The sequence below is a fragment of the Streptomyces sp. NPDC051104 genome (assembly GCF_040682835.1).
GTDB classification, from domain to species: Bacteria; Actinomycetota; Actinomycetes; order Streptomycetales; family Streptomycetaceae; genus Streptomyces; species Streptomyces cynarae.
The window spans coordinates 1-57,671 of sequence record NZ_JBFBBS010000033.1; the positions used below are offsets into that span (position 1 = coordinate 1).

The window sequence follows — 57,671 nt, forward strand, 5'->3', positions numbered from 1 at the left end:
CACGCTGTTGAGTTCTCAAGGAACGGACGCTTCCTTCGTACTCACCGGAGAGACTCACTCTCTCGGCTTTCCTCCGGGCGCTTCCCTTCGGTGTTTCCGACTCTATCAGATCTTTCCGATCCGATTTCGTCGGTGCTTTCCGGCCTTTCGGCCTTCCGGCTTTGTTGACTCTATCAGATCCCTCAGTTCCCTTCGGGGTCCGACGCCCAGTCAACCGGGCTTGTCCTCACGGCCCTTGGGCCGTTCCGACATCTCCGACTCTAGCGGATCTCTCCGGCGATTCCCAATCGAGCGGATCGGGGTCGCCGTACCCAATCAAATCTAATTTCGGGCACGCCGAAATTGACCCGGTTGGGAGATCGTGCTGAGTGGTTTGTTGCCGCTGATGCGGCGGGAGGTGCTGTCGCAGAGCCGTTACGGCCCCGTGGCAACCCGAAGAACCTTACGGAACGGGGGGCGGACTGTCAAGCCTCCCCAACCTGGCACCGCGTCAAACCTGCGGGCGGCGTCAGTCCAGGTCGCTGAGGCGGCCGCCGGCGTCCGGTTGCGCGTCTTCCACGCGGCGCAGCAGCCGCGTCAGCACGTCGCCCAGAACCGTGCGTTCCTCGGGCGAGAGGTCCTGGAGGAGGTCTTCCTCGAACCCGGAGCCAAGGCGCATCGCCTCCAGCCACTTCTCGCGGCCCTCATCGGTCAGCTCGACGATGACGCGGACGCGGTTGGCCTCGTCGCGCTCCCGGGTGACCAGCCCCTCGCCGACCATGCGGTCGATGCGGTGGGTCATCGCGGCCGGCGTCAGACCGAGCCGCTTGGCGAGGTCGCTCGGGCCCATGCGGTAGGGGGCGCCGGAGAGGACGAGGGCCTTGAGGACCTCCCAGTCGGTGCTGCTGATACCGAGCGTGGCGGTCTGGCGGCCGTAGGCGACGTTCATGCGGCGGTTGAGCCGGGACAGTGCCGAGACGATCTTCTCCACCTGCGGGTCCAGGTCCTGGAACTCGCGCTGGTAGGCGGCGATCTGTTCGTCGAGGGTCGGCTCGCTCGCGCCGGGGGTGTCACCCATGGCCGCAGTATGACACGCGACCGCTTGGCGTTGAACTCCTTCAAGGTGTACTTTTCAGCTTCGAAGTTTAGCTTCGAAGTATTCAGGGTTAACCGCTTAGAGGTAAGACCTCCGGCTCTCGGCGGCCTGCTTCTCAAGGAAGGTGAAAGTGACCAGGGTGATGGGCGCAGCGATGCGCCGGATCCACGTGGGTAACGCACTCAGCGCGTTCGGCCTCGGCTTCACCGTCCCCTATCTGTACGTCTATGTGGCGCAGGTGCGGGATCTCGGTGCTGTGACGGCGGGTCTCGTACTCGCCGTCTTCGCTGTGGCCGCGCTGGTCGTGCTGCCGTTCGCCGGGCGGGCCATCGTCCGGCGCGGCACGCTTCCGGTGCTGCTCGCCGCCCTCGTCATGGCCGCGGTGGGCTCGCTGAGCCTGGGCGTCGCGGCCGGCGCGGTGAGCGTGCTGCTGTCGGCGGCTCTCCTCGGGGCCGGGCAGGCGGTGATGCAGCCGGCGCTGGCCACGATGATCGTGGACTGCTCGGTGGCGGAGACGCGGTCGCGGGCCTTCGCGGTGCAGTTCTTCCTGCAGAACCTGGGGCTCGGGGTCGGTGGGCTGATCGGCGGACACCTCGTCGATGTGTCGCGGGCGGCGTCCTTCACGCTGTTGTTCGCGATCGAGGCGGCGATGTTCCTGCTGCTGGTCGCGGTCATGGCGACGGTACGGATGCCGCGGGCGCCGAGGATCGAGGAGACGGCGCCGCGGGGCGGCGGGGCGAGCTGGAGGCAGTTGCTGGGGAACCGGGCCATGGTGCAGCTCTGCGTGCTGGGCTTCGTGTTGTTCTTCGCGTGCTACGGACAGTTCGAGTCGGGGCTGAGCGCGTACGGCGTGGAGGCGGCCGGGATCTCGATGTCCACGCTTGGTACGGCACTGGCGGCGAACACGGCGACGATCGTGGTGGCGCAGTTCGCGGTGCTGAAGTTCGTGGAGCGGCGCAGGCGGTCGCGGGTGATCGCGGCCGTGGGGCTGATCTGGGCCGTGGCGTGGGCTGTCGCGGGATACGCGGGGCTGGGTCACGGCAGCCGGGAGATGGCGACGGCCGCGTTCGTCTCGACGTACGCGCTGTTCGGACTGGGTGAGGCGATGCTGTCGCCGACGGTCGCGCCGCTGGTGGCGGACTTGGCGCCGACGGGGATGGCGGGGCAGTACAACTCGATGTTCGCCCTGGTGAAGCAGTTGGCTCTGGCGGTGGGGCCAGCGGTGGGTGGTCCCCTCGCGGCGGCCCTGCCGGGGTCCTACATCGCGACGTTCCTGCTGTGCTCGCTGGGCATCACGGTGCTGGCGGTGCGGCTCGGGCGGCTGCTGACGCCGACGCAGAACCGGCCGTCGCTGGGCAGGAGCCGAGTGGTCGCACAGGGGGGTGCGTCGGCGGAGCCGGCGTCGGCGCGCACCTGAGCGCCCCGCCCTGGGAGCTCAGCCGTCGGCCTTCGGCAGTGCGAACTCGCACCACACCGCCTTCCCACCCCCGGGCGTCCTCCGTGACCCCCAGCTCGACGCGATCGTCGCCACGATCGCGATGCCCCGGCCCGCCTCGTCCGCGGGTTCCGCGCGGCGGCGCCTCGGGAGGTGGTCGTCGCCGTCCGTGACCTCGATGATCAGGCGGCGGTCCGTGCGGCGCAGGCGCAGCCGCATGGGCGGTGTGCCGTGCTGCAGCGAGTTCGCGACCAGTTCGCTCGCCGCCAGGACCCCGTGGTCGTGCAGGTCGGCCGGGAACCGCCAGCTCGTCAGCACACCGGAGGCGAACGCACGCGCGCGTGGCGCCGCCTCCACCCCGCCCAGCAACTCCAGTGCGGCGTTGCGGAACAGCTCGCCGTCCGGTCCCGTCCGCGCCGGGTGCTGGAGGACCAGGACCGCCACGTCGTCGTCGTGGCCCGCCGTGACACCCGCCGAACGGAGCAGACGGTCGCAGATCACCTGGGGTGTGCCCGTGGCGCCGGCGAGCGCGCCCGCAAGAGCCGCGATGCCTTCGTCGAGGTCGGCGTCCCGGCGTTCGACCAGGCCGTCGGTGTAGAGGACGGCGGTGGATCCCGGTGCCAGCGGTACCGAGCCGGAGGCGTGCATCCAGCCGCCCGTGCCGAGGGGCGGGCCGGTGGGTTCGTCTGCGCGCAGGACGTTGCCGCTCTCGTCGCGGACCAGGATCGGGAGATGGCCGGCCGAGGCGTACACCAGCCGGCCCTCGTTCGGGTCGTGGACGGCGTAGACGCAGGTCGCGATCTGGTTGGGGTCGATCTCCGTGGCGAGGCCGTCGAGGAGCTGGAGGACCTCGTGCGGGGGCAGGTCCAGGCGGGCGTAGGCGCGCACCGCCGTGCGCAGCTGGCCCATCACCGCCGCCGCGCGGACGCCCCTGCCCATGACGTCGCCGATCACCAGCGCGGTGCGGCCGCCGCCGAGCGTGATCACGTCGTACCAGTCGCCGCCGACCGCGGCCTCGGTGCCGCCGGGCTGGTAAGTGGCGGCGATGCGCAGGTCGTCGGGTTGTTCGAGTTCCTGGGGCAGCAGGGAGCGCTGGAGGGTCACCGCGGTCCGGCGCTGCTCGCGCTCGCTGGCGCGCAGCCGTTCGGCGGCGTCGGCGTGGTCGGTGACGTCGGCCGCGAAGACCAGCACCCCCCTGGCCTTGTCGTCGGGTGCGTCCACCGGTGTGCAGGTGAAAGTGTACGAACGGCCGCCGGGCGCCTTGCGGGACTTGACCGTGCGCGGCTTGGAGCTGCGCAGCACCTGGTCGAGGAGCGGGAGGAGGCCCAGTGCCTCCAGCTCGGGCAGTGCCTCGCGCGCGGGTTCGCCGACCGGGCAGGCGCCGAAGGCCGCCATGTAGGCGTCGTTCACGTAGGCGACGCGGTGGTCGGGGCCGTGCACCAGGGCGACGAGGGCCGGGATGCGGTCGAGGACCTCCCGCGCCGGCAGTGCGTCGAGGGCGGGCACGCTCGGCGTGTCGTCGGTGAGCCGCTCGGCGCGGGCCACGGGCACGGAGCCGTCCCGCCGGTCCGGTGAGACCGCGTGGTCGGTCCGCGCTGCGGCGCGGCGCTGCGTTCCGGGGAGCCGGGCGCTCCAGCGCGTGAAGTTCACCGATTCCTTGCCTCGTCGTTGTCGTCTCCGGCCGGCTCCGGATCCGGGCGGGGGTCCGGGGGCCAGTCCCCGGGGGTACGGCGCTGTGGGGAAAGCCTGGTGGGTGCGTCAGGGCGAGGGTCGGCCCGCCCAGGTCGTGGACCAGTCTGGCCCACCGGACCGACATCCGTCAGACGTCGGTGTTTCCGGCGGAGTTCCTGGGTCCGCTCAGTTCGACCCCTTCGGGTCTGAAGAATGCTTTCCACCGGCGGCCAGTTCGAACTCCGCACGGGGATGTTCGAGTGAACCGAGCGACACGATCTCCCTCTTGAAGAGGCCTGCCAGCGTCCATTCGGCCAGCACGCGCGCCTTGCGGTTGAAGGTGGGCACCCTGCTGAGGTGGTACGTGCGGTGCATGAACCACGCGGGCCAGCCCTTGAGCTTGCGGCCGTAGACGTGTGCGACCCCCTTGTGCAGCCCCAGGGACGCCACCGAACCGACGTACTTGTGCGCGTACGTCTCCAGGGGCTCGTCGCGCAGCGCGTGCACGATGTTGTCGCCGAGCACCTTGGCCTGGCGCAGCGCGTGCTGGGCATTGGGGGCCGTCTCCCTGCCGGGCTCCTCGGCGGTGACGTCGGGGACGGCGGCCGCGTCTCCCGCGCCCCACGCGTGCGTGACGCCGTCCACGGTCAGCTGCGGGGTGCACTTCAGGCGCCCGCGCTCGTTCAGCGGCAGGTCGGTCGCGGCGAGGATCGGGTGCGGTTTCACACCGGCGGTCCACACGACCGTACGGGTCGGGAAGCGGGAGCCGTCGGAGAGGACGGCGACCCGGTCGGCGCAGGACTCCAGGCGGGTCTCGAGGCGTACGTCGATGTTGCGGCGGCGCAGCTCGGTGACGGTGTAGCGGCCCATCTCCTCGCCGACCTCGGGGAGGATGCGGTCGGAGGCCTCCACGAGGATCCACCGCATGTCCTCGGGCTTGACGTTGTGATAGTAGCGGGCGGCGTATCGGGCCATGTCCTCCAGCTCGCCGAGCGCCTCCACGCCGGCGAAGCCGCCGCCCACGAAGACGAAGGTGAGGGCCGCGTCGCGGATCGCGGGGTCGCGGGTGGAGGAGGCGATGTCCATCTGTTCGATGACATGGTTGCGCAGGCCGATGGCCTCCTCGACGGTCTTGAAGCCGATGCCGTGGTCGGCGAGACCGGGGATGGGGAGGGTGCGCGAGATGGAGCCGGGTGCGAGGACGAGTTCGTCGTAGGCGATCTGTTCCGGCTGCCCGGTCTCCTCGCTGGAGAGCGTGGAGATGGTGGCGACCCGCTTGGCGTGGTCGATGGCCGTGGCCTCGCCGATGAGGACGTGGCAGTCCGGGAGGACGCGGCGCAGCGGGACGACCACGTGGCGCGGCGAGATGGCGCCGGCGGCCGCCTCCGGCAGGAACGGCTGATAGGTCATGTAGGGGTCGGGCGAGACCACCACGATCTCCGCCTCGCCGCGGCGGAGTTCCGCCTTCAGCTTCCGTTGCAGGCGCAGCGCCGTGTACAGGCCGACGTAGCCGCCGCCGACGATGAGGATGCGCACACACTTCGGGTGTTCGGGGGGTGTCGCCCGGTGGAATGCAGCCGTCACCTTCCCATGAGGCACCCGGCGCCCGAATTTGTCCACAGGCCCGGCAAATTGTGTGACGGGACGGACGCGTGGGGCAGGGTTGGCCGAATCACCGGCGCGCGAGGAAGCGTCGCAGGTCAGCGGAGGTGTGAGCGGTTACTAGCGGGGGTGCAAAGAGGGCGAATCCGGCCGGTACTCCGATCGGGGGGCGACCCGCCCGGAACGCGCCCCTTCTGAATTGACTCCCGCTCAACTATGTTCGTCACTTGACGGGGTGTAGGGGGATGCGCTCGGGGGTCCGCGACGGGCGGGCCCGGTCACGTACGACGCCTGTTTCCGTACGCTCCGGTTTTCAACAGCGGGGAGAGTCTCCGGGGGGAGACGTCAGGACCGGGGGAACACTTATGCACATTCAGGACTCTCATTGGTCGTCCGCGTCCGCCGTAGCGGCGGCGGGCACGGTGAGCGCGGCGGCGGAGAACGGACGCGGAGAGGGTGCGCGGACGACGCCGCTGCGTGTGGACGCACAGCGCAATCTGGAGCACGTACTGCGCGCGGCACGCGAGGTCTTCGGCGAGTTGGGGTACGGCGCGCCGATGGAGGACGTGGCGCGACGCGCGCGGGTCGGCGTCGGCACCGTGTACCGGCGCTTCCCGAGCAAGGACGTCCTGGTGCGGCGGATAGCCGAGGAGGAGACCTCCCGGCTCACCGAGCAGGCCAGGGCGGCGCTCGGTCAGGAGGACGAACCGTGGTCGGCGCTCTCGCGCTTCCTGCGCACATCGGTGGCGTCGGGCGCGGGACGGCTGCTGCCCCCGCACGTGCTGCGGGTGGGGGTCGCCGAGGAGGGCACGGAGGGGTCCGACGCGGGGTCGGTGGAGGGGGCCCGGGTGCCGCAGCAGCGGTCCGAGTCGTCCACCGGGCTGCGGCTCGTGGAGCAGCGGTCCGCGCCGGAGCCGGACGACGCCGGAGCGGCGACGCTGCTGGAGGTCGTCGGGCAGCTCGTGGAGCGGGCACGTGCGGCGGGTGAACTGCGGCCGGACGTCACCGTGTCGGACGTGCTGCTGGTGATCGCCACGGCGGCGCCCTCGCTGCCGGACGCCACCCAGCAGGCGGCGGCCTCGGCGCGGCTGCTGGACATCCTCCTGGGGGGCCTGCGGTCCCGTCCGGCGTGAGCCGGGCCGGCCGCCGCGCGCCGCCCAGGGAGGACCGCCGCGAGCGCCGGGCGGGGCCCCAGCGCCCCGGCGGCGCTCGCGCACCGGGCGGAGGCACGGTTCACCTGCCGGCAGGAACCCCTGCCTTCCCGACTTACGGGGGGGTGGTCCGCCGGCTCACTGGGCGGGGTGGGCCGCGGACGCCTCCGCCAGCTCTCCCAGCACGTCGTCCGGGGTGAACTCGGTGCCCCTCGCCCGCTCCACGTCGAACCGGGCCCGCCCGAGCGCCTTCAGCGCGGCCGCCTCGGTCCGCTCCGCCTCGACGCGATCCGGCTCGGGGCGTACGGCGTTCGGCAGGCGCCACCGGTCGGCCGCCGCGAGCAGCCGGACCGCGCGGGCATGCTCGCCCAGGGCGGCCAGGGCGTTCGCCGCGATGACCACGAGCCCCGCCGTCACCGACTCCGCGCACCTGCTCTCCACCGCATGGCGCAGCGCATCGGCGAGCTTCGGCAGTCCGTGGCACGGCCCGGACCCGGCGATGGTGACGAGCGCGTCGATGCCGTTCAGCGCGGCGACGAACTGCGGCGGCGGCGTGCTCCGGACGTTCTCCACCCGCGCGTTCTCGCACAAGGCGCGCGCCCGGAGGGTTTCCCCGTCGTCCAGCGCCATCCGCGCGCGCAGCAGGCTCACATACCCGCGGGCGTCGTGCACCCCGTACCGGTCGGCGGTGTCGCTCGCCTCGTCCAGCGCCGCCTGCGCGTCCGCCCGCTTTCCCTCCCGATAGGCGATCTCGCCGAGCCGGGCGAGCAGGAACGGGGACTCCGCGTACGCCCCCACCTCGTGGGCGAGCCGCAGTGCCTCCTCGTACTCGCCCTTCGCCTCCTCGAAGGAGCCGCGCCCCATCGCCGCCTCCCCGACCGCGCTGGACACCTGGGCGCGCATCCAGCGGTCGCCGACGCGACGGCTGAGAGTGCGCAGTTCGGCCAGGTCGCCGTCCACGTCGTGCAGACCCCCCGGGGAGTCGACGAGCATGTGCGCGCGAAACATGAGGGCCACGCCGATCTCCCAGTCACCTCCGTAGCGGCGGCAGTTGGCGAGGATGGCGTCCATGGCGTGCCGGACGTCGTACGGCTCGCCCAGGTGGAACACGGTCAGCGCCCAGAGCATGCCGGGAAACCGGGCCGCGTCCGCGCCGCCCCGCTCGAAGGCCGCCCGGACCCGGGCGGTGTACCGCCGGGTCCGTTCGTCCCGCATCGACTCCGACGGCCGTGATTCCGCGACGAGGAACAGGTGCAGCATCCGCAGATTCATCCGCAGGGACCGCAGGGGGTGCCACTCCTCGGCGGCGGGGCGGGCGAGGAAGGCGTCGACGTGGTCGATCGCGGCGAGCTCCGCCTCGAGGACGTCGGTGGAGGGACGCCTGGTCGCCGCTGCCGCCGACGCCGACGCCGGCCACGGCCGGGAGCCGGCCGTGGCGCCGGCATCCAGAGCCGCTCCCAGGCGCAGCACCCGCTCCGTCCATTCCGTGCCCTCCCGGCGGAAGTTGCGCAGCCACCAGAACCAGCCCGTGGCCAGCGCGAGGGCGCCGGCCTCCTCCTCGTCACCGGCGGCGATGGCGCGGTACAGCGCGGCCCGGATGTTGTCGAGTTCCGTCTCCAGGCGGCTGATCCACGGCAGCTGCCCCGCGGAGCGCAGCTTCGGTTCGGCCTCCTCGACGAGCGCCCGCACCCATGCCCGGTGCCGGCGCTCGGCGGCGGTGCGCAGCTCGGGGGCCTCGGCGGCGCGCTCGGTGGCGTACTCGTGGATCGTCTCGAGCATGCGGTAGCGCATGCCCGTACCGCCGTCCCCGTCGCCCGGGGTCGCGACGACCAGGGACTTGTCGACGAGCGCCCCGATCAGGTCGGCCACGGGGCCGGTGCACACGGCCTCGGCGGCGGCGAGGTCCCAGCCGCCGGAGAAGACGCAGACCTCGCGCAGCACCGTGCGCTCCCGCTCGTCGAGCAGGTCCCAGGACCAGTCGACGACCGCGCGCAGGGTCTGCTGGCGGGGCAGCACCGTGCGGCTTCCGGAGGTGAGGAGGCGGAAGCGGTCGTCGAGGCGATCGGCGATCTGACGGGGAGTCAGCAGCCGTAGGCGGGCGGCGGCCGGCTCGATGGCCAGGGGCAGGCCGTCGAGACGGCGGCAGATCTCGTCGACGGCCTCCGGGTCGTGGACGGCGTGCGGGTCGGGGCGCACGGCCGCCGCGCGCTCGATGAAGAGGCGGTGCGCGGGATCGGGCGGCAGGGGCTCCACGGGGCGGACCGACTCGCCCGGTACGCCCAGGGGTTCACGGCTGGTGGCGAGGATCGTGAGGCCCGGGCAGTGCGTGAGCAGCGCCTCGGCCAGCTCGGCCGCCGCGTCGATCACATGTTCGCAATTGTCGAGGATCAGGAGTTCGCTGCGCGGGGCGCAGTGCTCGATCAGCAGAGCGACCGGATCGTCCTGCGGCATCGCCAGCTCGTTGGTGATCAGCACCGTCTCGCGCAGTCCGAGGGCGCTGACCACCGCGGCGGGGACCGCCTCCGGCCGATCCAGCGGGGCCAGCTCGGCCGGCCACGCCTGCGGCAGCCCGGCGGCGGCTTCCTCGGCGAGACGGGTCTTCCCGGAGCCGCCCGGTCCGGTGAGGGTGACCAGGCGGGCCCTGTGCACGTCCGAACGGATCGCCTCGAGTTCGAGTTCCCGGCCGACGAAGGAGTTCAGGCGGGGGCGGAGGTTGCCGGTGCGGGGGGCCGCCGGCGGCTTGAGCGGGGCGGGGGGCTGCGGGGAGCTTGGCCCGGAGGTCTGGGGGGTGGCGGCACGGAGGTCCGAGCGGATGTCTGCGGGGACAGCAGCTCGACGTGCAGGGACTGGAGTTCCGGGCCGGGGTCGGTGCCCAGGCCGTCCGCCAGGGCCCGGCGGACGCGTTCGTAGGCCGCGAGGGCGTCGGCGCCGCGGCCCGTGGCGCGCAGCGCGCGGATGAGGAGGGCGTGGAGGGGTTCGTCGTACAGGTGCGCCGTCGTCAGTTCCGTCAGTTCCGGTACGACGCCGGGGGCGCGGCCCAGGCGCAGGTCGGCCTCGATGCGGGCGCGGGTCGCCGTCAGGCGCAGGGCCTCGGGGCGGGCGGCGGCGGTGCGGTCGGGGAGGTCGGCGAGGGCGGGGCCGTGCCACAGGGCGAGGGCCGTGCGCAGATCGCGGGCGGCGGTGTGCGGGTCGCCATCGGTGAGGGCAGTGGTGCCGCGCTGGACGAGGTCCTCGAAGACGAAGAGGTCGACGGAGTCGCGGCCGGCGTCGAGGCGGTAGCCACCCGGGGCGGAGGCGACGGCGGTCCGGCCGAGGGTGCGGCGCAGGCGGGCGACGAGGGCCTGGAGCGCGGCTGGGGCGTCGAGCGGGGGGTCGTCCGGCCAGATCTCGTCGATGAGGGTCTGGGGGGTGGTGGTGCGGCCCGGGCGGAGGGCCAGGGCGGTGAGGAGGGCGCGGAGACGGGGGCCGCCCAGGGGGACGGGGGTTCCTTGGTCGTCCTCTGCTTGGGCCGTGCCCAGGATTTTGTACCGCACCGGGTCATTGTTGCGGGGGGGTGGCGGTGGGGGCACGGGGTTTAGGGTGCCGTGGGGTTAGGTGCCCGGGCGTTGCCTGTGCCCGGGGGTGCGGTTGCCGGGGGGTGCCTGTGCCCGGGGTGCGGTTGCCCGGGGGCAGGTTGCGCAGCCCGGCGCTTACGGGGTGCCTCCCCCCAAGCTCTTCGAGCAGGGGGGACCCCCAGCGCCCACCCGTGCCGCCCCTGGGGGTCCCCCAGGCCGTCAAGGCACTGGGGGAGGCACGACTGCCAGCAGCTACGGTGGCCACGGCTGCCCGCAGCTACGGTGACCGTGGCTGGGGTACGCAGGAGCGCCCCTCGGGCTCCGCAGGCTACCGACGAAATGCAGCTCGTGAGGTGACGGAACGCTGGTCGTGGGGCGACCGCGCTCTACCCGTCGCGGCCCCGCTGCCCCCTGGAAGCCGCACGCCCCGACCACCACAGGAAGCCGTTGAGGCAGGGGCGGCCGAGCACGACGTCTGTGGGCCGTCGGGTACCGTTCTGGCGTGTCCATGCCTCCTGCGCCGCAGATGCCGCACCAGACGCCCCTCTCCCCCTGGGGCACCCCGCCCCCTGCCCCGCCGGAGAAGAGCCGGGTCGGCCTCATGGCCGCGATCATCGGCGGGGTCTTCCTCCTGATCGTCGGGCTCCTGGCGACGCTGGTGCTGGCGGGGAAGAAGCTCGAGAGCAGCTATCCACGGGCCGAGTCCTCCCTGACCGTGCCCCGGGCGCTGCTCGACGGCCGCTTCAAGCTGACCAGGGACGAATCCCCAACTCAGGGCCGGACGCTGCAGAGGAGCTGGAGGCACAGCTGGGACGCCGAGGCCGTCCACGGCGTCGTCGCCGTGTACCACCCGGACAGCGGCGAACGGGGCGAACTCGTCCTGACCGGCATGTACGGCCGGTTCAAGAACACCAATGAGGTGCGCTCCCGCGTGCTGGCAGACAACGGCTCCAAGAACACCCGGGTGAAGACGCTCGTGCCGCCGGAAGATGTCACCCCGTCCGGTTCCCGCATCCAAATCAGCTGCGAGGTGGTGACCCGGACCTGGGTCGATGGATCGTCGCTCACCTACCCCGTCTGCGCCTGGGCGGACGGCAACACCTGGGCCCGGGTGGCGGACATGACCTTCCTTACCTCGCTGAACGTCGACCTGAAGGCCGCCGCCAGGACCACCCTCCGGATCCGCTCCGAGATAGTGAAGCCGATCAGGTGACCGTCCCCCCGCGTGGGGCGAGTCGCAGTCACCGGGCAAGGCCACACTCCTTTGCGGGATCCCCATTCCACACAGGCCTCATTCGAGCAGGTCGGCGAATTCCGTCGGTTGGCCTCCGCAGGGCCGACGCCCGCAGCTACGGCGGCGACGGCAGGTACGACTGCCCGCACCTGCGTGGCCGCGACTGCCCGCAGCAACAGCGCCGCGGCGTATGCCGTCGTCTGCCCGCAGGCGCGCCGTGCCCTACGCCCCCGCCCCCAGCGCCCTCCCCCGGGGGGAGATCCCCGCCGGTACCGCGCGTGCCCTTGCCGGGGTTCCCGTCCAGCAGGTGCCTCGGCGGGACAGGAGGCGGCGGAGCCAGAGTTCCAGGGAGACCAGGTCTGCCAGGCCGTCCAGGGGGAGGGAGGCGCCGTCGGCCGCCGCGCGTACCGCCTTGCGGACCACTCTGGCCTCCACCAGGCCCGCTTCCGCCAGCAGAGGGGCGGCGAAGAGGTCGACGAGGGAGTTCGCGGCGAGCCTGAGGCCCGCGCGGGTCGCGGCTGCCGAGGAGCCGTGGGAGGGGGCGCCCCAGCCGGGCGGCAGGCCGCCGACGCCCGCGCCCTCCAGGACCGTGCGCAGGATCGCCGCCCGTGCCCCCGGCTGCACCCGCAGGGTCTCGGGAAGCGCGCGGCAGGCGCGGACGACCTGGTTGTCCAGGAAGGGGGCGTGCAGCCGCTGGGAGCGGATCTCGGCGGCCTGCTCCAGGACGCGGAGGTCGGTGGCGTGCCTCGCCAGTGCGGCACGCGCGCGGTGGTCGCCGGGGCGCTGCCCCGGGCCCACGTCCGGCCGGCCCGCGGCCCCCTGGAGGCGAACCGATACTTCAGCCAGCGCCTCACCGGTCAGCCAGCGTGCCGCCGGCCCGGGTCTCGCCCAGGTGAGCGCGGCGAGCGACGCGCCCACGGCACCTCCGGGCTCCTCGAACCGCCGCCGCATCAGCCGGTCGGCGAGTGCGTCGACGCCGGACCGGTACGGCGTGCGGGACAGCTTGCGGGCCGCGCTGTACACGCGCGCGGGGACCATCACCGAGCCGTCCGCCTTCGCGAGCGCGGCCATGGGTCGCACCAGGTGGCGGCGCTTGCGGTCCATCAGCAGGTCGGCGAGTCGGGCCGGGTGCGCGTCGAGGACCTGCCGGGCGCCGTAGCCGGTGAAGTGGTCCGCGCTGCCCGACGCGAGACGGGCGCGGTGCCGGGCCGCCGTCACCAGGGAGGGGCCCGGCTCATCCGTCAGTGGGCCCTCCAGGTCGGCGTAAGGGAGCACTTCCTCGCCGCCGGTGACCACCACGTGGTGCAGCCGGGGGTTGGCCGCGAGCGTGCCGGCCCGCTCCAGTTCGGCCTCGCGGCCCTTGACGGCGAGGTCGTTGAAGGTGACGGCGAGCAGGCGTTCGCCGGCGCCGGTGCCGTGCCCGAGGATCGTGCCGGGCATGCCCGGCAGTCCGGCCGCGAGGAGGGCCAGGGTGCCGGAGGCCGGGCCGCCGGACAGGTCGGCGCCGATGCCGGGGACGGGCATTCCGCGCGCGGCACGGCGTTCCGCGGGTCCCATGCCGGGCACCGGCCCGGGGTCGAGGTCGACGCTCGGGACGTGCCGGGGCGCCGACAGACGCGCCCGTACGGCGTCGATCAGGGCGTCGCGCACCGCGTCCACCGCGTCGGCCGGGTCCGCCGGGGGCGCCGCGACCGCGAGCGAGGCGACCGGCTCGTACCCGGCGATCTCCCGGGCCCCCGCGCGCAGGATCAGCGCGTGCCCCGGCGGGATGCGTCGTACGCCGTCGTACGGGGTGGAGCCGTGCAGGGCTGCCGGTACGTCGGGGGCGGCGAGCAGAGCCGCGAGGTGCCCGAAGTCCAGGTTGGCCTCGATGAGGTCGGCGAGCGGGAGCGCGGCGGTCGCGTAGGCCGTGCCGCCGGCCCAGGGGGTGTAGAACACCGGCCGGGCGCCCGCGAGGTCGCCGCACACGGTGATCCTGCGGCCGACCTGGACGACGGCGGTGTAGCTGCCGGACCAGGCGGTCAGATGGCGCAGCGCCCCGCCCCGGGCGGCGAACAGTGCGACGCGCAGCTGCTCGTCGGATGCGCCGCAGGTGCCCAGGACCGCGATGCGGGTCCGCGGGTCGGCCTTCACGACGCGCACCTCGTCGGGACGCCAGTCGCCGACCGCCCACAGCGGATCGGGGTCGCCCCACAGGAGTTGGGAGCCGACCGGGTGCACGGTCTCGCCGTCGTAACCGGTGGCGCCGGCCGAGCCGGGCTCGACGGCTCCCGCGGCGGTGCTGCTCCATCCCACCAACCACCGCATCGTCGCCTCCACAGGCTGTGGACAACCAGTGCACCGTAGGAACGGCTCCATGCTGCCACGAAGAATGCGCCCCGGAGGGTGCAAGCCACAGCTCGTGCGCCCCGCGATGCGCCCGTGGAGAGCGGCCCTCGAGCCGGGGAACTCCCGCGCGACCCAAGGCCGTCGGAGAGACGGCGAAGGAAACAGCGACGTGAATGCGCCCCCGTAATGCTCCCCGAAAACGCCGTTCGCGCCGTCAAGAGTCGTGGTCGGGGCCTTGATGGCTGTCGAAATCCACCATCGCTTTTCGGCCAAATCGGCTGCGGGCGGCCAGGCTTGGGCACGCTCCGTACAGACCCTGGGCAACGCACGGTCCGGGAGACGGAGTTCGTCTCCCGGACCGGTCCGCCGCCCGCGGGGATGGAGGCGGCGGTGTCCCCCAGCCCACTGGATCCAGTACAGCGGGCCGACCCACGCACGGCCCATGGAACCGCCCCCGCGGTGGCCGGAGAAGAGCGCACGGACGGGCGCACGGCCACACAGCGGGAGCACGTGGCGACACTCCGTACATAAGTACGGACCACAATCCCGCCAACCGGATTTACGCCCCTTAACGCATGGGATGCGGCGAACTACGCTGGGTTTACGAATGCCGCGCGGTTATGCCATCGCCGCGGCAGCCGTCTGTGTCGAGGGGTGGCGCATGTCCAGGGAGCAACGCGGGCCGAACGAAAAACTCGGCGCCGTTCTCGCCCTCGCGGGAATCAGCAACGCAGGACTCGCCCGGCGCGTCAACGATCTTGGCGCCCAGCGCGGGTTGACACTTCGCTACGACAAGACGTCGGTGGCGCGCTGGGTGTCGAAGGGCATGGTGCCGCAGGGTGCCGCGCCGCACCTGATCGCCGCGGCCATCGGCCAGAAGCTCGGCCGCCCCGTACCGCTCCACGAGATCGGTCTGGCGGACGCGGATCCCGCACCGGAAGTGGGCCTCGCCTTCCCCCGGGACGTAGGACAGGCGGTGAGGTCGGCGACGGAGCTCTACCGCCTCGACCTCGCCGGGCGCCGGGCCGGCAGCGGCGGCATCTGGCAGTCGCTGGCCGGATCGTTCGCAGTGAGCGCTTACGCGACCCCTGCCTCCCGCTGGCTGATAACACCGGCCGACAGCTCGGTGGCCCGCGACCCCGTCCCGGGCGAGGGGTCCAGGGCGCCGATCAAGGTCGGCCACAGCGATGTCCAGAAGCTCCGCGAGGCCGCGGAGGACGCGAGGCGCTGGGACTCCAAGTACGGGGGCGGCGACTGGCGGTCGTCGATGGTGCCGGAGTGCCTGAGGGTGGAGGCTGCGCCGCTGCTGCTCGGGTCGTACTCCGACGAGGTCGGCAGGGCGCTGTTCGGCGCGTCCGCAGAACTCACCCGGTTGGCGGGCTGGATGGCCTTCGACACCGGTCAGCAGGAGGCCGCCCAGCGCTACTACATCCAGGCGCTGCGCCTCGCGCGCGCGGCGGCCGACGTGCCCCTCGGGGGCTACGTCCTGGCCTCCATGTCGCTGCAGGCGACCTACCGCGGCTTCGGCGACGAGGGCGTCGACCTCGCCCAGGCCGCCCTGGAGCGCAACCGCGGCCTGGCCACCGCCCGCACCATGAGCTTCTTCCGCCTGGTCGAGGCACGCGCGCATGCGCGCGCGGGTGACGCCCAGGCGGCCGGCGCGGCCCTGAAGGCCGCCGAGGGCTGGCTGGAGCGGGCCCGCGACGGCGACAACGACCCGTCCTGGCTCGGCTTCTACTCCTACGACCGCTTCGCCGCCGACGCCGCCGAGTGCTACCGCGACCTCAAGGCCCCGCGCCAGGTCCGCCGCTTCACCGAACAGGCGCTGTCGCGGCCCGGCGAGGAGTACGTGCGCTCGCACGGCCTGCGCCTGGTGGTGTCGGCGGTCGCCGAGCTGGAGTCGGGCAACCTGGACGCGGCCTGCGAGCAGGGCGTGCGGGCGGTGGAGATCGCCGGGCGCATATCGTCGGCGCGCACCACCGAGTACGTACGGGACCTGCTGCACCGGCTGGAACCGTACGGCGACGAACCGCGCGTGGCGGAGCTGCGGGAGCGGGCGCGGCCGCTGTTGACGGCTCCGGTCTGACGGCGCGGCCGCAGGGCGCTCCCCCGGGTTTGAAGGCATTGTCAGTGGCGCAGTGCACTATCGAAACCGGGAGGTGGAGCAGGTGCGGGAGATCGCCTACGACTGCGACGTGCTGGTGATCGGTGGCGGAATCGTCGGCCTGTCGACGGCGTATGCGATCACGCGTGCCGCGCCGGGCACGCGGGTGATCGTCCTGGAGAAGGAGGCCGGCCCGGCCCGCCACCAGACGGGGCGCAACAGCGGGGTCATCCACAGCGGGATCTACTACCGACCCGGGTCCCTGAAGGCGCAGTACGCGGTCGGGGGTGCCGCCGAGATGGTCAAGTTCTGCGCGGAGTACGGCATCGCGCACGCCGTCACCGGCAAGCTGATCGTCGCGACGGAGCGGGAGGAGCTGCCGCGCCTGCACGCGCTGGTGCAGCGCGGCCGGGAGAACGGCATTCCGGTACGGGAGCTGGGCGCCCCCCAGATAGCGGAGTACGAGCCGGAGGTGCGGGGGCTCGCGGCCATCCATGTGGGCACCACCGGGATCTGCGACTTCGTGGCGGTCGCCCGGCAGCTCGGGGAGGCCTCGGGCGCGGAGATCCGGTACGGGGCGGAGGTGGTCCGGATCGACCGGCGCGCCTCGCTGGGGGTCGCCGTACGCACGGGTGACGGGACGGTGCTCCGCGCGCGTGTGCTGGTGAACTGCGCCGGGTTGCACTGCGACGAGGTGGCCCGGCTGACCGGGGACGACCCCCGGGTGCGGATCGTGCCGTTCCGGGGCGAGTACTACACGCTGCGCCGGCCCGACCTGGTGCGGGGGCTGGTGTATCCGGTGCCGGATCCGGCGTTCCCGTTCCTCGGCGTGCATCTGACCCGCGGGATCGACGGAGAGGTGCACATCGGGCCGAACGCGGTGCCGGCGCTGGCCCGCGAGGGGTACGGCTGGGGGGTCGTACGGCCTCGGGAGCTGGGCGCGACGGTGGCATGGCCCGGGTCGTGGCGGATTGCGCGGCGGCACTGGCGGTACGGGGCGGGGGAACTGCGGCGGTCGGTGTCGAAGGGGGCGTTCACCGAGGCCGTGCGGAGATTGCTGCCCGCGGTCCGGGAGGACGACCTCGTGCGGGCCCCTGCCGGGGTGCGGGCGCAGGCGGTGCTGCGGGACGGGACGCTGGTGGACGACTTCCTGATCCGGGAGGGGGCGCGGGCGGTGCACGTACTGAACGCGCCGTCCCCTGCGGCCACCGCTTCGCTGGCTATCGGGCGGGAGGTGGCGCGGCGGGCGTTGGTGGTGCTGGGCGGGGCTTGAGCGTGGCCGGGGGTGCAGCTGGGCGGGGGTAGGTCGCGCATCCCGGCGCTACGGGGTGCCTCCGGCCACGCAGGGTCGGCGGCACGACTGCCCGCAGCTCGGTAGGCCCTAAAATTGGTCCCACTGTGTCTGACTCCCTCAACTTCGCTCCCGAAGATTCCCAGGTCACCTCCGGTGGCGGCTCCGGTCGTGGTGTCGGCGCGCCCCTTCGGCACACCCGGGCCAAGGGGGAGCCCCGGTTTCCCGACGGGCCCAAGGCCGACCCCGCCGGGTCGCACTTCGAGCGGCGGATCCGTAGCTTCCAGCCGCGGCGGAGCCGGGTGACGGCCGGGCAGGCGGACGCGCTGCAGCGGCTGTGGCCCAAGTGGGGGCTGGACATCGACGGACATCGGGTCATCGACCTCGCCGAGCTGTTCGGCAACAGCCGCCCCGTCGTGCTGGAGATCGGGTTCGGCATGGGCGAGGCCACCGCGGAGATGGCCACCGCCGACCCGGACACCAACGTCCTCGCCGTCGACGTGCACACCCCCGGCCAGGGCAACCTGCTTGCCCTCGCCGACCGGGCAGGACTGACCAACATCCGCGTCGGCAACGGCGACGCGATCATCCTGCTCCGCGAGATGCTCGCCTTCGACTCCCTCGACGGGCTGCGCGTCTACTTCCCCGACCCCTGGCCCAAGAAGCGCCACCACAAGCGGCGGCTCATCCAGCCCGACTTCCTCACGCTCGCCGCGAGCCGTCTCAAGCCGGGCGCGCTGGTGCACTGCGCCACGGACTGGGAGCCGTACGCCGAGCAGATGCTGGAGGTGTTCACCGCGCACCCGGGGTTCGAGAACACCCAGCCCGGCGGCGGGTACGCGCCACGCCCCGACTTCCGGCCGCTGACCCGTTTCGAGGGGCAGGGTCTGGACAAGGGTCATGTCGTGAACGACCTGCTCTTCCGGCGCGTACAGCACCGCGAGCAGCCCACCGCCGAAGACTGAGCGTCCGCGCGTGAAGTTGGACACCGTCGCGGGCGGCGCCCCCGTCTCGTTAGGGTCGATGCCGTGGCCACCTTTCCCCCGTACCCGACTCACCCGGGCGGCAACGCCGCCGCCGGCTCGTTCGGGCATCCGCACTGGTGGCAGAGGCGGTGGGTGCGGTACGGGGCGCTGATCACGCTCCTCGCGCTCTCCGGGCTCGTCATCCTGGCCCTCGTACGGCAGCAGACCGGGACCGAGGGCTTCCTGGTCGGGCTGGGTCTCGCGGTGCTGCCCGTGCCGCTGCTCATCGCGGCCTTCCGCTGGCTGGACCGGGTGGCGCCGGGACCCTGGCGGAACCTGATCTTCGCCTTCGCCTGGGGCGCGTGCGCCGCCGCGCTCATCGCGATCGTCGCCAACAGTTTCGCCGCCCGGTGGATAGCGACCGCGACCGCCGATCCGCACAGCGCCGACACGCTCGGCGCGACCGTGATAGCGCCGATCGTCGAGGAGTCCGCGAAGGCCGCGGCCGTGCTGCTGGTCTTCCTCTTCCGCAGACGGGACTTCACCGGGATCATCGACGGAGTGGTGATAGCCGGCGTCACCGCCACCGGCTTCGCCTTCACCGAGAACATCCTCTACCTGGGCACGGCCTTCGGCACCGACCAGATGAGCGGGGGAAGCGGGCTGGCGTCCGTCACGGCCGCGACCTTCTTCGTCCGCGTGGTGATGTCACCCTTCGCGCACCCGCTGTTCACCGTGCTCACCGGCATCGGCTTCGGCATCGCCGCGCTGTCCGCGGAGCGCCAGCACGTCCGGCGGGTGCTGACGCCGCTCTGCGGGCTGCTGCTCGCGATGGGCATGCACTCCATGTGGAACGGGTCGTCCACGTTCGGCCAGTACGGGTTCTTCGCGGTGTACGCGTCGTTCATGGTGCCCGCGTTCGGGCTGCTGACCTGGCTGGTCATCTGGACGCGTCAGCGGGAGCTGCGGACGGTGCGGGAGGAGCTGCCCACGTACGTGGCCGCCGGGTGGATGGGGCCGGTGGAGCCGTTCGTGCTCGGTTCGATGCGGGCGCGGCGGCTGGCCCGTGAGTACGCGAGGCAGCACTTCGGGAAGGACGCGGCGCGGTCGGTCGCGCGGTACGAGGCGTACGCGACGTCGCTGGCGTTCCTGCGCCACCGGGGGCGCCGGGGGCGGGCGGGCGCCGATTTCGTCGTACGGGAACGGGAGTTGCTGACCGAGCTGTGGGCGCGCCGGGAGGTGGCGCGGCCGGCGCTGGCGTATGCGGCACGGGCGACGGCACCGGCGGCTCCGCCGCTGTGGCCGGGGTACGGGCACGTGGCGTTCCAGAGGGCGCCGCAGTACGGCCCTGCCATGCCGCGGTACGGCCCGGTGGCGCCGCAGTACGGCCCTGCGATGCCGCAGTACGGTCCGGCGGTGCCGTATCCGGAGTACAACCCCTATCGCGCCTAGGAGTTGACGCGCGCTCGGCACCGCCGGACTCCGCCGTCTGCCGGGCTACGCCGACGCCTCCGTCAGCTTGGCCACGTCCTCGTCCGTCAGCGTCAGGTCCGCGACGGCCAGCAGCGCAGGCAGCTGCTCCACCGTCCGCGCCGAGGCGATCGGTGCCGCGACCGTCGGCTGGGCCGCCAGCCAGGCGAGCGCCACCGTCGGGATCTCGGCGCCCCGGGCCTCGGCGACCTCGTCCAGGGCCGTCAGGACCCGCTGCCCGCGCTCGGTCGCCAGGTGCTTGGCCGCGCCCTCCGCGCGTGCCGACTCCACCGTCGTACCCGGCCGGTACTTGCCGGTCAGGAAGCCCGACGCCAGCGCGAAGTAGGGAATCGCCGCGAGCCCCGCCCGGGAGGCGAGGTCCTGCAGCGCACCCTCGTAGGTGTCGCGCGAGACCAGGTTGTAGTGCGGCTGCAGCGCCACGTACCGCGCCAGGTTCTCGCGGTCCGAGAAGTCCAGGGACTCCTGGAGGCGCTCGGCGGAGATGTTGGAGGCGGCGATGGCGCGCACCTTGCCCGCCTTCACCAGCTCGTCGAGCGCGCCGATGATCTCCTCGACCGGCACCTCAGGCTTGTCGAAGTGGGTGTAGTAGAGATCGATGTAGTCGGTGTCCAGACGGCGCAGGGACGCGTCGGCCGCGGCCTTGATGTTGGCGGCGGTCAGGCCCTGGTAGTCGGGGTGCTGGCTGACCTTGGTCGCGATGACCACGTCGGAGCGGTTGCCGCGCGCCTTCACCCACTTGCCGATGATGGTCTCGGACTCGCCGCCCTTGTTGCCCGGCACCCAGGCCGAGTACGAGTCGGCCGTGTCGATGAAGTTCCCGCCCGCCTCCGTGTATGCGTCGAGGACGGCGAAGGACTGCGTCTCGTCGGCGGTCCAGCCGAAGACGTTGCCGCCGAGGGACAGCGGGAAGACCTCGAGATCGGAAGAACCCAGTTTGCGAAGAGAAGTCATGTTCTGTGTCAACGCCCGGACCGGGCGGCGTCTTCCGGAAAGCCCGCAAAGATCTTGCAAACGATCGCGCTCTTTGCGGGGGTGGGGTCAGGGGTTGAGGCCCTTGCCGCGCAGCCAGGCCAGCGGGTCGATCGCGGCGCCGCCGTTCGGGTGGACCTCCAGGTGCAGGTGTGGCCCGGTGACGTTGCCGGTCGCGCCCACGCGGCCGATGACGTCGCCCGTGCCGACCTTCTGCCCGACCGTGACGCTGATCGACGACTGGTGGCAGAACCACAGCTCGGTGCCGTCGTCGAGGGTGAGGATCGTGCGGTAGCCGTACGAGCCGGCCCAGCCCGCCTCCGTGATCGTGCCGCTGTGGACGGCCTTGATGAGCGTGCCGGTGGGCGCGGCGAAGTCCAGGCCGGTGTGGAAGCCGGAGGACCACATGGCACCGGCGTCGCCGAAGTGGGAGGTGAGGGTGTAGGAGGAGGTCGGCAGCGTGAACTGCCGGGCGAGTGCGGCGAGCCGCGCGGCCTCCTGCGCCTTCTTCTTCTCGGCGGCGGCCTTGGCCTGCGCGTCGTCCTGTGCCTTGGCCGCCGCGGCGGCGGCCTTCTTCACGGCGGCGTCCTCGGCGGCCTGCGCCGCCTCCTGCGCGATCCGGTCCTGCTGGGACTCGGCCTGCTGCATGATCCGGGCGCGCAGCGCCTCGCCCGCGCCCTTCGAACCGGCGGCGTCGGTGGCATCACCGGCGTCGGTCCGGCCGACGCTGCTGAGAGCGGTGGCCGAGCTCTCGGGGGCGCCGGAGTCGTCGCCGATGAGCGCCTTGGCGGATTCCGTGACCGAGGAGAGGTCCGGCAGGGATATGGACACCGGCGGCTTGCCGGACTGGGCGGTGGCCATGCCGCCCGCGCCGACGGCGGCCATCACACCGACGCCGAGGACGGTGGAGCTGCGGGCGAGCCCGCCCCCGCGCTGCTTGGCGACGCGGTGCCGGCCGCGGACGGGGCGGACGGAGTCCTCGGTGGGGTTCCACTCCTCCCAGGGGCCCTCGTCGATACCGGGTGCGACGTCGAGCGTCTGAGTACCGTTCGGGGCGAACGAGGTGCTCTGGGCAGGCCGGTTGAACGCCACGTGGGCGCACTCCTTTCCTTCCGTCTCGCCTACCGGGTTAGCTGACGGGTTCGGAGCAGGAAGGTCTCCTACGCGCGTATACCGGCCGTGCGGCACGGCGGTATCCGCGTGATTCACCCCAAGGTGGTGGTTCCCCGGCTCCCTTGCGGGATTCGGCAGGCGCGCACGGAGCCGCCTTCGGTGACGGCTGGGACGACCGCGCTGCGTTATCGAACGTTAATAGACCCGCGGCCTGTATTCCAAGCCGTTCAGGCAGATCCGTTCATTGCCGCTGGCCAGGACTTTCATGGCCTGAACGGAGGAAATCGGGCGAGTCGCCCCCGCCTCATCGACCTCATGGGTATTGACAGTATGTCAGTTCTTATGCGGAGGGGCATGGCTCACTCACTCCTCGTCACCGCGCCAGGGGGCGCCCGGGCCGGCGCACGGCCAGCAGAGCCATGTCGTCCGTGCCGCGGCCGCCGGTGTGCCGGGCGACCTCGCGCGTGATGGTGCTCAGCAGGGCGCCGGGGCCGGGGAAGACCCGTCCGGCGAGGCGGACGGCGGGGTCGTAGAACCGGCCGTGCGCGTCCCGTGCCTCCGAGACGCCGTCGGTGTGGAAGAGCAGCGTCGAGCCGGGCGGGAAGTCCCACTCCTCCACCCGGTCGGGCCAGACGCCGAGGTCGCCCATGCCGAGCGGCAGCGCGGGCTCGCGGGCCTCCAGTTCTCGCAGGGAACCGTCCGGGAGCAGGAGCAGCGGGGCGGGGTGGCCGCGGTTGACGATGCGGACGACGCCGGAGCCGTGCGGGATCTCGGCGAGGATCGCGGTGGTGAACCCCTCGTACACGTCGGGCCCCTCGCGCCCGGCGCGGTCGCGCATCAGCGCCCGCTCCAGGCGCTGGGCGACGGCCTCGAGCGTGGGCTCCTGTTCGGCGGCCTCCCGGAAGGCCCCGATCACGACGGCCACGGCGGTCACGGCGCCCATGCCCTTGCCGCGTACGTCGCCGACGACGAGCCGTACCCCGTGCGGGGAGTCCTGGACGGTGTACAGGTCGCCGCCGATGAACGCGTCGGCCTGCGCGGCCTCGTAGCGGGCGGCGATGTCCAGCCCACCGATCCGGGCGGCGGGCTCGGGCAGCACCGCACGCTGCGCGGCCTCGGCGATCTGGCGGGCGGACGCGAGGCGGGCGACGTTGCGGCGGACCAGCACGTTGAGGAGGACGGCGAGGGCGGCGACGGTGGTGACCGTGGCCACCTCGGTGACCTCGCCCGCCTTTCCGAGCACGCCGAGCCCGAGGTGGACCCCGAGGACCACGACGACGGCCGCCGTGCCGGTGAGGACGGTGCCGCGCAACGAGAACAGGGGCGCGGCGACGAGCGGCGCGGCGGTGAAGAGGGGGCCGGCCGTGTAGTCGGACGGGGCGAGGAGGTCGAAGCAGAACCCGGCGACGATCAGCAGCCCGGGCAGGCCCCGCAGAAAGGCCCGCGCGTACGAGATCCGCCGCTCCTCGGCCTCCGTGGCGGCCTCCGCCTCGGCCCCTCCGTACGCGGGCACCGGAACGGCCCTCGCGCCGGGGGCGGGGACGGGGGTGCCGGGGTCGGGCACGGGGGATCCTGGAGCTTCGGGGGCTCCGGGGGCTCCGGGGGCTCCGACGAGCCGGCCGGGTCGGCCGGCTAGGCGGTCCTCGCGGTCGGGGAGGCACCCGCCGGACCGGTTGCCGCGGCCGGAGAGACGCCCGCCCGACCCGTCGCGACGGCCGGAGAGATGCCCGGAGAGACGCCCGCGCGACCGCTCGTGGTCCTCGGCCCCCTCCTCACACGGCCCATCGGGCCCACGCCGCTCGTCGGGATCCTGCTCCCATGACCACCGCTCGCCTGCTTGCTGCACCACCCGTCCAGGCTTCCCGGAAGGGCGGCGGGGGGCGACCGCTGTGGGCCGGGCGGAGTAGCCGCCAGTGGGTGAAAGAGGGCCGGGGAAACACCGAGGGCCGGAGCCCTTTCGGACTCCGGCCCTCGGCCTTCAGTAGCGGGGACAGGATTTGAACCTGCGACCTCTGGGTTATGAGCCCAGCGAGCTACCGAGCTGCTCCACCCCGCGTCGGTGATTCCAGTGTACGCCATGCGCGCGACAGCTAGCGCACGGGTTTCACCCCCAGGCCGTCCCACCAGAGATTTCCGGCCGTACGCGGAGCTGCTCGGCCCCCTTCGAGGCCCTCAGGTACGGGCGGCCGGGGGCAGCAGATGGGCGTTCGGGGCCTTGGCGCGGTCCTCGTACTCCGGCAGCAGAACCACGTCCACGCCCGCGGCCGCCAGCAGTGCGTTCCCGTCAGCCGACGCGACGAACGTGTCCGGTTCCCGCCAGGCCGTCACCACCCGTCGTACCCCCGCCTCGATGATCAGCCGGGCGCAGGGCGCGGGCCGGGACGCGCGGCGGGCGCACGGTTCCAGGCTGCTGTACACCGTCGCGGAGGCCAGCCGCGGATCCGCGGGGTCCAGCTTCGCCAGCGCCGCTTCCTCGGCGTGCACCACGGGGTCGCCGCCCTCCCGGGAGTGGCCCCGCGCAAGTTCCGTGCCGTCGGCCGCGACGACCACCGCGCCGACGCTGAAGGCGATCTCCGACGGCGGGCACCGGTCCGCCAGCTCGCAGGCCACCTCCAGCCACCGCCGGTCCGCTGCCGAGGCGAGCCTCCCGGTGCCGGGCGCGGTGGGCACGTACCGCATCAGCACCACGTCCCCGACCGCGCGCGTCTCCACCAGCCGCATCCGCCCCGGCGGGTACGCGCCGTGCCCGAACATCCGCGGGGCCTCCGGCTCCCCCACGAACAGCGGCGCCACCACGAGCTGCACCTCGTCCGCGAGCCCCAGCTGGAGCAGCCGCGTGTGCACGCTCCCGCCGCCCTCGACCATCAGCCGCCGTACGCCCTTCACGTCACCGAGGTGGTCGAGCACGGCCCGCCACTCCACGTCCGGCCCGAGCGCGACCACCTCCACGTCCGCCGGCAGCAGACCGCGCAGCCGCCGGGCGCCCTTGTCCGTCGTGTAGACGGTCTTCGCGCCTCCCGTGTGCCAGAAGCGGGCCTCGGGATCGAGGTCCCCGGACGCGCTGACCGTGACCTTCAGCGGATACTCTGGCAGCCCGGCGGCGAGGCGGGCCGCGCGCCGCTCGGCCGAGTAGACCAGCAGCCGGGGGTTGTCGGTGCGCAGCGTGCCCGCGCCGATGAGGATGGCGTCGCTGCCCGCCCGCACCTCGTCGACCCGGTCGAAGTCCTCCGGGCCGGACAGCAGCAGCCGTTCGGGCCCGGTGTCGTCCAGGAAGCCGTCGAGGGAGACGGCGGCGGACAACAGGACGTAGGGATGGGCCATGGCGGCGCTCCTGGGGTCGGGCCGATCCGGTGAACGAGGCGGCTTGGTTCAACTTTTAAACAATAACTACACTGCCAGTATGACGACCCGCTGGCTCACCCCCGAGGAACTGCGCGCCTGGTGCTCGTACCTGGCCGCGTCGTGGCTCCTGGAGGACGCGATCGACCGGCAGCTCCAGCAGGAGGCCGGCATGCCGCACCTGTACTACTCGGTCCTGGCCAACCTCTCCGAGGCACCGGACCGCCGTATGCGCATGACCGATCTCGCCGAGGCACTGAAGATCACGCGCAGCCGGCTGACATACGTGGTCACCCGGCTGGAGAAGGATGGAACGGTCCGCCGGGAGGGCTGCCCGACCGACAAGCGCGGCAGCGTGGCGATCCTGACGGAGGACGGCAGGGCGCTCTTGGAGCGTACGGCGCCCGGTCACGTCGAGACGGTGCGCTCGGCCGTCTTCGACCACCTCACCGAGGAGCAGGTGGCCCAGCTGGAAGCGATCTGCTCCCGGATCACGGAGGCGCTCCAGCAGGACGAGGAGCGGTCGGCGTGCGGCGAGCTGCCGTGGCGCCGGCGTTCGTCCACGCCGTGACCGGAGGCGACAGGCGACACGGGAAAAAGAGTTGCTTGAAATTTAAAGCAGGGATAGAGTCTCGGCCGAGGTTGTGCTTCAAATCTGAAGCATGAAGCTGTGTGAAGCGCATCCTCCGCACCCGCCATCGTCGGCCAGGAGAAAGACGACAGCCATGCGCGACGCACACGAGACCGCCCCTTCCCGCGACACCGGTGACACCGCCGACCCCCACACAGCCGCCCCGCACACGGCGGAGCCGCCCGCAGCCGCCCCGGCCATCCCCCTCCTCGGCAACGACCTGCCCGGTGCCGTTCTTTCCGCCACCGACCTGCTCGGTGCCGACATGCCCGGCGCCGGGCTTCCGGCCGCCACCGTCCGCACCCGGGTGACGGTCCCGCTCCGCTTCGGCGACGGCTACACGGTCACCGCGGACCTGGCCACCTTCCACGGCCTCACCGACGGGCGGGAGCACGTGGCCGTGGTCCTCGGCGAGCCCGCCGCCGGCCGGCCGCCGCTGGTGCGACTGCACTCCGAGTGCCTCACCGGCGACGTCTTCGGCTCGGCCCGCTGCGACTGCGGCCCCCAGCTGCGGGAGGCGGTGGAGCGCATCGCCGAGCACGGCGGCGTGCTGCTCTACCTGCGCCAGGAGGGCCGCGGCATCGGCCTCTACAACAAGCTCGACGCCTACGCCCTCCAGGACCAGGGCCTGGACACCTACGAGGCGAACGCCGCGCTCGGCCTGCCGGAGGACGCCCGCGACTACACGGCCGCCGCGCAGATGCTCCGCGCGCTCGGCATCGACGCCCTGGACCTGCTCTCCAACAACCCCGACAAGGCCCGACAGCTCCGGGACCTCGGCCTCACGGTCACTCACCGCGTCCCCACGGGCGTCTTCACCACGGCCCAGAACGTGCGCTATCTGCGCGCGAAGGTGGTCCACACCCAGCACACGCTGCCGCTGACGGAACTGACCGCGGGCTGAAGGGGAGGGAGATTCCCCGCGCGCACCAGCGCAGAAACTTCGAGACTGTGTGACCCAGGACACTCCCCGGATGCGGATGGCCTGGCCGCTCCTTCACCGCACGGCCGCCGAACACAAACGCAGAAATCCGGCCGGAGCACTACACTGGCCGCCACATTGACACACGCGACTCAAGGAGACACAGGACCGTGACGGCCATCGTCGACGAGCTCAAGTGGCGCGGGCTGATCGCCCAGGCCACTGACGAGGACGCACTGCGCAAAGCTCTCGCGGATGGCCCCGTCACGTTCTATTGCGGCTTCGACCCCACCGCGGCCAGCCTGCACGTCGGCCACCTGGTGCAGGTGCTCACCCTACGCCGACTCCAGCAGGCGGGGCACCGGCCCCTGGCACTCGTGGGCGGCGCGACCGGCCACATCGGCGACCCGCGGCCGACCGCCGAGCGCACCCTGAACGACCCGGAGACCATCGCCCAGTGGGTGACCCGGCTGCGCGCACAGATCGAGCCGTACCTCTCCTTCGAGGGCGACAACGCGGCGACCATGGTCAACAACCTGGACTGGACCGCGGGCCTGTCCGTGATCGAGTTCCTGCGGAACATCGGCAAGCACTTCCGGGTGAACAAGATGCTCACCAAGGACTCGGTCGCCCAGCGCCTGGCGTCCGAGCAGGGCATCAGCTTCACGGAGTTCAGCTACCAGTTGCTTCAGGCCATGGACTTCCTGGAGCTGTACCGGCGGTACGGCTGCACCCTCCAGACGGGCGGCAGCGACCAGTGGGGAAACCTCACGGCCGGTCTCGATCTGATCCACCGCCTGGAACCGCACGCCGAGGTGCACGCGCTGGCGACGCCGCTGATGACGAAGGCGGACGGCACCAAGTTCGGCAAGACGGAGACCGGCACGCTCTGGCTCGACCCGGAGATGACCACGCCGTACGCGTTCTACCAGTTCTGGCTGAACACGGATGACCGGGACATCTCGCGGTACATGCGCATCCTTTCCTTCAAGTCCCGCGAGGAGTTGGAGGAGTTGGAGAAGGTGACCGCGGAGCGGCCGCAAGCCCGTACCGCGCAGCGTGCGCTCGCCGAGGAGCTGACCACGTTGGTTCACGGCGCCGAACAGTGCGCTGCCGTGATCGCCGCGTCGAAGGCGTTGTTCGGGCAGGGTGAACTCGCCGAGCTCGACGAGGCGACGCTGGCGGCCGCGGTCTCCGAGCTCCCGAGCGCCAAGGTGAGCGAACTCGGCCAGGTCACCGATCTCTTCGCGGAGGTCGGCCTGGTGGCGAGCAAGTCGGCCGCCCGCCGCACCGTGAAGGAGGGCGGCGCCTACGTGAACAACGCCAAGGTGACCGCCGAGGACGCGGTGGCCACGGTCGACCAGTTGCTGCACGGTCGCTGGCTGGTGCTGCGCAGGGGCAAGAAGAACCTGGCAGTGATCGAGTTCACCGGAGCCTGAGGCAGCCCGGGATGACGGAAGCTCATCCGTGGGCGGGGGGCGTGACTTCCCGCTCACGGAGCTGGGCTACGGCAACCGCGGGCAAGCGAGCTGGTCGGCATCGGCCCCTCGGAACCCTCGGACGGCCGGATCGCCGAGTGCCGCGTGGGCCGCGCGCGCGATGTCCCTGAGGCTCACCGCAACGCGCGCCGCGCCGTCCTGGTGGACCACAGCAGGGCCAGCAGGCTCGCGACGTGCACCGGGGTGAGGGCCCGCAGGACGCCGTGCCTCCGGCCGACGACGGCGAGCAGGGTTCCGGTGGCGGAGCCCGCCAGCGCCAGGCGGACGCAGCGCCGGGAGACCACGCGGGCCGCGGTCACCGCGCGCAGGATGCGCCAGGCGTCCTGAAGACCGTCCGCGCAGACCAGGTCCGCCGACCAGGACGCCTCGGCGCCCGGCGCGTCGGGCACCGCGACCGCGATGTCCGCCGCGGCCAGCGCCTCCGCGTCCGTACCCGAGATCACCAGGACGCCCTCCCCGTGGTCCCGCAGCTCGCACACCCGGTCGGCGAGGCGTTCGCGCCCTCCGACGATCTCGTCGGACGGGCACAGGAGTTCACGGACGCGCTCGTCCTCGGTGAGCACCACCCGCGCTCCGGTGGCGCGTGCGGCGGCCAGCACCGTCACGGCGGGCGGGGCCGGCCGCCCGCCCGCCGTCACCAGCACCGCGGAGTCGACGACCACGGCGGAGACCACGTCGAGCAGCCGCAGCGCCGACGGGTCCAGCGGTACGACACCACGCCGCGCCAGCTCACGTCCGACCGTGGCGGCGAAGGCCTCCCGCCCGTAACGGGCCGCCCTGGGGACGGCGGCGAGCAGGGCGTCCGCCGCCCGGCCGGTACTTACCGTCAGCGCGAACACCGCCGCCGCGGTGAGCGGTGCGGTCGGCGCCAGCCGCGTCTCCCACCACTCGACGGGACCGGGCGGCCGGGCCCTGCCGCGCAGATGCCGCACCGGCCGGGTGTGCGGCACACAGGCGGGGCCCGGGCACAGGTCCCTCTCGCGCCGCTCCCACACCTGACGTCGGGCGCGGATCTCGCGAAGCAGCAGCATCCGGTTCGCCGCGTCGACGGCCGGCATCCCGATACCGCCGTACAGCCCACCCACGACGGCGCCGGCCAGGGAGAGCAGCAGATCGGTCTCCAGCGGCCCGATACGGCGGACCAACGGCCGGCGCAGACCCCGCTCCAGCTCCAGCGCCGCCACCGCCACGGGCACCACCCGGGGCAGCGACGGCAGCCGGAAGGCCCTCCGGACCACCCCGGCGGCCACCGCCGCGCAGTCGACCAGCAACTCGGCCGTCACGGCCGCCACCGGCGCGTCGTCGCCCGGGATGACCGGCTGCGCCCAGGGGAAGTCCGCGTCCCGCACGCCCTGGGCCCTCTCCACCGCCCTGACCGTGTTCAGGAGGCGGTCGACCCCGACACTGCTCTCGTCGAACGACAGCAGGACCTGGCCGGTCACCGCGTTGACCTCGGCCCACCGCACCCCGCTCAGCCCGCGCAGCGCCCTGGTCACCCCGCCGGTCAGCCGCTCCCGCCTGCTGCTGCCGAGATCGAGCCCGCGCACCTCGATATGCGCACGCCCGTGCGAGGCCCACACCTGACGGGTGTGCCGCCGCGGATGGAGATCGGCCAGGACGCGCCCCGCCCGCACGGCCCGCGCGGCCGCCGAGACCCCCTGCCGGACCGCCGACACCGTGACCCGCCCGCTCCCCTCGGCGGCGCGCAGCCCGGTCCTGGCCGCCACCGGCGCCACCCGCCCGGCGGCACGGGCGCCCGCCGCGCCGAGGGCCCACGCCCCGCTGACCCCGGCACGGGTCACGGACGCCAGGGACGACACCACACTTCCGGCCACCACGTTCGGGTACCCGCAGGGCTCACGCTCTAATGCGCTCGCCGACGGCTACCGGAACACCTCTGCTCTTCGTCTCGACTCGTCGTCCGTGGCGGCGGTCATCTCCACATCCAGCACGCCCTCGTCCTCGAACAGCTCGGACGTCAGCCGCCCGATGTCGGCCGTCCCCTCCAGCTCGAGCAGGACGCGTGCGGCCGGGTCGGTGCTGCCGGGCAGCCGGTCCACCTTGACCTGCAGGATGCGGAAACCACGCCGGGCGAAGATCTCCATCAGCCGGGGCAGCAGGTGCCGGTGCGGTAGGTCATACGCAACTCGAAGACGGACGGCACCCGGTCCGGCACGAGCCGAGAGGACAGGGAGAAGGGACGCTCCTGCACGGCCCCGAAAACGAAGCGGCGCCCGCCCCGGCCGAAGCCGAACCGGACGCCGCACGACAGGCCGGAGGGGATGCCCCTCGCCTGCGGACCGTAGGCCCTGTGGGACTCGAACCCACAACCAATGGATTAAAAGTCCACTGCTCTGCCAATTGAGCTAAGGGCCCTCGCGATGTTGCCTCCCCGAGCATAGCCCGACGAGGCCGTATCTCCGATCGGGTATCGGGGAGGCGGGCCGGAAGTGTTCGCTGTGGGTGGCATGTGGGTGGGTGGCGGGGCGGCCGTGCGGGTGGCCGGTGGGGTTACGGGTCGGCCGGCTCGGGGGCGCCGGAGCGGGCTGCCTCGCGGACGCGGGTGCGTTCGTGGTCCGGGTTCAGGAACCAGTGGCGGGCCGAGGCCAGCCACCAGGTGGCCGCGAAGCCGAGGACGACCAGGACGGCGACCGGGGCGTAGTTGAACGTCTCCCAGGTGACCGGGGAGACCTGCGGGAGCATGAAGAGGATCGTGATCACGACGACCCAGGCCACCGAGATCACGCCGATCGGCTGGGACCAGCGGCCCAGGTGCCAGGGGCCGCGTTCGAAGGTCTCGCCCCGGCGGACCCGCAGCAGGGTCGGGATGACGTAGGCGATGTAGAGGCCGATCACCGCGATCGACGTCACGGCCGCGTACGCGGTCACGTTGATCAGGTACGGCAGGCCCAGGGCCAGTGCCCCGATCGCCGCCAGCCACACCGCCGCCACCGGGGTGCGCGTGCGTGGGCTGACCGTGTGCCACACGTGCGAGAACGGCAGCGCCCCGTCACGGGAAAAGGCGTAGATCATGCGGCTGTTGGCCGTCACGGACGCCATCCCGCAGAACAGCTGCGCGCCGATCACCACGAGCAGCAGCAGCTTGCCCGCGCTCGCTCCGAGGGCGTCCAGCAGGATCTGCGCGGGCGGCGCGCCGGTCGGGGACTCGAGTTCCTTGCCGTAGGACTGGATGGCGAAGGTGAAGCCCAGCAGAAGGACGAGGCCGGCGATCCAGGAGGTCCAGATGGAGCGGACGATGCCCTTCGGGCCGGCCGTGGACGCGTCGTGCGTCTCCTCCGTCATATGGGCGGAGGCGTCGTAGCCGGTGAAGGTGTACTGGGCCATCAGCAGACCGAGCAGGACCACGTAAGTGCCGTTGCTCCAGCCCGTGTTGTTCACGAACTTCGTGAAGACGAAGGACGCCGATTGGTGGTGGTCCGGTACGAAGGCCAGCGCGCCGACGATGACCGCGACCCCGAGCACGTGCCACCACACACTGACGCTGTTGAGGATGGCGACGATGCGGACGCCGAAGGTGTTCAGCAGGCCGTGCAGGAGCAGGATCGCCGCGAAGAGCAGAACCGTGCGGCCGGGGGTGACCTCGAAGTCGAACTGGAGGTTGAGGTACGCGCCCAGGAAGGACGCGGCGCCGAAGTCGATGCCCGCCGTCACGGCCACCTGGCCCAGCACGTTGAACCAGCCCGTGAACCAGGCCCAGGCCGCGGCCGAGCGCGGCGGCGCCAGGCGGTGGGCCCAGAAGTACAGGCCCGCGGAGGTCGGGTACGCCGAGCAGATCTCGGCCATCGACAGCCCGACGAACAGCGTCATCAGACCGACGGCCACCCAGCCCCAGGTGATCACGGCGGGGCCGCCGGTGTTCATCCCGAAGAGGTAGAGGGTCAGGCAGCCGGAGAGCACCGAGATGATCGTGAAGGAGACCGCGTAGTTGGAGAACGCCGACATCCGGCGCGCGAGAACCTGTGTGTAGCCGAGCTGGGCCAGCCGCTCTTCGTCCGACAGCCCACTCGCTCTGACGTCATCTGTCATGCCCCCAGCGATTCCCTCGCCGGGGGCGTGACATGCGTCACCCGATGACCTGAAACCGACGGCCGGAAAAGGGACTGTTGCCGGTACGCGGAAGGGCGCCCGCACGACGGAAAGCGGAAGGGCCCGCACGACGGGAAGTCGTACGGGCCCTCGAAGCTCACTCGGCGTCAGCCGTTGTGCTTCCAGCGCGGCTTGTCCTCGCGGCGGCCGAACGAGCCGGTGCCGCGGTGGTCGTCACGACGGCCGTAGGGGCGGTCGTGGCCGCCGGAGCGGAAGCCGGGGCGGTCGCCCTGGCGGTCCCGGTTGAACGGGCGGTCGCTGCCGCGGTGCCCGCCGCGGTCGTCACGGCGGAAGCCACCACGGTCGTCGTCGCGGCGGAAGCCACCACGGTCGTCACGCCGCTCGAACGAACGACGGTCGTTGTCACGGCGGTCTCGGTCGAACGGGCGGCGGTCACGGTCGTTGTCGCGGCGGAAGCCACCGCGGTCGTCGTCACGGCGGAAGCCACCACGGTCGTCGTCGCGGCGGAAGCCACCACGGTCGTCACGCCGCTCGAACGAACGGCGGTGGTTGTCACGGCGGTCGTTGTCGCGGCGGTCGTTGTCGCGGCGGTCGTTGTCGCGGCGGTCGTTGTCGCGGCGGTCGTTGTCGCGGCGGTCGAAGCCACGGTCACGGTCCCGGCCGGCGAAGCCACGGTCGCGGTCACGGTCGAACGGGCGCCGGTCGCCGTCACGGCGGAAGCCGCCCCGGTCGTCGCGCCGCTCGGACGAACGACCGCCACGGTCGTCGTCCCGGCGGTCGAAGCCGCGGTCCCGGTCACGGTCGAAACCGCGGTCCCGGTGGAAACCGCCGCGCTCCTCCCGGCGTTCACGCCGCTCGTACGACGACGAACCGGCCGTACGCTCCTCACGCTCACCCTGTTCGGCGCCCTCGCCGCGCTCCGCCTCCTTGGCGGTCCGCTGCTCCGGCACCGAGACCTCGGCCGGCACCTCGACGCTCTCCACGGCCGCGGCTGCCACCGCTGCCTCCGGGTCCTCGCCCCGCTCCCGCGCGGCCCGCGCGACGAGGCGGTCGGCCTCCTCCCGCAGTTCGGCCGCGCGCCGCGTCGCCCGCTCCAACTGCTTGGTGAGCTGCGCGACTTCCCGCTCGGCCTGCTGCGCGGCCATCCCGGCGGACTCCGCCTGGACCTCGGTCATCGACCGGGCTCCGGTGATCTCGGCGACCTCCGGGTCGAACGCGGCACCGCCCTGGATGATGTGGCGCGAGGCGTCGACGCCCGCGTCCTCCATCAGCCGGAACATCTGGCGCCGCTGGTGCGGCAGCGCGAGCGAGACCACCGTGCCCGTACGGCCCGCACGCGCCGTACGGCCGGCGCGGTGCAGGTAGTCCTTGTGGTCCCCGGCGGGGTCCACGTTGAGCACCAGGTCGATGCCGTCGACGTGGATGCCGCGAGCGGCGACGTCGGTCGCGACGAGCACGTTGACGTACCCGTCCTTGAAGTCGGCCAGCGTCCGGGTGCGCGCGCCCTGGGTCATGCCGCCGTGGAGCGCGTCCGCCTTCACCCCGGCGTCGCGCAGCTGTTCGGCGACGCGGTCGGCACCCATCTGGGTGCGGACAAAGATGATGGTGCGGCCCTTGCGGGAGGCGATCGCGGCGGTGACCGGGGCCTTGTCCTTGGGCTTCACGATGAGGATGTGGTGCGACATGGTCGTCACCGCGCCCTGGGCGGCGTCCACCTCGTGGCTCACCGGGTCGTTCAAGTACCGGTCGACCAGGGTCTTGATCTCGTTCTCCATGGTCGCGGAGAACAGCATCCGCTGGCCGCCTGCCGGGACCTGGTCGAGCAGCTCGGTGACCTCGGGCAGGAAGCCCAGGTCGGACATCTGGTCGGCCTCGTCGAGGACGGCGATCCGCACGTCCTCGAGGGAGCAGGCGCCGCGGTTGATGATGTCGCGCAGCCGGCCGGGCGTGGCGACCAGGATGTCCACGCCGCGCTCGAGGGCGTAGATCTGGTTCGCCATGGACGTGCCGCCGCAGACGACCTTCATCTTGAGCCCGAGCACGTCGCCGTAGGGCTGCAGCGCGTCCGCGACCTGCATGGCCAGCTCACGGGTCGGAGTGAGGATCACGGCCCGGGGCTTCTTCTTCTCGGTGCGGCCGCCGGCCAGGGTGGCCAGGGTGGGCAGACCGAAGGACAGCGTCTTGCCCGAGCCGGTGCGGCCACGGCCGAGGATGTCCTTGCCGGCCAGGGCGTCCGGGATGGTCGCGGCCTGGATCGGGAAGGGGACGGTGACGCCGTTCTGCGCGAGCTTGCGGACGACGCCCTCGGGCAGGCCGAGATCGGCGAAGGTCATCTCGGGAGCGGCGTCCTGGGCCTCAGCGGCCACAGAGGTGCCCTCGGTGTTCTGGGAGTCGTCCGCGGACAGGACGATGTGCTCGGTACGGGCAACAGACATACGAAATGCGAACCTTCCGGAGTTCTGGCACGTGCCCAAACATCCGTGAAGTCGCATTCGACCGCCTCGATGCGGTCCGGCCACGGCAAGGGAGAGTACGCGCCACACGCGGCGCGTCTTGAAGGCGCCGGGCAAATGGGATCAAACGATCTACCAAGATACGCACCTCGGCCCGTCGAAAGCAAACCGATCCCCGCCCCCTCCGGGTGACTCTCGCCACAGGCAGCAGGACCCTGGAAGCGGACACGCCTACGCCGCCGGGATTCCCGCTCGCGGCGCCGGCTCCCGCTGCGTCAGCTGCGTGGCCTGCCCGGGCGCCGAGGACGACGGCTCCGCGGTCGTCGGGGTCGGCGACGGCGGGTCCGGCCGACTCGTCGGCGTCGGGTCGACCGAGGTCTGCGTGGGGTCCGGCTCGCCCACCGTCGGCGCGGGCGGCACCGCACCGCCGCTGCCCCCCTTGCCGGGTGACGTGTCCTTGACGGTCGGCTCGGCGTCCTTCGACCCGCCACCGCCCTGGGACGCCGACGCGGAGGGCGGCGCGGAGGTCCCCCCGGTCCCGGACCCGGCCGGCTTCGGCGATCCCGCCTTGGCCGCCACTCCGCCCAGGCCCGCGTCCGCGCCCCCGCTCGTCGCCGAACCCCCGTCCGGCGCCGCCCCGCCGTGCCGCCCCGCCGAAGGCGCCTGCGACGGAGCGCCCGCGTCGTCCCCCACGCTCATGCAGCCGGTGGCGGCGGCGAGGGCCATGACCGTGGCGGCCAGACGGACGGGTACGTAACTGGCGCGCACGGGCAGCCACCTCCGGGGGCATACGAGAAGTCAGCGTGCCCAACTCCCGCCACCCGCAAGAGGACACGCGCCGCGCGAAGGGAACGTCACCCGCCCGAGGTCACCTGTACGCAAGGACGCTCGACGGCCACCGCCGACATCGCCTCCCGGACGTCACCCGTACCGGAGCGCACGCCGTCCCACGTCACTCGTACCGCAACCGCACGCCGTCCCACGTCACCCGTACCCGAGCGAATGCAGCCGGGCGTCGTCGATGCCGAAGTGGTGTGCGATCTCATGCACCACCGTCACCTCGGTTTCCGCGACCACGTCCTCACGGGTGTCGCACATCCGCAGGGTCGGCCCCCGGTAGATCGTGATCCGGTCCGGCAGCACGCCCGCGTACCACTCGCCGCGGTCCGTCAGCGGAGTGCCCTCGTACAGCCCGAGCAGCCCGGGATCGTCCGCGGGCGGCTCCTCCTCGACGAACACCGCGACGTTGTCCATGAGCCGCGTCAGCTCCGGCGGGATCCGGTCGAGCGCCTCGGCGACCAGTTCCTCGAACTCCTCGCGCGTCATCTCCAGCACAGGGCCATTGTCCGGCACGACACCCCGGCCGGCGGGGTTCGACCGCCCCCGTATCCGTTGATCCACTCCGCATATCCGCTCAGCAACCTGGGCATACGGGACCAATGGACCGCGTCCCCGCAGCAGCTCTGAACCGCGTTCGAAGGGCGCCCTCCACGCTCGCCCGGTACTACCGCTCACTCCGCCCGCACCCGGCCGCCGAACTCGTCCCGCAGCCCCACCCCTGGCTCCGGGCCCTCGGCATGGTCACCGTGGTGCTCCTGGGCGCCTGGCTCGGCCTGTTGATCGTGGGTGATGTGCGCGTCCCGGTGGGCCCCATGAACACCACGATGACCCTGCGTCCCTCGCTGGCCGGGGGCACGAAGATCAACGTCTCCCCGCTCGGCGCCCTGGAGCTGAACAGCCACCAGGCGCCCGTCCGCCTCGACGTCAACGTCGACCAGCTCGACCCGGGCCGCTCCCAGGAACTGGTGGACCACCCGGAGCGGATCACCGGGCTCCAGGAAGAGATCACCCACGACGTCGAGCACGGCACGCTCGACCTCGCCGTGCGCTCCTGCGTGGCCGTGGTCGCCGGCGCCACCGCGCTCGGCCTGGCGGTCTACCGCCGTCCCCGCCGGGCCCTCGCGGCCGGCGGACTGGCGTTCACCCTCCTCAGCGCCTCCGGAGCGACGGCGTACGCCACCTGGAACCCGGAGTCGGTCCTCGAGCCGAAGTTCTCCGGCCTGCTCTCCTCCGCACCTTCCCTGGTCGGCAACGCGCGCAGCATCGTCACCGAGTTCGACGTCTACCAGCAGGAGCTGGCGCGCCTGGTGACGAACGTGACGAAGCTCTACGACGTCACGTCCACCCTCCCCGCCTACCAGCCGGACCCGACGACGATCCGGGTCCTGCACGTCTCCGACATCCACCTCAACCCGGCGAGCTGGAAGATCATCGCCTCGCTGGTCAAGCAGTACGACGTCAATGTGATCGTCGACTCCGGCGACACCATGGACCACGGCACGGCGGCGGAGAACCGCTTCCTGGACCCGATCGCCGACCTGGGCGCCCCCTACGTCTGGGTCCGCGGCAACCACGACTCCTTGACCACCCAGCGCTACCTGGAGCACATGAAGAACGTGCACGTTCTGGACGACGGCAGGGCGGTCAGCATCGCGGGCCTGCGCTTCGCCGGGATGGGGGACCCGCAGTTCACCCCCGACCGGTCGGTCACCCCGGGCGGCGAACGCGCCGAGGAACTGGCGGGCGCGCGCCTGGCCACGGCCCTGCGCGACCAGAAGGCGGCGGGCAGGCCCGTCGACATCGCGATCGCCCACGAGCCGACGGCCGCGCGCCAGGTGGACGGCGATGTGCCGCTGGTCCTGGCGGGACATCTGCACCACGAGGGGATGGAGATCATGAAGTACGGCACCCGGCTGCGCACCGAGGGATCGACGGGCGGCAGCGGACTGCGGGCGGTCGAGCGCCAGTACCCGGCCCCGATCGAGGCCTCGATCCTCTACCTGGACCGGGACACCCGCCATCTGCAGGCCTGGGACGAGATCAGGCTCGGCGGCCTGGGGCAGACGACGGCGGAGGTGACCCGTCACCTGGCAAAGGAGAACCAGCCGGGCGGGAGCCCCTCGCCGGGCACCACGCCCCCGAGCACGCCCCCCACGAGCCGCTCCGGCGCGACCCCGACGCCGAGCGCCCCCTAAACGGTTTTGGCGAACCCTCCTCCCATCCCATATGCTTCTCACGTCCCCGACGCGCTGAGAAGCGCCCAGGCGGGCCGATAGCCCTCATCGTCTAGCGGCCTAGGACGCCGCCCTTTCAAGGCGGTAGCACGGGTTCGAATCCCGTTGGGGGCACGCACCACCCTGTGCGACACTGTCGTACGCAGCGCTTGGTCCTGTGGAGCAGTTTGGAGTGCTCGCCACCCTGTCAAGGTGGAGGCCGCGGGTTCAAATCCCGTCAGGACCGCTGAGGTTTCACGTGAAACCTCGCGGCTGGGTAGCTCAGTTGGTACGAGCGTCCGCCTGAAAAGCGGAAGGTCGCCGGTTCGACCCCGGCCCCAGCCACCGCATCGAGAGCCTCGTCCTCCGGGACGGGGCTTTCGTCGTGAGGGGGGCCGTCGGCGGCTTCTTGGCCTGGTCGGCTTGGCATGTCCCCTTCCGGGCGCTACGTTCTGGCTGGTCCAGGCAGCGACGGGGAATCTTGAGCCGGGGGCGAGTGCCATGCAGGACACCGAACTGGAGAAGACGCGGGCTCGCTACGGCCTGCTCGCGGTGATCATCAGCAACGTCGCCATCGCCGGCGTGGCGATCTTCGGGGTCTGGCGCCTGGACGGCGACAAGGGGGTGATGGTCGGTGTGCTCACTGCGGCCTTCACAGCGGTCAGCAGCATGACCACCGCGTACCTGGGCATCAAGGCCGTCTCCAACACGGCGAAGTCCATGGCGGCCCGGGACCAGACAGCAACGGCCACGGCTGCGCAGCAGCAGAACCCGTAGCAACCGGGCGGCTGCAGCGGGACGGACAGGCCGCACAGGTAACGGCCCGCGGCAATTCGTTAGCCACGAATTTCGCCAAGGTGAGATCCTGGACCGCGTATGTCTACGCATCCTGCCCCCGCCCTCGGCACCCTCGCCCCTCGCCTGACCGAGCTCTCCCTGCGCGACGCGCAGCGGCTCGGCCGCAGGCTGGAAGGCGCGCGCAAGATCCGCAAGCCGGAAGCCCGGGCCGCCGTACTCGCCGAGATCGAGGCGGAGGTCGCCAAGGCCGAGGCGAGGATCGGCGAGCGCACCGCCCGCGTGCCCGCCGTCACCTACCCCGAGCAGCTCCCGGTCAGCCAGAAGAAGAACGAGATCGCCGACGCCATACGCGACCACCAGGTCGTGATCGTGGCCGGTGAGACCGGCTCCGGCAAGACCACCCAGATCCCCAAGATCTGCCTCGAACTCGGCCGGGGCGTCCGCGGGATGATCGGCCACACCCAGCCCCGCCGTATCGCCGCCCGCACCGTCGCCGAACGGGTCGCGGAAGAGCTGGACACCCCCCTCGGCGAGGCCGTCGGCTGGAAGGTCCGCTTCACCGACCAGGTGAACCCGGACGCCACCTTCATCAAGCTGATGACGGACGGCATCCTCCTCGCGGAGATCCAGACGGACCGCGAGCTGCGCGCCTACGACACGATCATCATCGACGAGGCCCACGAGCGGTCCCTCAACATCGACTTCCTGCTGGGCTACCTCGCCCAGCTCCTCCCCCGGCGCCCGGATCTCAAGGTCGTCATCACCTCGGCCACGATCGACCCCGAACGCTTCTCCCGGCACTTCGGCGACGCGCCGATCGTCGAGGTCAGCGGACGGACCTATCCCGTCGAGGTGCGCTACCGGCCCCTCCTGGAGGAGACGGTGTCCGATCCGGGGGGCGACGACGCGGACCGGGACCAGATCACCGCGATCACCGACGCCGTCGAGGAGCTGATGGCCGAGGGGCCCGGCGACGTCCTCGTCTTCCTCTCCGGCGAGCGCGAGATCCGCGACACGGCGGACGCGCTCACCAGGAAGCAGTACAGGTTCACGGAGATCCTGCCGCTGTACGCCCGGCTGTCCCACGCCGAGCAGCACCGCGTGTTCCAGCCGCACACGGGCCGCAGGATCGTTCTCGCGACGAATGTCGCCGAGACCTCCCTCACCGTCCCGGGCATCAAGTACGTCATCGACCCCGGCTTCGCCCGGATCTCCCGGTACAGCCACCGGACCAAGGTCCAGCGACTGCCCATCGAGCCGATCTCGCAGGCGAGCGCCAACCAGCGCAAGGGCCGCTGCGGCCGGACCAGCGACGGTATCTGCATCCGGCTGTACAGCGAGGACGACTTCGGCGCCCGCCCGGAGTTCACCGACGCGGAGATCCTGCGGACGAACCTCGCCTCCGTCATCCTCCAGATGACCGCGGCCGGCCTCGGCGACATCGAGAAGTTCCCGTTCATCGACCCGCCGGACCACCGCAACATCCGCGACGGCGTGCAGCTCCTGCAGGAACTGGGCGCCCTGGACCCCACGCAGAAGGACCCGCGCAAGCGCCTCACCGACACCGGCCGCAAGCTCGCCCAGCTGCCGGTCGACCCGCGCCTGGCGCGCATGGTCCTGGAGGCCGACAAGAACGGCTGCGTCCGCGAGGTCATGGTGATCGCCGCCGCCCTGTCCATCCAGGACCCGCGCGAGCGCCCCGCCGACAAGCAGGCCCAGGCCGACCAGCAGCACGCCCGTTTCAAGGACGAGACGAGCGACTTCCTCGCGTACCTCAACCTGTGGCGGTACATCCGCGAGCAGCAGAAGGAGCGGGGGTCCTCGTCCTTCCGCCGGATGTGCAAGCAGGAGTACCTCAACTTCCTGCGCATTCGCGAATGGCAGGACATCTACACGCAGCTGCGCACGGTCGCCAAGCAGATGGGCATCCACGTCAACGAGGACGACGCCCCGGCCGACGGCATCCATGTCTCCCTCCTCGCGGGTCTGCTGTCGCACATCGGTATGAAGGACGTGAAGAACGCCGGGGGGGAGGGCGGGAAGAGCACAGCCAAGAACGAGTACCTGGGTGCCCGGAACGCCAAGTTCGCGATCTTCCCGGGCTCGGCGCTCTTCAGGAAGCCGCCACGGTTCGTGATGTCCGCCGAGCTGGTGGAGACCTCACGCCTGTGGGCCCGCGTCAACGCCAAGATCGAGCCCGAGTGGGTCGAGCCGCTCGCCGGCCATCTGCTGAAGCGGACGTACAGCGAACCGCACTGGGAGAAGGACCAGGCGGCCGTGATGGCGTACGAGAAGGTCACGCTGTACGGCGTCCCGATCGTCGCCCAGCGGAAGGTGAACTACGGCCGGATCGACCCGGAGGCCAGCCGCGAGCTGTTCATCCGCAACGCCCTGGTCGAGGGCGACTGGCGCACCCACCACAAGTTCTTCGCCGACAACCGAAAGCTCCTGAGCGAGGTCGAGGAGCTGGAGCACCGCGCCCGGCGCCGGGACATCGTGGTCGACGACGAGACGCTGTTCGACTTCTACGACCAGCGTGTGCCCGAACACGTCGTCTCCGGCGCGCACTTCGACTCCTGGTGGAAGCGCAAACGCCACGAGCAGCCCGACTTCCTCGACTTCGAGCGCGAGATGCTCATCAACGAGAAGGCGGGCGCGGTCACCAAGGACGACTACCCCGACTCGTGGCGCCAGGGCCGGCTGAAGTTCCGGGTCACGTACCAGTTCGAACCGGGTGCGGACGCGGACGGCGTGACCGTCCACATCCCGCTGCAGGTCCTCAACCAGGTCACGGACGAGGGCTTCGACTGGCAGATCCCGGGCCTGAGGGAGGAGCTGGTCACCGAGGTGATCCGCTCCCTGCCGAAGCCGATCCGCCGCAACTACGTCCCGGCGCCGAACTACGCGAAGGCGTTCCTGGAGAAGGCGGTGCCCTTGCAGGAGCCGCTGACGACCGCGATGGCGCGTGAGCTGAAGCGGATGGTCGGGGTGCCGTTCGAGCCGGAGGACTTCGACTGGTCCAAGGTGCCGGACCACCTGAAGATCACCTTCCGGATCGTCGACGAGCGGCGCCGGAAGCTGGCCGAGGACAAGGACCTCGAGGCACTGAAGCTGACGCTCAAGCCCAGGGCGCGCAAGGCGCTGTCGCAGGCCGCGGCGGCCACCGCCGAGCGGCAGGGCGGGGAGTCCCTGGAGCGTACGGGCCTCACGGACTGGACGATCGGCACGCTCACCCAGGTGTTCGAGACGCGCCGGGCCGGGCAGCCGGTCAAGGCGTTCCCGGCGCTGGTCGACGACGGCGACACGGTGTCCGTACGCCTCTTCGACACGGAGGCGGAGCAGGCCGAGGCCATGTGGAAGGGCACGCGTCGGCTCATCCTGCGCAACATTCCGGTGAACCCCGCGAAGTTCGCGTCCGAGAAGCTGACCAACCAGCAGAAGCTCGCCCTGTCCGCGAACCCGCACGGCTCCATCCAGGCCCTGTTCGACGACTGCGCGATGGCGGCGGCGGACAAGCTGATCGGGGACTTCGGGGGACCGGCGTGGGACGAGGAGTCGTACCGGAAACTGTTCGACAGGGTGCGCGCGGAGATCGTCGACACGACGGTGCGCACGGTCGCGCAGGTGCAGCAGGTGCTGGCCGCCTGGCAGGCCTGTGAGCGCCGCCTGAAGGCGGTGCGCAGCCCGGCCCTGCTGCCGAACCTGGCGGACGTACGGGCGCAGCTGGACGCCCTCGTGAAGCCCGGGTTCGTGACGGAGGCGGGGATACGGCGGCTGCCGGATCTGATGCGGTACCTGGTGGCCGCCGACCGCCGCCTCCAGCAGATGCCGACGAACGTGCAGCGGGACACCACGCGCATGGAGAAGGTCCGGGAGATGCAGGACGAGTACGCGTGGCTGCTGGAGCAGTTGCCGCAGGGCCGTCCCGTGCCGTCCTCGGTGCGGGACGTCCGCTGGATGATCGAGGAACTCCGGGTCAGCTACTTCGCCCACGCGCTGGGCACGGCGTACCCGATCTCGGACAAGCGGATCGTGAAGGCGATCGACGCGGCGGTGTCGTGACGGCGTGTACACGAAGGGTGAGTTCGACCAGGGGCTCACCCTCCTGTACAGTCTCTTCTCGCAGCGCAACGCACGAAAGCGCCGCGAGACCTGGTCCTGTGGAGCAGTTTGGAGTGCTCGCCACCCTGTCAAGGTGGAGGCCGCGGGTTCAAATCCCGTCAGGACCGCATCAGGAAGGCCCGCATCCGGCAACGGAAGCGGGCCTTCGCCGTACCACCACACGCCGTACCACCACACGCCGGCCCAGCCCGCCCCTCCACCAAGGCGGAGACCGCGCCCGCGGCGCAGTGGCGATCCGGCACGGCGCAGCCCGTCAGGGCCGGACGGCTCAAAGCTCCTCTTCCCCCTGGAGGCGCGGGACTTCGCCGTGTGGCGGCGGAGAGGACCCCATTGCCGATCAGCCCCTCCGGCGTTCGGGGAGCGGGGTCCGGGGGGCTGGACCCCGAACCGGGGTCTGACCCCCGGCCGGGGTCTGGGGCGGAGCCCCTGGTGGGGTTGAAGGGGCGGAGCCCCTGGTGGGGTTGAAGGGGCGGAGCCCCTGGAGGGTGGGACGGGTAAGGGCGGCGGGGGCGAACAGACCTCTGCTCGCCCCCGCCGCCCCGCAGCCTTACCGCAACGCGCTCCGCACCAGCCGTTTCAGGGCTCGCCGCCCGCCAGAGCACGGCGCAGCGGGCGGCGCCATCGGTCGGAGCAAAGCACGCCGTCACGGCGGAGGCCGGTCCGAAGCGTCCGGATGCGGCACGGCACCGAACCGCCGCCGCGGGGCCCTGGGCTCCATGCCCACCGTCACCGACGCGACGACCACCACCCACGGCGGCACAGCACCCGGGGCCCGGCGGGGCGAAGCCCGTGACGGCACCCGGACACCGAGCCCCCAATCGCAGCCCAAGCGGCGGCGCCGAGCGGCGCGCCGAGCGTCCCGTGCCTTGACGGAGTCACTTTCCCCCGGTACCCCAGAAGTCAGGGCTCCCTGAGGTGCGGGCGGCCCCGGGGAGGTGGCGTATGGCGGCGTCCGTTCGGCACGAGACCCGTGCTCTGCTCCGTGCCCATCTGTCCGCCGCCTCCGGGTACCGCCATCTGACCCGGCACTGCCCCATCTGCCACCAGCTGCTGCGCCTGGCCATGGAACCCGCCCAGCGCGGCGAGGGGGCGCCGGAGACGGCCCCGGAGGACGACAGCGCCCCCGAGAGTGCCACGACGGCCTGACGAGACCCGGGGGGTTCATCCCGCGCCGGCGTGGGCACTCCTGGACGTGCGGCCGCCCAACACCCGCCGCTCAGCGGGCTGTTCCCTAGTGCCGCAACAGGCAACGTTCGCCCCGTCGCGACGCCCGGCACTCCCCCAAGCTCTCGGCTTCGCTCGAGCAGGGGGGACCCCCACCCCCAAGCTCTTCGAGCAGGGGGGACCCCCACTCGCCGCACCGGCCGAAAGCCCAAGTACATCCAGTACGAGGACTTCCGGCCGGCACTCCCCCAAGCTCTTCGAGCAGGGGGTACCCCCAGAGCACGCACCGGACGCCGCTCCTTGACGGGCAAACGTTGCCTGCCGCGGCACTAGCAAAGACTCCGCACCCGTAACAAGGACTCTGGCATGTGACGGGTGTCACCGCAGGAGTTTCGGGGGCCGCCGCCCTTACCCCCCTCCTACAAAGGGTCAATTTAATATGTGCAATTGCACCTGGCCCTGAGATGACTCACAGCAGTTCCGACACCCCTCCCCAGACTGCGACAAGGCCGCTCACAGCCCGGCCCCGCACACCCGGCCGGCGCACAAAAAAGATCGCGCTGGACCCGGCGGAGTCCAGCGCGATCTACGACGCACCCTTGTCGTGCCTCTGTTGACCTCGGGCGTGAGTCCTGTTGGGGCAGAACCCGCGTCGCTTGGAGCTGTTGTCCCGGACGTCACGGCAGGTGGGGGACCTGCCCGTATGTCCGGCTATGCGATTGTTCAGGCCTCGCTGCGCTGCTGCGGGATGCCCGCGAGCAGGGCGCGGACCTCGGCCTCGCGGTAGCGGCGGTGCCCGCCGAGCGTACGGATGGACGTGAGCTTGCCGGCCTTCGCCCACCGCGTGACCGTCTTCGGGTCGACGCGGAACATGGTGGCGACCTCAGCCGGGGTCAGCAGCGGCTCGGCATCAGGGGTGCGAGCGGTCATGAGCGGCCTCCTCGGGAGAACCGAACCTTCTCGGTTCTTTCCTCTAAATTCTGCACCTTGACCCGCGTTGCCCGAAATGGCGGACGCGAGTCGAGTCGGTTATAGGACGAACGGCTTGTCCTCGGCACTACAACTACACCATCTGTCCAGCCGCGTCGGCCAAACCGATGGAATTGCCCTCCCAGGTGTTCATCAGCGACGGAAGCCGATGGACCATGCCATAGCGGACAGTCACGCCTCTGTGACGAACAGTCACAGGACCATCAGGAGTCACGAGACCCCCCAAAGCATGCAATGCTGAGTTTCCGCCCAGATGTGGACAGAAGGAGCCTCCCCCGGGCTCCTTGTCCTATTTTGGCATGAGGAGGGCCGTAAGACGCAAGGTCCTTGTAAGTGCCGTCCGTCACGCTTGGCGGCATAAGCCCGGATCGGTCGCTACGTCCTCCGCCCCGACCCCGCACCTACCTGCGGTACGTCAACCATGGGCCAAGGGTTGCGACTTCACCATGTCTCGCGGGTCACAATTCGAGCAACGGTTCACCAGAGCCCCGGCTGAGGGACCGCCCTCAGTTCGCCGACCGGCGCTCCCGTACGGCCCGCCAGCGCTCCACCAGCCGCCCGTACGCCTCCCCGGCCGCCGACCCGTCCCCGTGCCGCAGGGCCTCGATGCCCTCGGCGACGTCCGCGGCCGAGTGGTCCGCGTCCAGCTCCGCGGCCGGCAGGACGTGGACCAGCCCGCCGTAGTCCAGCTCGACCAGCGACCGCGGGTGGAACTCCTCCAGCCACCGCCCGACGTCCACCAGTCCGTCGATGAGCGGTCCCTCGTCGATCGTGTCCCTCAGCGTCCTCAGCGTCCGCGCGACGCGTCTGCGGGCCTGCACCATGGGCGTGCGGTAGCGCAGCATCGGGGGCACCTCGCCGGACCCCTTCTCGTACCTGCGCTCCTCGTCGGAGACCAGCACGAACCAGTTCAGCGGCACCTGCCAGGTCGCGGTGCGGATCCAGGGGCGCGCGTCCGGGTTCCGCTCCCGCCAGCGCTCGTAGTCCTGGGCGGCCTGGCGGCGCACGACGGGCGGCAGGACCGCGTCCAGGACCGACGCCGGCAGCTCCTCGGGCAGCTCCCCGAGCGCCTGCCAGCCGCGCAGCCGGGTGCGCCAGGGGCACACGCACAGCACCCCTTCCACCTCGGTCACGAAGGCGTCGTCGCTCTCGTGCACCGGCACCGGCACCGGCGGCGTGGGCAGCAAGTCGGCCAGGGAACGGCGCAGTTCGTCCTGGTACGAGGGGCGGTCGGGGCGGCGGGCGTAGCGGGCCCAGTGGCTGCGCTCCGGCTCCGGGAAGGCGGCCAGCGGCTCGTACACGCGCAGGTAGGACGTGTACGGGACGATCACCGAGGACACCTTGGGCACACCTGCTCCCTCCCCACCCGAACCCAACCCGAACCCGCCCGGGCGCCGGCCCGGCCGAGGTGGAAAACCCCTGCAAATCGTCCCACGAACCCGTCCGGGCGTACTCCGAGGGAGGGTGATCCTCGGCACTGCGCGCAACGTGGGCGCCCGCACGCTCTACGCTCATGCCCACGGGCCCCGCCACCCGCACGGGACCCTCCCCCAACCGCCGCTACTCAACCGGGAGTCACCACCGTGACCGACGTAACCGACGGCGTCCTGCACACCCTGTTCCGCTCGGATCAAGGGGGTCACGAGCAGGTCGTGCTCTGTCAGGACAGGGCCAGTGGCCTCAAGGCCGTCATCGCGATCCACTCCACCGCTCTGGGCCCCGCCCTCGGCGGCACGCGCTTCTACCCGTACGCGAGCGAGGAGGAGGCCGTCGCCGACGCGCTGAACCTCTCGCGCGGGATGTCGTACAAGAACGCCATGGCCGGTCTCGACCACGGCGGCGGCAAGGCCGTGATCATCGGCGACCCCGAGCGGATCAAGACCGAGGAGCTGCTGCTGGCCTACGGCCGCTTCGTGGCCTCGCTCGGTGGTCGGTACGTCACCGCCTGCGACGTCGGCACCTACGTGGCCGACATGGACGTGGTGGCCCGGGCGTGCCCCTGGACCACCGGCCGCTCCCCCGGGAACGGCGGCGCGGGCGACTCCTCCGTGCTCACCGCGTACGGCGTCTTCCAGGGCATGCGGGCCTCCGCCCAGCACCTGTGGGGCGACCCGACGCTGCGCGGGCGCAAGGTCGGCATCGCGGGTGTCGGCAAGGTCGGGCACTACCTGGTCGAGCACCTGCTCGAGGACGGCGCCGACGTGGTGATCACGGACGTACGGCCGGACGCCGTGCGCCGGGTCACCGACGCGCACCCGCAGGTCGCCGTCGCCGCGGACACCGATGCCCTCATCCGCACCGAGGGCCTGGACATCTACGCCCCGTGCGCGCTGGGCGGGGCGCTGAACGACGAGACGGTGCCGGTGCTGACGGCGAAGGTGGTGTGCGGCGCGGCCAACAACCAGCTCGCGCACCCGGGTGTGGAGAAGGACATCGCGGACCGCGGGATCCTTTATGCGCCCGACTACGTCGTCAACGCCGGCGGTGTCATCCAGGTCGCCGACGAGCTGCACGGCTTCGACTTCGACCGGTGCAAGGCGAAGGCGGCGAAGATCTTCGACACCACGCTGACGATCTTCGCTCGTGCGAAGGAGGACGGCATTCCGCCGGCCGCCGCGGCCGACCGGATCGCCGAGCAGCGGATGGCGGAGGCGCGCGGACGGTGACCTTCCCGAGGGGGGCCACCCGGGTTTGACCGGTACCCGCCGAGGGAGGGTTTGAGAGGACTCTCACTTTCCTCGGCGGGTCGTCGGCCAATAAGTGGTTAAAATCGGCCGTGGCCAGCGAGGACAGGGCTCCTCGACGGTCGTGGGCACACGCCCGTCCTGCGGGCGACGTACCGTATGGGCGTGGGCTCAGGTACCGTGGAAGCCCTACGGGCCGGTCTCTCTGCGGAGAGCCCGTTCCGGTTCATGAACGCGTGTCAAGACTCTGGGGCCGTCGAGCCCCGTCGTTGAGGGGGTCGAGCCATGGGGCGCGGCCGGGCCAAGGCCAAGCAGACGAAGGTCGCCCGCCAGCTGAAGTACAACAGCGGTGGGACGGACCTCTCACGCCTGGCCGAGGAGCTGGGCGCATCGACATCGAACGCGTCGCCGAACGGCGACCGGTTCGAGGACGATGAGCACGACGACGATCTGTACGCACGGTACGCCGACTTGTATGCGGACGACGACGAGGACGAGGAAGACGAGTCGTCCTCTCGGCACCGTCGCGGCGCTTGACCCTGCACTGAGCTTTCACCCGGTCCGTGGCCCTGGCCACGGACCGGGTTCTGTGCTGTCGGCAGGGTCTCAGTCGGCGTAGTCCCCGACCAGGGAGGCACCCGTTTCGTGCTCGCCCCGCTCGGTGATCTCGCCGGCGACCCATGCGTCCACGCCGCGGTCGGCGAGGGCGGCGAGCGCGACGTCCACCGACTGCTCGGGGACGACCGCGATCATGCCGACGCCCATGTTCAGGGTCTTCTCCAGCTCCAGGCGCTCGACGTCGCCGGCCCTCCCGACGAGGTCGAACACCGGGGCCGACGTCCAGGTCGAGCGGTCGACCGCGGCATGCAGGTGGTCGGGGATCACGCGGGCCAGGTTGGCCGCGAGTCCACCGCCGGTGACGTGGCTGAACGCATGCACCTCGGCGGTGCGCATCAGGGCCAGGCAGTCCAGCGAGTAGATCTTCGTGGGCTCGAGCAGCTCCTCGCCGAGGGTGCGACCGAGGTCGTCGATGTGCTGGTCGAGGCCGAGCTTCGCCCGGTCCAGCAGGACGTGCCGAACGAGGGAGTACCCGTTGGAGTGAAGTCCGGAGGACGCCATGGCGATCAGCGCGTCACCCGCGCGGACGCGCTCGGCGCCGAGCAGTCGGTCGGCCTCCACGACACCCGTACCGGCGCCCGCGACGTCGAAGTCGTCCGGACCCAGTAGACCCGGGTGTTCGGCCGTCTCACCGCCCACCAGGGCGCACCCTGCCAGCACGCAGCCCTCGGCGATGCCCTTCACGATCGCGGCGACCCGCTCGGGGTGGACCTTGCCGACGCAGATGTAGTCGGTCATGAACAGGGGCTCGGCGCCGCACACCACGATGTCGTCCATGACCATGGCGACCAGGTCGTGGCCGATGGTGTCGTAGACGCCCATCCGGCGCGCGACGTCGACCTTGGTGCCGACGCCGTCGGTGGCGGAGGCGAGCAGCGGACGCTCGTAGCGCTTGAGGGCGGAGGCGTCGAAGAGGCCGGCGAAGCCGCCGAGGCCGCCGAGGACCTCGGGGCGCTGCGTCTTCTTCACCCACTCCTTCATGAGCTCCACGGCGCGGTCGCCCGCTTCGATGTCGACGCCTGCCGCCGCGTAGGAAGCACCGGTTTGGGTCTCAGACATTGCCTGGGATCTTTCGGGTTGGTGGCTGGGTCTTCCGGGGGACGCCCCCGGACCCTCTGGTCTTACGGGCGACGGATCGCGTCGGTCGCGGCCGTGGCGGCGGGACCGGCGGCCAGCTCGGTCTCCAGCAGCTGCTTGCCGAGGAGCTCCGGGTCGGGCAGCTCCATCGGGTACTCGCCGTCGAAGCAGGCGCGGCACAGGTTCGGCTTGGCGATGGCGGTCGCCTCGATCATGCCGTCGATGGAGATGTACGCCAGGGAGTCGGCGCCCAGGGAGCGGCCGATCTCCTCGACCGACATGCCGTTGGCGATCAGCTCGGCGCGGGTGGCGAAGTCGATGCCGAAGAAGCAGGGCCACTTCACCGGCGGGGAGGAGATCCGGATGTGGACCTCGGCGGCGCCCGCCTCGCGCAGCATCCGCACCAGGGCGCGCTGGGTGTTGCCGCGCACGATCGAGTCGTCGACGACGACCAGGCGCTTGCCCTTGATGACTTCCTTCAGCGGGTTCAGCTTCAGGCGGATGCCGAGCTGGCGGATCGTCTGCGAGGGCTGGATGAAGGTCCGGCCGACGTAGGCGTTCTTCACCAGGCCGGAGCCGAACGGGATGCCGGAGGCCTCCGCGTAGCCGATCGCGGCGGGGGTGCCGGACTCGGGCGTCGCTATGACCAGATCGGCGTCGACGGGCGCCTCCTTGGCGAGGCGACGGCCCATCTCGACACGGGAGAGGTGCACGTTCCGGCCGGCGATGTCGGTGTCCGGGCGGGCCAGGTACACGTACTCGAAGACACAGCCCTTGGGCTTCGCTTCCGCGAACCGGGAGGTGCGCAGACCGTTCTCGTCGATGGCCACGAACTCGCCGGGCTCGATCTCGCGGACGAAGCTGGCGCCGACGATGTCGAGCGCGGCGGTCTCGGAGGCGACGACCCAGCCGCGCTCCAGCCGGCCGAGGACCAGCGGGCGGATGCCCTGCGGGTCGCGGGCCGCGTAGAGGGTGTTCTCGTCCATGAAGACGAGCGAGAAGGCGCCCTTGACCTGGGGCAGGAGCTGGGGGGCCGCCTCTTCGACGGTCAGCGGCTTGCCGTCGTCGTCGACCTGGCCCGCGAGGAGGGCGGTGACGAGGTCGGTGTCGTTGGTGGCAGCGACCTGGGTGGCGCGGCCGTTCTCCTTGGGGAGGTCGGCGACCATCTCGGCGAGCTGCGCCGTGTTGACCAGGTTGCCGTTGTGGCCGAGCGCGATCGAGCCGTGCGCGGTGGCGCGGAACGTCGGCTGGGCGTTCTCCCAGACGGAGGCGCCGGTGGTCGAGTAGCGGGCGTGACCGACCGCGATGTGACCCTGGAGCGAACCGAGGGAGGTCTCGTCGAAGACCTGGGAGACCAGGCCCATGTCCTTGAAGACGAGGATCTGGGAGCCGTTGCTCACCGCGATACCCGCGGATTCCTGACCTCGGTGCTGGAGGGCGTAGAGCCCGAAGTACGTGAGCTTTGCGACCTCTTCGCCCGGAGCCCAGACACCGAAGACGCCGCACGCGTCCTGGGGGCCTTTCTCACCGGGGAGCAGATCGTGATTGAGTCGACCGTCACCACGTGGCACGCCACCGAGTGTAGGCGAGATCGCGCACTGGTCCGAATCCGGTCATCGATGCCGTACGCCGTGCGCAGTGGCCGGACGCACGTGGTCCGCGCTCGGCGACCGCGCTGACGACCTTGCCGTTTTCGCTGGTCAGCGTGGCGCTCGGGTGGTCGGGCGCGGAGGACCGCGGACGACCGCGGACGACCGGAGAGCTTGCTCAGCGTCTCGTCGGTGTCCATGAGTGAGCCGTCGCACATCTTGCGGGTGGGTGCCCGGGGCGCCCTCCGTGAAGTGACCGTCGCGTAGCGTCGCCTCCGCGTCCACGACGGCTTCACGCCATCAGGGGCAGCAGCCCGCTCAGGTCGGCCCGCTCGCCGCTCGCGCTGACCTTGGCGTCTGCGAGGGCCGTGTCCCAGCTCGTACGGCCGGTGGCGAGCCGCACCCAGGTCAGGGGGTCGGTCTCGACGACGTTGGGCGGGGTGCCACGGGTGTGCCGGGGGCCTTCGATGCACTGCACGACGGCGTACGGCGGGACGCGCACCTCGGTGGAGGCGCCGGGCGCCTTCACGGCGAGCGCGTCGGCGAGCAGCCGGGTGGCTGCGGCGAGGGCCTGGCGGTCGTAGGGCATGTCGAGGCCGGGGACGGCGGCGTTCAGGTCGTCGGTGTGGACGACGAGTTCGACGGTGCGGGTGACCAGGTAGTCGGCGAGCGGCATGGCGCCCGCGGTGGTGTCGAGCAGCCGGGTGCCGGGGTGTGCGGCGAGGAGTTCCGAGAACTCCTTCTCGATGCCGGCGAGGTAGCTGTCGAGGTCGGGGTTCTGGGCGGCGAGAGTGCGGGTGGTGTCCGCTATGGCACCGGAGTTGGCGGAGGTCGCGAAGGGCCAGTCGAGGACGGTGGCGTTCTGCGCGGCGGGTTCCGGCCTGCCGAGGAACCGCCCGAAGGCCGAGAGGGCCATCCCGATGTGCGTGGCCAGTTCCCGTACGGTCCAGTCCCCGAGCCGGGTCGGCAGCGCGAGTTGTTCGGCCGTGAGGGTGCTCACGGCCTCCCGTACGTTCCCGAACTGGGCGAGAACGGCGGCACGGGTCTTGACGGGGTCGTAGGTCCGAGCGCGCTTCTTGGCCGGGGGCATGACGCCGAGCCTAGTGGGCGGGGGAGGCGAAGGCCGGAGGGAACGCGGGAGGCGGAGGCCGGGGGGAATGCGAACGGCGAAGGCCCCGCCCGTCGACCGGGTGGGACCTTCGCCGTCGTACGACCGTCCGACGGGCGGTTACGCCAGCAGCGCCGGGATGGTGCCCTCGTGGGCCTCGCGCAGTTCGGCCAGGGTCAGCTCGAACTCGCCCTGGACCTCGACGGTTTCCCCGTCCACGACACCGATGCGGGTGGCCGGCAGGCCGCGCGCGCCGCACATGTCGTTGAAGCGGACCTCCTCCGAACGCGGCACGGCGACGATCGCGCGTCCCGCCGACTCGGAGAAGAGGAACGTGAACGCGTCCAGGCCGTCCGGCACGATCAGCCGCGCGCCCTTGCCGCCGAGCAGCGCCGACTCGACCACGGCCTCGATCAGACCGCCGTCGGACAGGTCGTGCGCGGAGTCGATCATGCCGTCGCGGGAGGCGGAGATCAGGATCTCGCCGAGGAGGCGTTCGCGCTCCAGGTCGACCTGCGGGGGCAGACCGCCGAGGTGGTCGTGGATCACCTGCGACCAGGCCGAACCGCCGAACTCCTCACGGGTGTCGCCGAGGAGGTACAGCAGCTGGCCCTCCTCCTGGAAGGCGACCGGGGTGCGCCGGGCGACATCGTCGATGACGCCCAGCACGGCGACCACCGGCGTCGGGTGGATGGCCGCCTCGCCCGTCTGGTTGTAGAGGGAGACATTGCCGCCGGTCACCGGGGTGCCCAGCTGCTGACAGCCGTCCGCCAGACCGCGCACGGCCTCCGCGAACTGCCACATCACCGCCGGGTCCTCGGGCGAGCCGAAGTTCAGGCAGTCGGAGACCGCCAGCGGCTTGGCGCCCGTGGTCGCCACGTTGCGGTACGCCTCCGCGAGGGCCAGCTGCGCGCCCGCGTACGGGTCGAGCTTGGCGTACCGGCCGTTGCCGTCCGTGGCGATGGCCACGCCGAGGCCGGACTCCTCGTCGATGCGGATCATGCCGGAGTCCTCGGGCTGGGCAAGGACCGTGTTGCCCTGCACGAAGTGGTCGTACTGCTGCGTGATCCACTTCTTGGAGGCCTGGTTGGGCGAGCCGACCAGCTTCAGGACCTGGTCCTTCAGCTCCTCGGACGTCGCCGGACGCGGGAGCTTGTTCGCGTCGTCGGCCTGCAGCTCGTCCTGCCAGGACGGGCGGGCGTACGGGCGCTCGTAGACCGGGCCCTCGTGCGCGACCGTACGCGGGTCGACGTCGACGATCTTGCCGCCGTGCCAGTAGATCTCCAGGCGGTCCCCGTCGGTCACCTCACCGATGACGGTGGCGATGACGTCCCACTTGGCGCAGATCTCCAGGAAGCGGTCGACCTTCTCCGGCTCGACGACCGCACACATCCTTTCCTGCGACTCGCTCATCAGAATCTCCTCGGGGGAGAGCGTCGAGTCGCGCAGGGGGACGTCGTCGAGGGTGACGCGCATACCGCCGGAGCCGTTCGAGGCCAGCTCCGAGGTCGCGCAGGACAGGCCCGCCGCGCCCAGGTCCTGGATGCCGACGACCAGCTTCTCCTGGAATGCCTCCAGGGTGCACTCGATGAGGAGCTTCTCCTGGAAGGGATCGCCCACCTGGACGGCGGGGCGCTTGGAGGGCTTGGCGTCGTCGAAGGTCTCGGAGGCCAGGATGGAGGCGCCGCCGATGCCGTCGCCGCCCGTGCGGGCGCCGTACAGGATGACCTTGTTGCCCGCGCCGGACGCCTTCGCGAGGTGGATGTCCTCGTGTCGCATCACACCGATGGCACCGGCGTTGACCAGCGGGTTGCCCTGATAGCAGGCGTCGAAGACCACCTCGCCGCCGATGTTCGGCAGGCCCAGGCAGTTGCCGTAGCCGCCGATGCCGGCGACCACGCCGGGGAGGACCCGCTTGGTGTCGGGGTGGTCGGCCGCGCCGAAGCGCAGCGGGTCGACGACCGCCACCGGGCGCGCGCCCATCGCGATGATGTCGCGCACGATGCCGCCGACGCCCGTGGCCGCGCCCTGGTAGGGCTCGACGTAGGAGGGGTGGTTGTGCGACTCCACCTTGAAGGTGACGGCGTAGCCCTGGCCGACGTCCACGACACCGGCGTTCTCGCCGATGCCGACGAGCAGGGCGTCGGACTCGGGGGCCTTCTCGCCGAACTGGCGCAGGTGGACCTTGCTGCTCTTGTACGAGCAGTGCTCGGACCACATGACCGAGTACATGGCGAGCTCGGCGCCGGTCGGGCGGCGGCCCAGGATCTCGACGATCCGCTCGTACTCGTCCTTCTTCAGGCCCAGCTCGGCCCAGGGCAGCTCGACGTCGGGGGTCGCGGTCGCGTGCTCGACCGTGTCCAGAGGCGTCCTGCTCATGCGGTGACCAGCTTCTTGAGGATCGAGGTGAAGAACGGGAGGCCGTCGGTACGACCGGTACCGATCAGCGGTTCGACGGCGTGCTCGGGGTGCGGCATGAGGCCCACGACGTTGCCGGCCTCGTTGGTGATGCCGGCGATGTCCCGCAGCGAGCCGTTGGGGTTGCCGTATCCATCAGCGGCTTCGCCGCGGACCAGGTAGCGGAAGGCGACCCGGCCCTCGGCCTCGAGCTTGTCGAGGGTGTACTCGTCGGCGACGTACCGGCCGTCCATGTTCTTCAGCGGGATCTGGATCTCCTGGCCGGCGTCGTAGTCGCTGGTCCAGGAAGTGTCCGCGTTCTCCACCCGCAGCTTCTGGTCGCGGCAGATGAAGTGGAGGTGGTCGTTGCCGAGCATCGCGCCCGGAAGGAGGTGGGCCTCGGTGAGGATCTGGAAGCCGTTGCAGATGCCGAGGACCGGAAGGCCCGCCTTCGCCTGCTCGATCAGGGGCTCCATAACCGGCGAGAAGCGGGCGATGGCGCCGGCCCGCAGATAGTCGCCGTAGGAGAAACCGCCGCACAGGACCACTGCGTCGACCTGCTTGAGGTCCTTGTCCTTGTGCCAGAGGGCGACGGGCTCCGCCCCGGCGATACGGATCGCGCGCCGGGTGTCCCGGTCGTCGAGGCTGCCCGGGAAAGTGACGACGCCAATACGGGTGGTCACTTCGAGGCCTCCGCCACTTCCTCCACCTTGACGGTGAAGTCCTCGATCACGGTGTTGGCGAGGAAGGATTCGGCGAGATCGTGGATGCGGGCGAGCGCGGCGTCATCGACCGGCCCGTCCACCTCGAGTTCGAATCGCTTTCCCTGACGTACGTCGGAGATGCCGTCGAAACCGAGGCGCGGCAGTGCGCGCTGCACCGCCTGGCCCTGGGGGTCGAGGATCTCCGGCTTGAGCATGACGTCGACTACGACGCGTGCCACTGGCACTCCCGGTGTGTGGTGCTGAGCAGGTTCCTTCAGACTACCCGCACACAATTTCTACTCGCGTAGATTCGTAGCATCCTACGTGACCGCCATCACGATCGTGCATCGACGCGGTGCCCCGCACGGAAAATCCTCGGAAAAACCGCGAGAGAAGGATGCCGGGGCATTGCAGGCGGACACGCGGAGGTATTCAGTCTGTCTTCACAATGCAATGCCGGGCACTGTACAAAGGAAAAGGCAATAGCCGATACTTTGCCCAATTACTGCCGGACAGTCGACACCTCCCCGACATCCGCCGGACGACTGCGCACGTCATCGTCGCGCACGTCATGGCCTGTGATCGCGGTGGTGCCGCACGAAGGGACCGATATTCGTGGCGCAGCGTGTCGTGGTCACCCTCTTCGACGACATCGACGGCTCAGAAGCGGCGGAAACGATCGTCTTCGGACTGGACGGCAAGTCGTACGAGATCGACCTCAATCAAGCCAATGCCAAGAAACTGCGTAAGGCGCTGGAGCCGTACGTGGAGGCCGGGCGGAAGAAGGCCAAGTCGGGCCGGGCGTACACGCACACGGCCCTGACCCCGGACCCGGCCGCGGTCCGCGCGTGGGCGCGCTCCAACAAGCTGGACGTGCCGCCGCGGGGGCGGATCCCCAAGAAGGTCTACGAGGCGTTCGCCGAGGCGCAGTAGCTGCGCGGGCTCGGCAGGGGTTCCGGGTGTCGTGGGCTGAGCGGGGCTCGGTGGTGGGGGCGCCGCCGCGGGGCTCCGCCCCGGGCCCCGGGTGCCGTTCGCCGTGGGGGTTTTCATCGTCACCGGCGTGCCGGTCGTCGTGGGTTGCTCGCGCCCACGCCCCGGAGCCGCATGGTGTCGCAGCCCCGCGCCCCTTGCACGGGCGCTCCACCACCCCATCCGGGCCCGTACGCAACCGACTTGCGTTGCACCCCTGGCGATCAGCTAGAGTCTGAGCACGCCGAGGGGCGAGGCCGGAAAGGCCGAGGCCCGAGCGTCACGCGGGTGTAGTTCAGTAGCAGAACACCCCCTTTCCAAGGGGGAGGCGCAGTGTGCAATCCCTGTCACCCGCTCTACGAGACCGGCCGGACCACCCTTGTGGATCAGGTAGGCTGGTGCTCGCACCGATCGGTGGCTGTGTCTTTTACAGCTGGCGGTCGGAGGTAATGCGGACGTAGCTCAGTTGGTAGAGCGCAACCTTGCCAAGGTTGAGGTCGCGAGTTCGAGCCTCGTCGTCCGCTCCAGAAAGAAGGGCCCTGGTCGATCGACCGGGGCCTTTCTCGTGTCAGCGGTACCTTGGGCGGTGTGAATGTTGCCACAGCGCCGCGTGCCCACGTGTGCACCACCCATGAGCGAGGTTGGGTATAGTTGGGTTCGCGCAGCGCGCAGTGCGGACGTAGCTCAGTTGGTAGAGCGCAACCTTGCCAAGGTTGAGGTCGCGAGTTCGAGCCTCGTCGTCCGCTCCAGAAAGAAGCCCCCGGCTCAGGCCGGGGGCTTCTTCGTGTGCCTCGGGGTGCGTCGGGATGTTCGTGCCGCCGTCAGGGCCCGGCGAGCGCCGGGCCCTGTATGCGGTCGGCTGGGTCGGCTAGGACCAGCGGACGCCCGTCAGGCGTTCGTACGCCTCCGCGTACTTCGCGCGGGTCGCCTCCACGATCTCCTGCGGCAGCGGCGGCGGGGGCTGCTCGCTCGTGCGGTCCCAGCCGGAGGCGGGGGAGGTGAGCCAGTCACGTACGAACTGCTTGTCGAACGACGGCTGGGCACGGCCCGGCTGCCACTGGTCGGCCGGCCAGAAGCGGGAGGAGTCCGGAGTGAGGACCTCGTCGGCGAGGACGAGGGTGTCTCCGTCGTAACCGAACTCGAACTTGGTGTCCGCGAGGATGATCCCGCGGTCGCGGGCGATGTCACGGGCGCGGCCGTAGACGGCGAGGGTCGCCTGCCGCAGCTGGGCCGCGGTCTCGGCGCCGACCTTGCGGGCGACCTCCTCGTAGGAGACGTTCTCGTCGTGCTCGCCGACCGCGGCCTTGGTCGCCGGGGTGAAGATCGGGGCGGGCAGTTCCGAGCCGTCGACCAGGCCCTCGGGCAGGGCGAGGCCGCAGACGGTGCGGGACTCCTTGTACTCGGCGAGGCCCGAGCCGGTGAGGTAGCCACGGGCCACGCACTCCACCGGGACCATCTTCAGGGACTTGCAGACCAGGGTGCGGCCGGCCCAGTCCGCGGGCG

General features: G+C 71.5%; 40 protein-coding genes, 9 tRNA genes, 1 pseudogene and 1 riboswitch (1 of these 51 running past the window's edge). Of the genes and pseudogenes, 24 read left to right on the forward strand and 26 right to left on the reverse strand.

The genetic code is table 11. From position 1 onward, the window contains the following. Positions 1 to 508: 508 nt before the first annotated feature. Positions 509 to 1,057 (reverse strand): MarR family transcriptional regulator, encoded by a 549-nt coding sequence (locus AB0N14_RS30745; protein WP_366028966.1) that lies wholly within the window; start codon positions 1,055 to 1,057, stop codon positions 509 to 511. 160 nt (positions 1,058 to 1,217) lie between these two features. Here AB0N14_RS30745 and AB0N14_RS30750 point away from each other — a divergent pair, with 160 nt between their 5' ends. Continuing rightward, positions 1,218 to 2,492, forward strand: a complete 1,275-nt coding sequence (locus tag AB0N14_RS30750) for an MFS transporter (RefSeq protein ID WP_366029008.1) — start codon at positions 1,218 to 1,220, stop codon at positions 2,490 to 2,492. 18 nt (positions 2,493 to 2,510) lie between these two features. On the opposite strand, the gene AB0N14_RS30755 is transcribed toward AB0N14_RS30750, so the two are convergent. Both AB0N14_RS30755 and AB0N14_RS30760 read right to left on the reverse strand, forming a co-directional pair. Beyond that, entirely contained in the window at positions 2,511 to 4,160 is a 1,650-nt protein-coding gene (locus tag AB0N14_RS30755; RefSeq protein WP_366028967.1) for a SpoIIE family protein phosphatase, read from the reverse strand. 207 nt (positions 4,161 to 4,367) lie between these two features. Next, positions 4,368 to 5,717: an NAD(P)/FAD-dependent oxidoreductase gene (locus AB0N14_RS30760; RefSeq protein ID WP_366029009.1), complete on the reverse strand. Its 1,350-nt coding sequence runs from the start codon at positions 5,715 to 5,717 to the stop codon at positions 4,368 to 4,370. Positions 5,718 to 6,148: 431 nt separating this feature from the next. Here AB0N14_RS30760 and AB0N14_RS30765 point away from each other — a divergent pair, with 431 nt between their 5' ends. Then, entirely contained in the window at positions 6,149 to 6,916 is a 768-nt protein-coding gene (locus tag AB0N14_RS30765) for a helix-turn-helix domain-containing protein (protein ID WP_366028968.1), read from the forward strand. 156 nt (positions 6,917 to 7,072) lie between these two features. Here AB0N14_RS30765 and AB0N14_RS30770 read toward each other — a convergent pair. Then, positions 7,073 to 10,467, reverse strand: a pseudogene (locus AB0N14_RS30770) (BTAD domain-containing putative transcriptional regulator). A 523-nt stretch (positions 10,468 to 10,990) separates the two neighbouring features. Between AB0N14_RS30770 and AB0N14_RS30775 the strand changes: the two are divergent. Then, positions 10,991 to 11,701 carry a hypothetical protein gene (locus AB0N14_RS30775; RefSeq protein ID WP_366028969.1) on the forward strand — a complete coding sequence of 237 codons (711 nt, stop codon included), beginning with the start codon at positions 10,991 to 10,993 and terminating at the stop codon, positions 11,699 to 11,701. A gap of 243 nt (positions 11,702 to 11,944) precedes the next feature. Here AB0N14_RS30775 and AB0N14_RS30780 read toward each other — a convergent pair whose 3' ends face one another. Further along, complete coding sequence (locus AB0N14_RS30780) at positions 11,945 to 14,029, reverse strand: asparagine synthase-related protein (protein WP_366028970.1); 2,085 nt, start codon at positions 14,027 to 14,029, stop codon at positions 11,945 to 11,947. Positions 14,030 to 14,711: 682 nt separating this feature from the next. On the opposite strand from AB0N14_RS30780, the gene AB0N14_RS30785 reads away from it, so the two are divergent. From AB0N14_RS30785 to AB0N14_RS30800, 4 genes are all read left to right on the forward strand, one after another. Next, positions 14,712 to 16,136: an MFS transporter gene (locus tag AB0N14_RS30785; protein WP_366028971.1), complete on the forward strand. Its 1,425-nt coding sequence runs from the start codon at positions 14,712 to 14,714 to the stop codon at positions 16,134 to 16,136. Positions 16,137 to 16,209: 73 nt separating this feature from the next. After that, entirely contained in the window at positions 16,210 to 17,427 is a 1,218-nt protein-coding gene (gene lhgO / locus AB0N14_RS30790; protein ID WP_366029010.1) for an L-2-hydroxyglutarate oxidase, read from the forward strand. 125 nt (positions 17,428 to 17,552) lie between these two features. Next, on the forward strand, positions 17,553 to 18,410 hold the full coding sequence (trmB, locus tag AB0N14_RS30795; RefSeq protein WP_366028972.1) for a tRNA (guanosine(46)-N7)-methyltransferase TrmB: 858 nt from the start codon (positions 17,553 to 17,555) through the stop codon (positions 18,408 to 18,410). 63 nt (positions 18,411 to 18,473) lie between these two features. Further along, positions 18,474 to 19,862, forward strand: a complete 1,389-nt coding sequence (locus AB0N14_RS30800; protein WP_366028973.1) for a PrsW family intramembrane metalloprotease — start codon at positions 18,474 to 18,476, stop codon at positions 19,860 to 19,862. A gap of 45 nt (positions 19,863 to 19,907) precedes the next feature. Here the strand turns inward: AB0N14_RS30800 and AB0N14_RS30805 are convergent, their stop codons facing one another. The 5 genes from AB0N14_RS30805 to AB0N14_RS30825 all read right to left on the reverse strand — a co-directional run bounded on the left by AB0N14_RS30805 (position 19,908) and on the right by AB0N14_RS30825 (position 25,304). After that, on the reverse strand, positions 19,908 to 20,852 hold the full coding sequence (locus AB0N14_RS30805; RefSeq protein ID WP_366028974.1) for an aldo/keto reductase: 945 nt from the start codon (positions 20,850 to 20,852) through the stop codon (positions 19,908 to 19,910). 87 nt (positions 20,853 to 20,939) lie between these two features. After that, on the reverse strand, positions 20,940 to 21,962 hold the full coding sequence (locus AB0N14_RS30810; RefSeq protein WP_366028976.1) for a M23 family metallopeptidase: 1,023 nt from the start codon (positions 21,960 to 21,962) through the stop codon (positions 20,940 to 20,942). Positions 21,963 to 21,973: 11 nt separating this feature from the next. Further along, positions 21,974 to 22,130, reverse strand: a riboswitch (cyclic di-AMP (ydaO/yuaA leader). 226 nt (positions 22,131 to 22,356) lie between these two features. After that, positions 22,357 to 23,439, reverse strand: coding sequence for a PP2C family protein-serine/threonine phosphatase (locus AB0N14_RS30815; protein ID WP_366029011.1), 1,083 nt, complete (start codon positions 23,437 to 23,439; stop codon positions 22,357 to 22,359). Between the two features lie 526 nt (positions 23,440 to 23,965). Next, positions 23,966 to 24,039, reverse strand: a tRNA-Met gene (locus AB0N14_RS30820). 116 nt (positions 24,040 to 24,155) lie between these two features. Then, positions 24,156 to 25,304 carry a dihydrofolate reductase family protein gene (locus AB0N14_RS30825; RefSeq protein ID WP_366028977.1) on the reverse strand — a complete coding sequence of 383 codons (1,149 nt, stop codon included), beginning with the start codon at positions 25,302 to 25,304 and terminating at the stop codon, positions 24,156 to 24,158. Between the two features lie 79 nt (positions 25,305 to 25,383). Here AB0N14_RS30825 and AB0N14_RS30830 point away from each other — a divergent pair, with 79 nt between their 5' ends. The 3 genes from AB0N14_RS30830 (at position 25,384) to tyrS (ending at position 28,314) form a co-directional block, all read left to right on the forward strand. After that, positions 25,384 to 25,893: a MarR family transcriptional regulator gene (locus tag AB0N14_RS30830; RefSeq protein WP_366028978.1), complete on the forward strand. Its 510-nt coding sequence runs from the start codon at positions 25,384 to 25,386 to the stop codon at positions 25,891 to 25,893. 325 nt (positions 25,894 to 26,218) lie between these two features. Beyond that, on the forward strand, positions 26,219 to 26,857 hold the full coding sequence (gene ribA, locus AB0N14_RS30835) for a GTP cyclohydrolase II (protein ID WP_366029012.1): 639 nt from the start codon (positions 26,219 to 26,221) through the stop codon (positions 26,855 to 26,857). A gap of 188 nt (positions 26,858 to 27,045) precedes the next feature. Further along, entirely contained in the window at positions 27,046 to 28,314 is a 1,269-nt protein-coding gene (gene tyrS, locus AB0N14_RS30840; RefSeq protein ID WP_366028979.1) for a tyrosine--tRNA ligase, read from the forward strand. A gap of 173 nt (positions 28,315 to 28,487) precedes the next feature. Here tyrS and AB0N14_RS30845 read toward each other — a convergent pair whose 3' ends face one another. The 7 genes from AB0N14_RS30845 to AB0N14_RS30875 all read right to left on the reverse strand — a co-directional run bounded on the left by AB0N14_RS30845 (position 28,488) and on the right by AB0N14_RS30875 (position 36,230). Beyond that, the gene (locus tag AB0N14_RS30845) at positions 28,488 to 30,209 is read right to left on the reverse strand and encodes a hypothetical protein (RefSeq protein ID WP_366028980.1); all 1,722 of its coding nucleotides are present in this window, start codon (positions 30,207 to 30,209) and stop codon (positions 28,488 to 28,490) included. Between the two features lie 48 nt (positions 30,210 to 30,257). Continuing rightward, complete coding sequence (locus AB0N14_RS30850; protein ID WP_366028981.1) at positions 30,258 to 30,479, reverse strand: hypothetical protein; 222 nt, start codon at positions 30,477 to 30,479, stop codon at positions 30,258 to 30,260. A 198-nt stretch (positions 30,480 to 30,677) separates the two neighbouring features. After that, a tRNA-Lys gene (locus tag AB0N14_RS30855) sits at positions 30,678 to 30,750 on the reverse strand. 135 nt (positions 30,751 to 30,885) lie between these two features. Continuing rightward, entirely contained in the window at positions 30,886 to 32,421 is a 1,536-nt protein-coding gene (locus AB0N14_RS30860; RefSeq protein ID WP_366028982.1) for an amino acid permease, read from the reverse strand. 167 nt (positions 32,422 to 32,588) lie between these two features. Then, positions 32,589 to 34,877 (reverse strand): DEAD/DEAH box helicase, encoded by a 2,289-nt coding sequence (locus AB0N14_RS30865; protein ID WP_366028983.1) that lies wholly within the window; start codon positions 34,875 to 34,877, stop codon positions 32,589 to 32,591. Positions 34,878 to 35,126: 249 nt separating this feature from the next. Further along, positions 35,127 to 35,663, reverse strand: a complete 537-nt coding sequence (locus tag AB0N14_RS30870) for a hypothetical protein (RefSeq protein WP_366028984.1) — start codon at positions 35,661 to 35,663, stop codon at positions 35,127 to 35,129. A 216-nt stretch (positions 35,664 to 35,879) separates the two neighbouring features. After that, positions 35,880 to 36,230, reverse strand: coding sequence for a metallopeptidase family protein (locus AB0N14_RS30875; protein WP_366028985.1), 351 nt, complete (start codon positions 36,228 to 36,230; stop codon positions 35,880 to 35,882). 104 nt (positions 36,231 to 36,334) lie between these two features. On the opposite strand from AB0N14_RS30875, the gene AB0N14_RS30880 reads away from it, so the two are divergent. The 8 genes from AB0N14_RS30880 (at position 36,335) to AB0N14_RS30915 (ending at position 44,014) form a co-directional block, all read left to right on the forward strand. Further along, positions 36,335 to 37,930, forward strand: a complete 1,596-nt coding sequence (locus tag AB0N14_RS30880) for a metallophosphoesterase (protein ID WP_366028986.1) — start codon at positions 36,335 to 36,337, stop codon at positions 37,928 to 37,930. 80 nt (positions 37,931 to 38,010) lie between these two features. Then, a tRNA-Glu gene (locus tag AB0N14_RS30885) sits at positions 38,011 to 38,083 on the forward strand. Between the two features lie 37 nt (positions 38,084 to 38,120). Beyond that, positions 38,121 to 38,195: transfer RNA gene (locus tag AB0N14_RS30890), tRNA-Asp, on the forward strand. A gap of 24 nt (positions 38,196 to 38,219) precedes the next feature. Next, positions 38,220 to 38,293: transfer RNA gene (locus tag AB0N14_RS30895), tRNA-Phe, on the forward strand. 156 nt (positions 38,294 to 38,449) lie between these two features. Beyond that, complete coding sequence (locus AB0N14_RS30900; RefSeq protein ID WP_366028987.1) at positions 38,450 to 38,725, forward strand: hypothetical protein; 276 nt, start codon at positions 38,450 to 38,452, stop codon at positions 38,723 to 38,725. A 99-nt stretch (positions 38,726 to 38,824) separates the two neighbouring features. Continuing rightward, the gene (hrpA, locus tag AB0N14_RS30905; protein WP_366028988.1) at positions 38,825 to 42,808 is read left to right on the forward strand and encodes an ATP-dependent RNA helicase HrpA; all 3,984 of its coding nucleotides are present in this window, start codon (positions 38,825 to 38,827) and stop codon (positions 42,806 to 42,808) included. A gap of 92 nt (positions 42,809 to 42,900) precedes the next feature. Continuing rightward, positions 42,901 to 42,975: transfer RNA gene (locus AB0N14_RS30910), tRNA-Asp, on the forward strand. A gap of 835 nt (positions 42,976 to 43,810) precedes the next feature. Further along, positions 43,811 to 44,014 (forward strand): DUF6274 family protein, encoded by a 204-nt coding sequence (locus tag AB0N14_RS30915; protein ID WP_366028989.1) that lies wholly within the window; start codon positions 43,811 to 43,813, stop codon positions 44,012 to 44,014. A 741-nt stretch (positions 44,015 to 44,755) separates the two neighbouring features. Here the strand turns inward: AB0N14_RS30915 and bldC are convergent. Both bldC and AB0N14_RS30925 read right to left on the reverse strand, forming a co-directional pair. Next, positions 44,756 to 44,962: a developmental transcriptional regulator BldC gene (gene bldC, locus AB0N14_RS30920; protein ID WP_003949541.1), complete on the reverse strand. Its 207-nt coding sequence runs from the start codon at positions 44,960 to 44,962 to the stop codon at positions 44,756 to 44,758. A gap of 566 nt (positions 44,963 to 45,528) precedes the next feature. Continuing rightward, entirely contained in the window at positions 45,529 to 46,371 is an 843-nt protein-coding gene (locus AB0N14_RS30925) for a hypothetical protein (protein WP_366028990.1), read from the reverse strand. A 234-nt stretch (positions 46,372 to 46,605) separates the two neighbouring features. On the opposite strand from AB0N14_RS30925, the gene AB0N14_RS30930 reads away from it, so the two are divergent. Both AB0N14_RS30930 and AB0N14_RS30935 read left to right on the forward strand, forming a co-directional pair. Continuing rightward, entirely contained in the window at positions 46,606 to 47,688 is a 1,083-nt protein-coding gene (locus AB0N14_RS30930) for a Glu/Leu/Phe/Val dehydrogenase dimerization domain-containing protein (protein ID WP_366028991.1), read from the forward strand. A 303-nt stretch (positions 47,689 to 47,991) separates the two neighbouring features. Then, the gene (locus tag AB0N14_RS30935) at positions 47,992 to 48,243 is read left to right on the forward strand and encodes a DUF3073 domain-containing protein (protein ID WP_366028992.1); all 252 of its coding nucleotides are present in this window, start codon (positions 47,992 to 47,994) and stop codon (positions 48,241 to 48,243) included. A 69-nt stretch (positions 48,244 to 48,312) separates the two neighbouring features. On the opposite strand, the gene purM is transcribed toward AB0N14_RS30935, so the two are convergent. From purM to purS, 6 genes are all read right to left on the reverse strand, one after another. Beyond that, positions 48,313 to 49,383 carry a phosphoribosylformylglycinamidine cyclo-ligase gene (purM, locus tag AB0N14_RS30940; RefSeq protein WP_366028993.1) on the reverse strand — a complete coding sequence of 357 codons (1,071 nt, stop codon included), beginning with the start codon at positions 49,381 to 49,383 and terminating at the stop codon, positions 48,313 to 48,315. 62 nt (positions 49,384 to 49,445) lie between these two features. Then, positions 49,446 to 50,972 (reverse strand): amidophosphoribosyltransferase, encoded by a 1,527-nt coding sequence (gene purF / locus AB0N14_RS30945; protein WP_366028994.1) that lies wholly within the window; start codon positions 50,970 to 50,972, stop codon positions 49,446 to 49,448. 310 nt (positions 50,973 to 51,282) lie between these two features. Further along, positions 51,283 to 52,080, reverse strand: a complete 798-nt coding sequence (locus tag AB0N14_RS30950; protein WP_366028995.1) for a sterol carrier family protein — start codon at positions 52,078 to 52,080, stop codon at positions 51,283 to 51,285. Between the two features lie 138 nt (positions 52,081 to 52,218). Beyond that, complete coding sequence (gene purL, locus AB0N14_RS30955) at positions 52,219 to 54,477, reverse strand: phosphoribosylformylglycinamidine synthase subunit PurL (protein ID WP_366028996.1); 2,259 nt, start codon at positions 54,475 to 54,477, stop codon at positions 52,219 to 52,221. Continuing rightward, entirely contained in the window at positions 54,474 to 55,178 is a 705-nt protein-coding gene (purQ, locus tag AB0N14_RS30960) for a phosphoribosylformylglycinamidine synthase subunit PurQ (protein WP_366028997.1), read from the reverse strand. Before purQ ends, purL begins: the two co-directional genes overlap by 4 nt. Next, positions 55,175 to 55,438, reverse strand: coding sequence for a phosphoribosylformylglycinamidine synthase subunit PurS (gene purS / locus AB0N14_RS30965; protein ID WP_200421782.1), 264 nt, complete (start codon positions 55,436 to 55,438; stop codon positions 55,175 to 55,177). Before purS ends, purQ begins: the two co-directional genes overlap by 4 nt. Before the next feature lie 376 nt (positions 55,439 to 55,814). On the opposite strand from purS, the gene AB0N14_RS30970 reads away from it, so the two are divergent. The 4 genes from AB0N14_RS30970 to AB0N14_RS30985 all read left to right on the forward strand — a co-directional run bounded on the left by AB0N14_RS30970 (position 55,815) and on the right by AB0N14_RS30985 (position 56,917). Beyond that, positions 55,815 to 56,132 carry an Lsr2 family protein gene (locus tag AB0N14_RS30970; protein ID WP_103840337.1) on the forward strand — a complete coding sequence of 106 codons (318 nt, stop codon included), beginning with the start codon at positions 55,815 to 55,817 and terminating at the stop codon, positions 56,130 to 56,132. A gap of 320 nt (positions 56,133 to 56,452) precedes the next feature. Beyond that, positions 56,453 to 56,524, forward strand: a tRNA-Gly gene (locus tag AB0N14_RS30975). A 95-nt stretch (positions 56,525 to 56,619) separates the two neighbouring features. After that, positions 56,620 to 56,695, forward strand: a tRNA-Gly gene (locus AB0N14_RS30980). A gap of 146 nt (positions 56,696 to 56,841) precedes the next feature. After that, positions 56,842 to 56,917, forward strand: a tRNA-Gly gene (locus AB0N14_RS30985). A 119-nt stretch (positions 56,918 to 57,036) separates the two neighbouring features. Here the strand turns inward: AB0N14_RS30985 and AB0N14_RS30990 are convergent. Beyond that, on the reverse strand, positions 57,037 to 57,671 hold the 3' portion of the coding sequence (locus AB0N14_RS30990) for a phosphoribosylaminoimidazolesuccinocarboxamide synthase (RefSeq protein WP_366028998.1). It continues 265 nt past the right edge of the window; only the last 635 of its 900 coding nucleotides appear in the window; its start codon lies off the right edge, out of view — the gene reads right to left on this strand; the stop codon is at positions 57,037 to 57,039.

Excerpts from the sequence above, each read along its gene's own strand:
- AB0N14_RS30780 (WP_366028970.1), bottom strand. The coding sequence starts at position 14,029 with ATGCGGTGGTTGGTGGGATGGAGCAGCACCGCCGCGGGAGCCGTCGAG.
- AB0N14_RS30880 (WP_366028986.1), top strand. The coding sequence starts at position 36,335 with ATGGACCGCGTCCCCGCAGCAGCTCTGAACCGCGTTCGAAGGGCGCCC.
- AB0N14_RS30900 (WP_366028987.1), top strand. The coding sequence starts at position 38,450 with ATGCAGGACACCGAACTGGAGAAGACGCGGGCTCGCTACGGCCTGCTC.
- hrpA (WP_366028988.1), top strand. The coding sequence starts at position 38,825 with ATGTCTACGCATCCTGCCCCCGCCCTCGGCACCCTCGCCCCTCGCCTG.
- AB0N14_RS30915 (WP_366028989.1), top strand. The coding sequence starts at position 43,811 with ATGGCGGCGTCCGTTCGGCACGAGACCCGTGCTCTGCTCCGTGCCCAT.
- ribA (WP_366029012.1), top strand. The coding sequence starts at position 26,219 with ATGCCCGGCGCCGGGCTTCCGGCCGCCACCGTCCGCACCCGGGTGACG.
- purM (WP_366028993.1), bottom strand. The coding sequence starts at position 49,383 with ATGTCTGAGACCCAAACCGGTGCTTCCTACGCGGCGGCAGGCGTCGAC.
- purL (WP_366028996.1), bottom strand. The coding sequence starts at position 54,477 with ATGAGCAGGACGCCTCTGGACACGGTCGAGCACGCGACCGCGACCCCC.
- AB0N14_RS30745 (WP_366028966.1), bottom strand. The coding sequence starts at position 1,057 with ATGGGTGACACCCCCGGCGCGAGCGAGCCGACCCTCGACGAACAGATC.
- AB0N14_RS30785 (WP_366028971.1), top strand. The coding sequence starts at position 14,712 with ATGTCCAGGGAGCAACGCGGGCCGAACGAAAAACTCGGCGCCGTTCTC.
- AB0N14_RS30850 (WP_366028981.1), bottom strand. The coding sequence starts at position 30,479 with ATGGAGATCTTCGCCCGGCGTGGTTTCCGCATCCTGCAGGTCAAGGTG.
- AB0N14_RS30805 (WP_366028974.1), bottom strand. The coding sequence starts at position 20,852 with ATGACTTCTCTTCGCAAACTGGGTTCTTCCGATCTCGAGGTCTTCCCG.
- AB0N14_RS30860 (WP_366028982.1), bottom strand. The coding sequence starts at position 32,421 with ATGACAGATGACGTCAGAGCGAGTGGGCTGTCGGACGAAGAGCGGCTG.
- AB0N14_RS30865 (WP_366028983.1), bottom strand. The coding sequence starts at position 34,877 with ATGTCTGTTGCCCGTACCGAGCACATCGTCCTGTCCGCGGACGACTCC.
- AB0N14_RS30950 (WP_366028995.1), bottom strand. The coding sequence starts at position 52,080 with ATGCCCCCGGCCAAGAAGCGCGCTCGGACCTACGACCCCGTCAAGACC.
- AB0N14_RS30935 (WP_366028992.1), top strand. The coding sequence starts at position 47,992 with ATGGGGCGCGGCCGGGCCAAGGCCAAGCAGACGAAGGTCGCCCGCCAG.
- AB0N14_RS30825 (WP_366028977.1), bottom strand. The coding sequence starts at position 25,304 with ATGGCCCATCCCTACGTCCTGTTGTCCGCCGCCGTCTCCCTCGACGGC.
- bldC (WP_003949541.1), bottom strand. The coding sequence starts at position 44,962 with ATGACCGCTCGCACCCCTGATGCCGAGCCGCTGCTGACCCCGGCTGAG.
- AB0N14_RS30750 (WP_366029008.1), top strand. The coding sequence starts at position 1,218 with ATGGGCGCAGCGATGCGCCGGATCCACGTGGGTAACGCACTCAGCGCG.
- AB0N14_RS30765 (WP_366028968.1), top strand. The coding sequence starts at position 6,149 with ATGCACATTCAGGACTCTCATTGGTCGTCCGCGTCCGCCGTAGCGGCG.
- AB0N14_RS30830 (WP_366028978.1), top strand. The coding sequence starts at position 25,384 with ATGACGACCCGCTGGCTCACCCCCGAGGAACTGCGCGCCTGGTGCTCG.